The organism is Clostridium sp. AM58-1XD, assembly GCF_003464085.1.
Classification (GTDB): Bacteria; Bacillota; Clostridia; order Lachnospirales; family Lachnospiraceae; genus Lachnoclostridium_A.
In genome coordinates, this window is record NZ_QSDR01000003.1 from 1 (window position 1) to 57,671 (window position 57,671).

Below are 57,671 nucleotides of genomic sequence, written 5' to 3' on the forward strand. Positions count from 1 at the left end.
TATATAATAAACATATATATTAAAGAATTCTGAAAATGTAAACGTTTTGCATAACCTGTGCCTGTAAATTCAACCAGAATATTAAAGAATTCTGAAAATGTAAACGTTTTGCATAACCTGTGCCTGTAAATTCAACCAGAATTATTGATTTTGTTGTAAATTTGCTCTAGTATTATGGATATAAAAGATAAAAAATCCGCGGAAAAAGTTAGAAAATTGTACAGTTTACCAAATAATCATGAAAATTTTCATGAAACAAGAAGGAGATGAAAAATACAGATCCGTTAGTTCCTTGTAAAAACTAATAATATTACAAAAGAGAGGAAGAAAAATGAAAAAGAGATTATCACTAATATCCGTATTATTGATTACTGGTCTGCTTATGGCAGGATGCGGCAGTTCTGCAGGAGAGAAGGAAATAACACAGGCAAAAAATGAAGAAACAGGAAGTTCTAAAAAAGAAAAATCCAAAGATCAGTTTCCAGCCCGCCCGCTTCAGATCACATGCCCCTGGACGGCGGGAGGATCGAGTGACGCAACATGCAGAATACTGTCAGAGCTGTGTCCTGATTATCTGGGACAGTCCTGTTCTGTAGTTAACAGAGACGGGGCAGGCGGAACAATTGCCACAACAGAATTCAAAAATGCAAAACCTACCGGTTATGAACTATGTTTTTTCACTTCAGGGGTCTTTGTAACACAGCCTCTTATGAGGGAAGTATCATATTCTATTGAGGATTTTGAACCGATTATCGGCCTGATTTATGAACCGGTCCTGTTACTGGCCAGTAAGGAAACGGGAATTACCACGCTGGAAGAGCTGAAAGACGCTTCTGGCCTGAAGTATGGATATCCAGGCGCGGGCGGGATTCCGGACCTGGCGGCTAAGGCATTTCTTCAGCAAAGCGGCATGTCCGTAGAGGGAGTTCCTTATAACGGAGATGCAGAGGTAGTAACGGCCATGCTGGGCGGCCACGTGGATTTTGGCGTTATGCATCCGTCAAATGCCATGCAGTATATCGAAAACGGAAGTTTTATACCGATTGGAATTTTTACTTCGGAACGGGATGAGCGTGAAAAATTAAAAGATATTCCAACCATGAAGGAGCAGGGATACGATATTGATTTGAGCGTGTGGAAATTTATTGCTGCTCCTAAAGGGACACCGGAGGATGTCATGGAAACGCTGAAACAGGCGTTTGGAGAAATGGTAAAGGACGACAGATTTAAAGAGTTCTGTGAAAATGGAAATGTAGTAGCGACTCCATACACACCGGAGGAAATTGTTCAGAAGGCAGTGGAAGAAGGCGAATTCGCAAAAATGATTGTGGAGAACGTTGACAAGTAGAAAAAAGGAGGAAAAGGCGGTTGAACAGTAAATATAAAAAAGATTTCTCCAGCGGCGTCATGTTTTTCAGCCTTGGTTTATTTGCCTTTCTGATATCCCCTGTTGTGATCTCCGCAAAAGGAATGGGAAATGCCGGAAGCGCCAGAATATTTCCGCAGTTTATCGGCGTTGGCCTCATGGTATTAAGCTTTTTGCTTATTCTGGAAACATTTATTTCCTATAAAAAGAGCAAGAAGGAAGGAGGCTCGGAAGAGGAAAAGGTAAAACGGGAAAAAGGTAAGGAAAACGTAGTCATTATATTTGCAGCCATGGTACTGGTATATATTTTGTTATTTGACAAACTGGGGTATATCATAACCACCATAGGGGTGACGACAGGAGCGCTTTTCCTGTTCCGTGTAAAAAAGGCATATTATTATCTGATTGTTTATGGAGTAGATATCTTGGTGTATTTTGCCTTTACAAAGCTTTTGTTTGTACAACTGCCGTAGAGAGGGGGAAAATGATGCTTCAGGAAGTGTTGGGGAATCTGTTTACAATACAAAATTTTATATATTTGAATATAGGCCTTGCGGGAGGAATCATTATCGGCGCGCTCCCCGGTCTGACGGCAACAATGGGAGTCGCTCTCCTGATTCCCCTTACATACGGGATGAACTCGATTACCGGCCTTTTGCTTCTGTTGGGGGTCTACTGCGGTGGAACGTACGGCGGTTCGATTACGGCTATATTAATTAAAACCCCGGGTACGCCGGCATCTGCTGCTACGGTACTGGATGGGTATAAAATGGCCCAGCAGGGCCGCGGAGGAGAAGCGCTTCAGATGGCGCTTACTGCTTCAACCATTGGAGGAATATTCAGTGCTCTGGTGCTTTTATTTGTAGCACCCGTTATAGCAAAATTTGCGCTGAAATTCGGACCGTCGGAATACTTTGCCCTGGCCCTGTTCGGGCTGACAATTATTTCAAGCGTCAGCGGAGAATCTGTAATCAAGGGACTCATGATGGGATTTACCGGTCTGTTGATTACTGTAATTGGCATCGATCCGATTGAAGGAATTGAACGGTTTACATTTGGAAATGTAAATCTTGCAGGTGGAATTGATCTGATTCCCGCAATGATCGGGCTATTTGCTATTTCGGAAATTCTTATGAAGTCCGGTATGCTCAGCAACTCAAAGGAAGAAATTCTGAAATTCGAGAAAAGAAACCTTTCCTGGAAGACGCTGAAAGAGAATATGAGAACAATTATGAAATCTTGTGTAATCGGAACGTTTATAGGCGCCGTACCGGGAACGGGAGCTGCAATTGCTTCATTTTTAAGCTATAACGAAGCAAAGCGCTCATCCAAAACGCCGGAAAAATTCGGAACGGGATATATCGAAGGCGTTGCCGCTTCAGAAGCAGGAAATAACGCTGTAACAGGAGCGACACTAATACCGCTGCTCACGCTTGGAATTCCGGGAGACGCGATTACGGCTGTGCTGATAGGCGCTCTCATGATGCAGGGAATCGTTCCGGGGCCGCAGTTATTTACTCAGCAGAAAGAATGGGTATATTGTATTATGATCGGCCTTATTCTTGTTAATATATTCATGTTTATCCAGGGACATGTATTCAGCCGCTTTTTCGTGAATGTAACAAAGGTGCCTCAGAAAATACTGGTTCCCCTTCTGGTAGTATTCTGTGTGATCGGGGCTTATGCGACGAATAATACAACCTTTGATGCGCTGATTATGCTGCTGTTTGGAATCGCAGGATATTATCTGAACAAGCTGGATTTCCCACTGACCCCTATGGTAATAGCGATCGTTTTGGGGTCTATGGCAGAAACGAATTTCAGAAGAGCACTGCTCCTTTCAAATGGAGATCCATGGATCTTTTTCCAGAAGCCGATCAGCACATGTTTCATCTTATTAGCGGCAGTTATGATAGTTATGCCTTCCATAAAAAAGGCAAGGAAAAACAGAGTGCCGAAAAAGGAGAATTGAGTTGTCCGTTACACTGAAAGATGTTGCAAAAAAGGCGGGGGTATCCATTGCGACTGCCTCACGGATTATCAATAATGTTACATCTGACAGGAAGGGGAGTAAAAATTCGGAGAATGTTTGGAAAGCCGTTAACGAATTGGGCTATATACCGAATGAGACGGCCAGAGAGCTAATAAACAGAAAGAAGGGGATTGCTTCTGATGAAATAAAAATCGGCTGTATTATGGCTTCTTATCAGGAAACATATACAGATCCGTTTTACGGGAAGGTACTGCGGGGAATCCAAAAAAGTGCAGCCGATAATGGCTGCCGGGTGGAATACATATGTGCTCTGGAAGACACATCTTCGGAAGAGATTATAAACAGTATTCTGAATCAAAAAGATGTGGACGGAATCATCGCAATGGGGCGGTTCAGTGAAAAAATATTCCGTGACCTGAAAAAGATTAAGAACATTATTTATGTCGGTTTGAATCATATTAACCGCCAGTTTGATGAGGTTATATGCGACAGCTATGAATGCGCATATGAAGCGGTTAAATATTTGATTTCCCTGGGAAACAGGAAAATCGGATATATCGGGATTGTTCCATATAAAGAGGAAAGTCAGATCGTAAATGAACACCGGTTTAATGGCTATGCCAAAGCGCTGTTTGATTATAATCTGGAACTGGACCATTCCATAATCAGAAACTGCAAATTATCTTTAAACAGTTCCTATGAAGCCGCACTGTCTCTCGTCTCTGAGAAGCAACTGCCGACGCTCTGTTTTGTGCCAATGATATCTGTGCACTGGGTGCCATCAGGGCGATTACGGAAAAGAGCCTGCGCGTACCGGAAGATATTGCGGTAATAGGGATTGACAATATAGAGATGGCAGAATATTCAAAGCCTCTTCTTACCACAATCGACATCAATAAAAGAGAACTGGGAGAATGGGGCGTAAAAATCCTGTTGGATAAGATAAAAACAAAAAGAAAGACACAGGTCCGCGTGACCATGCAATTCCAGATGATCGTAAGGGAAAGCTGTGGAACGTATGTAAAACGCAGAATTTTACAGAAAGGTGAAGAAAGTAAAAAATGAAGGTACTGGTAACGTCAGCGGCTTATGGACAGCCGGCAATGAAGGAAAATATAAAATACCTGGAAAGCTTTGCGGAAGTAGTTATGAAAGCGCAGCCCGAACCTCTGACAAAAGAGGAGATTCAGAAATACTGGGAAGGCTGTGACGGAATTATTGCCGGCTTAGAGTGGTATACGCAGGAGATGTTTACAAAAGCGCCAAAATCGCTGAAAGTGATTTCACGATATGGGGTCGGTTGTGAGCATGTGGATATTTCAGCGGCAAACAGAGCAGGAATTGCAGTTACGAATACGCCTGGAGCCAATGCGAAAGCGGTAGCTGAACTTGCGGTAACGCATATGCTGGTTTTGGGAAGGCAGATTATAACAATGGACAGCAATACAAGGGCCGGAAAATGGATACGTCCCATGGGGAATGGACTGGACGGCAGGATGCTTGGCCTGATCGGATATGGAGCGATCGGAAAACAGGTGGCCCGGATGGTTAAGGGATTCGGCATGGGAGTGATGATCTATGATCCCTACGCCGATACAGGAACTGCGCAAAAAGAAGGCGTCGAAACCGCCGATAATTTAGATGAACTTTACCGGCACAGCGATATCATATCTCTCCATGTGCCGGAAACGGAAAAAACCAGACATATGATAAACAGGGAATCCATACATAAGATGAAAGAAGGCGTATGCATTATCAATGCGGCCAGGGGCGGACTGATCGACATGGAAGCTCTGGAAGAAGCCTCATATCAGGCCGGGTAGCCGGAGCCGGACTGGATGTATTTGAGAAGGAACCGCCGGAATACGGAAAAATCTTCAAACTGCCAAATGTTGTTCTTACGCCTCATCTTGGAGGAAATACAGTACAGGCCGCCCAGTATATGGGCCGAATGGCTATTGATAATTTAAAAGCTATCCTGGATGGAAGAGAATGTACAAATCAGATTAAATTAGGAGGAAAATAAAATGGAATAAAACAGAGACTTAAAAATGGAGAAAAATTACTGGGATGTATGGTGGGGCTGTTTGACAGTCCGGATATGGCTGTTATTTTAAAAGAAGCGGGATATGATTACTTTTTTATAGACAGTGAACACGGATATATCGATTACAGCAAGATGTCGGCAATGGTTACAGCGGCAAAGGCCGTGGACATGCCGGTGATCATACGCGTGCCCCAGCCAGACAGAGAAGTGGTTCTTAAATATATGGAAATGGGGGCGTCCGGGCTTTTAATGCCGAATACGGAAACGGCAGAGCAGGCTAAAAAACTGGTAGAATATTCAAAATACGCCCCTCTTGGAAACCGTGGTGTTGCTCTTTTGAAAGCGCATGCGGCTTACAGAAATGTGAAGGCAGAGGATTATATGAAGTCTTCTAATGAGGAAACGATTCTGCTCGTACAGATTGAGTCCCCTGAGGGCGTGGAGAACCTGGACGCAATTCTCGGCGTAGAGGGGATCGATGCAGCGTTTGTAGGTCCGAATGATTTATCTCAGAGCATGGGGATCATGGGGCAATATGACAGAGATGAGTTTCAGGAGGCACTGGAGTGCATAATTAAAACCGCAGAAAAACATGGAAAATACAGTGGAATTCATATGGGAAATCCCAAGGCCGTTAAAAAATGGGCGGATAAAGGAATGAGCCTAAACCTGTGTTCCAGCGATGTAGCTCTGCTGATGGAAACAGCCAGAAACCACATTCAGGCATATAAAGAATAAAACATGAATAAAGCTTGGAACTAAGGATCAAAAAGCGCCGAATTTTGAGTATTCTGTCGAAATCCGGCGCTTCTTTTTATGCTCCAACAATTCTATTCTTAATTTTATCAAATAGCTATTGACAGGAGATATAACTTTGGATATGATTAGTTTGATTATCAAAGTATTATTAATTTTCTGAGAAAATAGATGGGATGTGTCATGACAACAAGAATATTAGGAACTGGTTCATATGCACCAGAAAACGTAATTACAAATGATGACCTGGCAAAGATCATGGACACCAGCGATGAGTGGATCCGCTCCAGGACCGGGATCGGAGCGAGACATATCTGCAAGGATGGCGGGGCTACCCACATGGCCGTGGAAGCGGCGAAAAGGGCAGTGGAGATGGCAGGTATTTCGCCGGAAGAACTGGATATCATCATCGTAGGAACATCATCACCAGATAAGTGCCTTCCAAGCTGCGGCTGTGAGGTGCAGGCCGCAATCGGAGCCGTTAACGCAGTTGCATTCGATGTCAGTGCCGCCTGTTCCGGATTTATATTCAGCCTGAATATCGTTCATGGATTTTTCATGTCGGGTATGTACCGTACAGGCCTTGTAATCGGTTGCGATGAGCTGAGTAAATTGATGGACTGGTCGGACAGAAGTACAAGTGTATTATTTGGAGACGGCGCAGGAGCAGCAGTCGTTCGGGCAGAGGAAACGGGAATCCGTAATTTTGTAATGGGCTCAAACGGTGCAAGGGGCCACGTGCTGGAGTGCGTTGCAAGGACGACAGGAAATTTCCTGACAGGAACGAAGCCGGAATATGGGTATACCACGATGGACGGACAGGAAGTATTCAAATTTGCAGTAAAAAAGGTACCGGAGTGCATCAGCCAGCTTTTAGAAAAAAGTGGAGTTGATAAGGAAGAGATCAAGTACTTTTTCCTGCATCAGGCAAATATGAGGATTTTCGATTCCATATCCAGGAGGCTGAAGATTCCGATGGATAAAATACCGATGAATATTGAACGGTACGGCAATACATCCGGAGCGTCTCTGCCGATTATACTCGACGAAGTGAACCGGGAAGGAAAGCTGGAACGGGGAGATAAAATCGTGATCGCTGGATTTGGAGCCGGTCTTACATGGGGCGCTACCCTCATGGAGTGGTAAAGAGGAAATTATTGGATGTTTTGTCTTGACAGGCAGCAGGGGACATAGGTATTATTGATATGATAGTAACTGGCAGCAGAAAGCTGCTGACTATACATTTTATAGTGTAAAAAGGAGATTAAAACCATGTTAGAGAAAATGAAAGAAATTATTGCAGAACAGTTAAGCGTAGAGGCAGAGACAATTACGGAAGCTTCTTCCTTCAAAGAGGATTTAGGCGCAGATTCTCTTGATTTATTTGAGCTTGTAATGGCTTTGGAAGATGAGTATTCTGTAGAAATCCCAGCAGAAGATTTAGAGAATCTTTTAACTGTTGGAGATGTTATGCAGTATCTGAAGGCAAAGGGTGTAGAAGAATAATGAAAACAAGAATTACAGAGCTTCTGGGTATCGAATATCCGATTATCCAGGGCGGTATGGCCTGGGTGGCAGAGCATAATCTGGCTGCCGCCGTGTCCGAGGCGGGCGGATTCGGACTGATAGGAGGAGCGAATGCTCCTGGCGAAGTTGTTCGTGATGAAATCCGCAAGGCAAAAGAGCTGACAGAGAAACCGTTTGGCGTCAATGTTATGCTTATGAGCCTCACGCAGACGATGTGGCCAGAGTTGTCGTAGAAGAAGGCATTAAAGTCGTTACGACGGGTGCCGGCAATCCGGCAAAATACATGGAGATGTGGAAGAATGCGGGAATAAAGGTAATTCCTGTCGTTGCCAGCGTTGCGCTCGCCAGAATGATGGAGCGCTCCGGAGCCGATGCGGTTGTTGCGGAAGGAACAGAGTCCGGCGGCCATATTGGAGAAGAGACGACGATGAGCCTGGTTCCTCAGGTGGCAGATGCAGTGAGCATCCCGGTAATCGCTGCCGGAGGCATCGGTGACGGAAGGGGAATTGCAGCCGCATTTATGCTGGGTGCTGAGGCGGTCCAGATGGGAACGCGTTTTGTCGTTGCCAGCGAATCCATTGTACATCAAAATTACAAAGAACGTATTATCAAATCAAAAGATATCGATTCTACCGTTACGGGTAGGACACATGGCCATCCGGTGCGCTGTCTCAGAAATCAGATGACAAGAGAGTATATCAAGATGGAACAGGGAGGAAAATCCTTTGAAGAACTGGAATATCTGACTCTTGGTACGCTGAGAAAGGCAGTTATGGAAGGCGATGTGATGAACGGTACTGTTATGGCAGGACAGATTGCAGGTATGATCAAGAAAGAGCAGACCTGTAAGGAAATGATTGAGGAAATGATGGCGCAGGCAGAGGCGCTGTTAAAAGGAGCCAGATAATGAGTAAAATTGCATTTATTTTTCCGGGCCAGGGAGCTCAGAAGGCCGGGATGGGAAAAGATTTCTACGAACAGACAAACATTGGGAAAGAAGTATTTGACAAGGCGAGCGAATTGCTCGGATTTTCCATGCCGGAATTATGTTTTACAGAAAATGACAGATTAGATATTACAGAGTACACACAGGCGGCGATGGTAACAGCAGGAATCGCTATGATGAAAGTTCTGACGGAAAGAACGGGAATCAAGCCTGATGTGGCGGCAGGACTGAGCCTGGGAGAATATTGTGCACTTGTGGCTGCCGGCGTTATGGGCGAGGCAGACGCGATTACTACAGTTAGGCAGAGAGGAATTCTGATGCAGGAGGCGGTACCGGTAGGCGTAGGCGCTATGGCTGCCATCCTTGCATTAGATGCCTCTAAGATTGAAGAAGTTCTGGAGGGGATAGAAGGCGTGCAGATCGCCAACTATAACTGTCCCGGACAGATTGTCATTTCCGGCCTGAAAGAGGCGGTGGAAGAGGCATGCGTGAAACTGAAAGAAGCGGGTGCAAAGAGGACCGTGCTTCTGAACGTAAGCGGGCCGTTCCATTCCAACATGCTGACAGGCGCAGGAGAGAAGCTGGGAGAAGTATTGGAGCATGTAGAAGTACATACACCGGTGATCCCATATGTGGCAAATGTGACAGCACAATATGTTACAAATGCAGAGGACGTAAAGCCGCTTCTTACAAAGCAGGTATCTTCTTCTGTAAGATGGCAGCAGAGCGTTGAAACGATGCTGGCAGACGGTGTTGACACATTTATCGAAATCGGACCGGGTAAAACCCTGTCTGCTTTCATAAAGAAGATAACAAGGGACGTCAAAGTAATAAATATAGATTCCATGGAAGCATTAAATGCGTTAGTGGAGAACGGGCTGTAAGGAATCAGCCGAAAGGTGCCGAAAAGCATCAGGAGGAAATTTATGTTAGATAATAAAGTAGCAGTCGTAACAGGCGCCAGCCGCGGAATCGGCAGGGCAATTGCAGTCAAGCTCGCCAAAGAGGGCGCGACAGTCATCGTAAATTATAATGGTTCTGCAGCTAAGGCAGAAGAGGTTGTAAAGGAGATCGAGAGCTTCGGCGGTAAGGCGGAGGCAGTTCAGTGCAACATATCTGAATTTAAGAGTGCGGAAGAATTCTTAAGCGGAATTATCAAGAAATACGGAAGAGTCGATATCCTCGTCAATAATGCTGGAATTACAAGGGACAACCTTTTAATGAAGATGTCAGAGGAAGAGTTTGATGCGGTTATCAACACGAATTTAAAAGGTGCATTTAACTGCATCCGTCACATTTCACGCCAGATGCTCAGACAAAAGGGCGGAAGAATCATCAATATATCTTCTGTTTCAGGAGTTGCAGGAAATGCGGGACAGGCGAACTACAGTGCGTCCAAGGCTGGTATCATCGGCCTTACAAAGGCAACGGCAAGAGAGCTTGCAAGCAGGGGAATTACTGTGAACGCAATTGCTCCTGGATTTATCACGACGGAGATGACCGATGCACTTTCCGATTCCGTAAAAGAAACAGCAGCAGCCCAGATTCCGATGAAACATTTTGGAGCAGCAGAAGATGTTGCGAATACGGTTGCGTTTTTAGCTTCTGATGAAGCCGGTTATATCACAGGTCAGGTCATCTGTGTAGACGGCGGCATGGCAATGTAAGGAGAGATAAATATGAAAAACAGAGTAGTAGTAACTGGTATGGGAGCCATTACGCCAATCGGAAACGATGTGGAGAGCTTCTGGAGCGGGTTGAAAAATAAGACAGTGGGAATCGGACCGATTACTTGCTTTGATACAGCAGATTATAAGGCAAAGCTTGCCGCAGAAGTAAAAGACTTTGATCCGAAATTGTATATGGACCCCAAGGCTGCAAAGAGAATGGAAAAATTTTCACAGTTTGCCGTTGCGGCTGCAAAGCAGGCGCTTGACGATTCCGGCATTGATCTGAGCCAGGAAGACCCTTACCGGGTGGGTGTTGCCGTAGGTTCCGGCATAGGAAGCCTTCAGGCAATTGAAAGAGAATATAAAAAGCTTTTAGATAAGGGGCCGGGCCGTGTAAATCCGCTTCTGGTTCCTTTGATGATCAGCAATATGGCTGCAGGAAACGTCTCCATCCAGTTCGGTTTAAAGGGAAAGTGCATCAATGTGGTGACTGCATGTGCAACTGGAACACACTCCATTGGTGAAGCATTCCGTTCCATTCAGTACGGAGAGGCAGACGTAATGGTGGCAGGAGGAACAGAAGCCAGCATTACACCAATCGGCGTTGCAGGATTTACGGCGCTGACAGCTTTGAATACAACAGAAGATCCAATGAGAGCTTCGATTCCTTTTGACAAAGAAAGAAATGGTTTTGTAATGGGCGAAGGGGCCGGCGTAGTCGTTCTGGAATCCCTGGAACACGCTCTGAAAAGAGGGGCTAAAATCTATGCGGAAGTAGGCGGTTATGGCGCAACGTGCGACGCATACCACATCACATCTCCGGCAGAAGACGGAAGCGGAGCGGCAAGAGCCATGACAGAAGCAATTAAAGATGCAGGACTGGAGCCAAAGGATGTGGATTATGTGAATGCCCATGGTACAGGTACTCATCACAATGACCTTTTTGAAACGATGGCGATCAAGGCCGCTTTAGGTGATCACGCTTATGATGTAAAAATCAATTCCACAAAATCCATGGTAGGACATCTCCTTGGAGCTGCCGGCGGGGTGGAATTCATTGCATGTGTAAAATCCATTGAAGACGGGTTCGTACATGCAACTGCAGGGCTGGAGATCCCGGACGAAGGCTGTGATCTGGATTATACCAGCGGCAACGGCGTATCTGCAGATGTAAAATGTGCAATCAGCAACTCCCTTGGCTTTGGCGGCCACAATGCGACCTTGCTGGTTAAGAAGTTCGTAGAATAGGGAGGCAGTAAAAATGGAAGTAAAAGATATTTTAAAATTAATGCAGGCAGTTTCTGAAAATGATCTTACAAGTTTCGAGCTGGAAGACGGAGATACAAAGCTTTCGATCAAAAAGAAAAAAGAAGCGCCGCAGATGGTAGACGTGAAGTTCGACAATAGCGTGCCGGCTATGGCTGCGGCCATGCAGGCACAGGCAGCCGGAGCCATGATGGCTGCGAATGCGGCACAGGGAATTCAGTATACAGGTGTACAGCCGCCAGTACTGCCGGCAGCCGGTGCAGCTGCACCAGTCAGCACCGATCAGGCGTCTGCAAGTGATGAAATTCCGTCTGACAAAGTTGTTACATCCCCTCTTGTAGGGACGTTTTACAATGCTTCTTCACCAGATGCGGAGCCGTTTGTAAAGGCTGGTGATACGGTAAAGAAGGGACAGGTCCTGGGCATTATTGAAGCTATGAAGCTGATGAACGAAATAGAAAGTGAATATGACGGCATTGTGGAGGCTGTTTTGGTTGATAATGAAGCGGTTGTGGAATACGGTCAGCCATTATTCAGAATCCGATAACGTGCTGTAGGAATGCAAATGAGGGCAGTCTTTCGGAGAGAAGGTTTTTCCGGATGGCTGCCATATGAAAATAAGGAGAAAAATCATGTTAGGAATTAAGGAGATCGAAGAGATCATTCCCCATAGACATCCGTTTTTACTTATTGACTGTATTGAAGAAGTAGAGCCTGGCGTAAAAGCTGTCGGATATAAGGCGGTTACATTTCATGAGCCGTTTTTTGCCGGACACTTTCCGCAGGAACCGGTTATGCCTGGTGTTCTGATTGTAGAAGCATTGGCTCAGACGGGAGCAGTTGCAATTTTAAGCGTTGAGGAGAACAAGGGAAAGGTAGCGTATTTCGGAGCCATCAACAGCGCAAAATTCAAGAAAAAGGTAGTGCCCGGCGATAAGTTAAAGCTGGAATGCGAGATCATTAAGCAGAAAGGCCCTGTAGGAATTGGAAAAGCTACGGCTACCGTAGACGGAAAAGTTGCAGTATCCGCAGAGCTTACATTTATGATTGGATAGGTGAAAGAGAATGTTTGATAAAATATTAATTGCCAATCGCGGGGAAATTGCGGTGCGTATTATCCGCGCCTGCAGAGAAATGGGAATCAAGACGGTTGCCGTTTACTCAGAAGCTGACCGCGAGAGCTTACATACGCTCCTTGCCGACGAAGCGATCTGCATTGGCCCGGCGGCCTCTACTCAGAGCTACTTGAACATGGAACGCATTATTTCAGCGACTGTCGCAATGAAGGCGGATGCCATCCATCCAGGATTTGGATTCCTTTCAGAGAATGCTCGTTTTGCTGAATTGTGTGAGAGATGCAATATTACATTTATAGGGCCGTCTGCAGAAATCATCAATAAGATGGGCAATAAATCCGAAGCCAGAAAAACGATGATGGAAGCTGGCATTCCAGTTGTTCCAGGAAGCAAAGAGCCTGTTTATACGGTGGAAGAGGGATTGGAAATGGCGAAGGAAATTGGTTTTCCTGTCATGATCAAGGCATCCTCCGGAGGCGGCGGCAAGGGAATGAGAATTTCCAGAGGGGAAGAGGACTTCGAATCCAATTTCCAGAACGCGCAGATGGAATCCATTAAGGGCTTTTCCGACGATACGATGTACATCGAAAAATATATCGAGAAGCCAAGGCATATCGAATTCCAGATCATGGCGGACAAATACGGCAACGTCGTTCATCTCGGAGAACGTGACTGTTCGATTCAGAGGCGTCATCAGAAGGTGCTGGAGGAATCACCGTCTATCGCCATCACTCCGGAACTCCGTAAGTCCATGGGAGATACTGCGGTAAGGGCGGCTAAGGCCGTAGGTTATGAAAATGCAGGAACGATTGAATTTCTGCTGGATAAGAACAGGAATTACTACTTTATGGAGATGAATACCCGTATTCAGGTTGAACATCCGGTTACAGAGATGGTTACCAATATGGACCTGATCAAGGAACAGATCCATGTGGCTGCGGGAGAGAAACTGAGTGTAAGCCAGGATGATATTAAAATATGGGGCCATGCGATCGAATGCCGTATCAATGCAGAAAATCCGCAGAAGAACTTCATGCCATGCCCGGGACTTATCACAAATGTGCTCATTCCTGGCGGTAAAGGCGTGCGCGTGGATACTCATATCTATAATAATTACAAGGTTCCGCCGAACTATGATTCCATGCTTCTCAAGCTGATCTGCCACGCCAAGGACAGAGAGACGGCAATTGCGAAGATGAGGGGGGCCCTTGGCGAACTGATTATAGAAGGAATTGAGACAAACGTGGATTTCGAATTCGAGATATTGAGCAATGAAGCGTTTCAGAACGGGGATGTGGATACGAATTTTATTCCGGCCTATTTCCCACAGTATTGCAAGGAGTAGCCGTTTACTGCAATGCTTTGATAAGGAGTGATGAAAATGTTAAAAGACATGTTTAAAAAGACGTATACTTTGATCGATACAAAGTATAAGCACCCCGTAAAGTCGGAGGAGCCATCCATCCCTCAGGGCTTGTGGAGAAAATGCAATAAGTGCGGACAGCCAATTTATGTGGAAGATGTAAAGAACAACTTTTATATCTGCCCGAAATGCAGCGGATATTTCCGTGTTCATGCCTACCGCAGAATTGAAATGGTAATTGACAAGGGGACATTTGAAGAGTGGGATAAGGAAATGGAATTCGGCAATCCGCTGAATTTTCCGGGGTACGAAAAGAAAGTCCTTGCTGCGAAGGAAAAGACGAAATTAAACGAGGCGATTGTAACTGGAAAAGGTAAAATCAACGGCAGGGATACGGTAATCGGAGTATGCGATGCCAGATTCTTAATGAGCAGTATGGGTCATATTGTCGGTGAAAAAATTGCAAATGCCGTAGAGCGGGCGACGAAAGAACAGCTGCCGGTGATCATTTTTGCATGTTCCGGCGGAGCCAGAATGCAGGAGGGACTTGTATCTCTCATGCAGATGGCAAAGACATCGGCCGCGTTAAAAAAGCATCATGAAGCGGGCCAGCTTTTCATCAGTGTTCTGACAGATCCTACAACAGGCGGTGTGACAGCCAGTTTTGCGATGTTAGGCGATATTATTCTGGCAGAGCCGAACGCACTGATTGGATTTGCAGGACCGCGTGTCATTGAGCAGACGATCGGTCAGAAGCTCCCGGATGGGTTCCAAAGATCAGAATTCCTGCTGGAGCATGGTTTTGTTGATAAAATCGTAGAGCGGGAAGATTTAAAGGATACACTTGGACAGATTCTTAAAATGCATGAAAAGAAGTCGGCAGAAGAATGCAGGCAGCTGATTCAGGATGCAAGGGCGGAAGAAGCACGTCTGGCGGACATCCACAATCAGGAGGAGACGCAGGAAGTTATGCCGGAATCCACAGAGCAGGAAGATCCTGAAAAGGAACATGTGGATAACGGGAAGGAATCCGGGAAATCCGGTGGAAAAACGGCCTGGGATAAAGTGTTGCTCTCCCGTCAGGCAGGCCGTCCTGTCGCATCCGACTATATCAGAGCAATTTTCGATGAATTCATAGAATTTCATGGTGACAGATACTTTAAGGATGACGGAGCAATAATCGGCGGAATTGCCACATTCCATGGAATCCCTGTGACGGTAATCGGTCAGCAGAAGGGCAAGAATACAAAGGATAATATTAAGAGAAACTTTGGTATGCCGTCTCCGGAAGGCTACAGAAAGGCACTGCGCCTTATGAAACAGGCAGAAGCCTTTGGACGTCCGATTATCTGTTTTGTAGATACGCCGGGAGCATTCTGCGGACTGGAAGCGGAGGAGAATGGTCAGGGTGAGGCGATTGCAAGAAACCTCTTTGAGATGTCTTCACTAAAGGTTCCTGTACTTACTATTATGATCGGAGAAGGCGGAAGCGGAGGAGCGCTTGCAATGGCTGTAGCAAATGAAGTATGGATGCTGGAGAATGCCATTTATTCCATCCTTTCACCGGAAGGCTTTGCCTCGATTCTTTGGAAGGATAGCAAAAAGGCTCCGGAAGCGGCCAAAGTAATGAAAATCACTGCCAGAGATATCTGCGAGATGAATTTAATTGAGCAGGTGATTAAGGAAGAAGAACCGGCGTCTAAGGAGACGCTTCCGGTAATTGCCGGAGATATCAGCCACGGGTTAGAAGAATTTTTGAAAAAATATCTTTCTGTGCCGGAAGAGGAGATCGTACGGCAGAGATACGAAAGATTCAGGAGAATGTAATGAATAAATTGCAGCCATTAGTTATTGGAGATTTAACGGTAAAAAAACCCATCATTCAGGGAGGAATGGGAGTTGGAATCAGCCTTTCCTCACTGGCCGGAGCAGTAGCGAAGGCCGGAGGAATCGGAATTATTTCTACCGCACAGATCGGCTTTCGTGAAGAGGATTTCGCAAAGCATCCTCAGGAAGCTAATTTGAGGGCTGTTGGCAAAGAGCTGAGACGGGCGAGAGAGATTGCACCAGACGGCGTATTAGGATTTAACATTATGGTAGCGACGAGAGATTATGAATTGTATGTTAAGGAAGCTGTGAAGGCAGGAGCCGACATCATCATATCCGGAGCCGGACTGCCTGTGGATCTTCCGGCATATGCAGAGGGCAGCAGCACAAAGCTGGCGCCCATTGTCTCTTCCGCAAAATCAGCCCGTGTAATATGCAGGCTCTGGGATCGTAAGTATAAAAGAGTTCCCGATCTTGTCGTGATTGAGGGGCCGCTTGCAGGCGGACATCTGGGATTTTCCAGAGAAGAACTTCACGATTACTGTGCGGATACGGAAGACGTGCCGTCTACTTATAAAAGAGAAGTATACGAGGCAGAGATCAAGAAAATAATGGATGTGGTCAAAGAGTTCGGAGAGAAGTATAAAACGAAGATTCCTGTTGTAATCGCAGGAGGAATTTATGACCATCAGGATGTGATTCATCATATTGAAGATCTTGGCGCCGACGGCGTACAGGTAGCTACCCGTTTTGTAACGACAGAAGAGTGCGATGCGCCTATGGCTTATAAGGAAGCATACATTGCAGCTGAAAAAGAGGATATTGTGATTACAAAAAGCCCGGTAGGCATGCCTGGGCGTGCGATCAGGAATCAATTCCTCAGCCAGGTCAGCGATACGCCCGCGAAAATCGACTGGTGTTACCAGTGTCTGGAACACTGCAACCCGGCACAGATTCCATACTGTATAACGAAAGCACTCGTAAATGCAGCAATTGGAAAAGAGGACGAAGCTCTGCTGTTCTGCGGAAGCAATGCATACAGAGCAACGAAAATAGAGACAGTTCCTGAAGTAATGGCCGAACTGTGCGGAGAATAAAAAAGTTCCGCGCATGAAAAGCCAGGAACTTTTTGCTGCGGCTTGGCCGTAAGGGCAAGCCGATTCTTGTTAGTTTTTATGAAGTGAGGAATTGAGAGAAATAAAAGGACCATATTTTGCAGTAAGGCACAGGCCGCACTGCAGGATATGGTCTTTTTATTTTCCAGGAATTACGTGATACGCATATGAGTCACAGATGAGAAGTGACCAGGGTCAGGTTTCCCCAGATCCTGCAGTCTCCATATCCGGCCGGAAGAATAAAATGATCGCCTTTTTTGATTTCCCGACTGTCTGCGGTACCGATTCCATCCAGAACATCTACAATCAGAAAGGGATATGGCTGGGGAATCCGGCAGCGGTTTTTAACAGACCATTTTTCTACGGTAAACAGAGGGCAGGATACAAGAATTTTTTTAACAAAACCTCTGCCGATCGTATGTGCCGGTTCGGGCTGAAATTCCCTGTGGGGGCAGGTAATGACGTCCAGACTTTGCTGGATGTGAAGTTCGCGGGGCGCGCCGCTGTAAAGCCGTTCATAATCATACAGTCGATAAGTGATATCGGAATTCTGCTGTATTTCCAAAATCATGGTACCTGCTTTTATTGCATGGACCGTACCAGGTTCTATAAAGAAAAAATCTCCTTGTTTAATCGGACGGGTCCGAATTATTTCCGGCCATTTCCCTTCATCGATCATTTCCTTCAGCTGTTGTTTTGTCTGTGCATTATGTCCGATTACGATTGAAGCATCATCCATACAGTCCAGAATATACCAGCATTCTGTTTTTCCAAGCGGCTGGTTTTCATGAGACCTGGCATATGAGTCATCGGGATGGACCTGTATACTCAGATCATCGGCAGCATCAATTATTTTTACCAAAAGCGGAAATTCATCTTTCTGGAGGTTACCGAACAGGCTGCGCTGGTGGTCCCACAGCCAGCTTAAGGTTTTTCCTTCATATGTTCCGCTTCTTATACGGCAGTCGCCATTGGGGTGGGCGCTGACCACCCAGGCTTCTCCTGTATTGTTCCATGGGATATCGTATCTGAATTCTTCTCTCATTCGATGACCGCCCCATATGTTCTGCTTGAATACCGGTTCAAGAAAAATAATTTCTTTCATTTCAGAAGCACCTCTTTTCTTGTACAAATAGAAGTTCAATTAATATGCCCCGGCAGAAGGGATCATATTCTCAAGCCGGAATCAAAATATTTTTTCATAAAATTGGCGGAAAAGGGAAAGGATATGGAAGAGAAAAAGGTAAAAAGGGGAAATGATCATGGAGGAAAATTATGAGCGAAGATAAGAAAAAAGTAACACTATGGGAATTCTTCCAGAGTCTGGGAAAGACTTTCATGCTTCCGGTCGCACTTCTGGCATTTATGGGACTTGTACTCGGTATCGGAAGTGCTTTTACAAGTTCATCGACGATGGACATTCTGCCGTTCCTGAAGAACCCGATTCTGAATGCAGTATTCAGCTTCATGTCTGCGATCGGAGGTTTTGCATTTACGTACCTGCCGTTGATGTTTGCCATGGCAATCCCTCTTGGATTGTGCCGTACAGAGAAAGGCGTGGCGGCGTTTGCCGGCTTCGTCGGATATACGATTATGCACATGGCCATCAATTTCTATCTGAATCTGACAGGAACGCTAGCAGATGCGGATACCATGAAAACAGCAGGACAGGCAATGGTAATGGGCATTCAGACGTTGGAGATGGGTGTTCTGGGGGGCATTATTGCCGGAATTATCGTGTACCGGCTCCATACCCGATTTGTACAGACACAGCTTCCTGATGCGTTTGGATTTTTTGGCGGACAGCGTTTTGTACCAATTATTACTTCCGTAGTTATGGCGGCAGTCGGCCTCATCATCCCTGTTGTATGGCCGGTATTTGCATGATCATCAATGGAATCGGTGCCGCAATTTCAAAGGCTGGTGTTTTTGGACCATTTCTCTTTGGAGCCGGAGAACGGGCGTTGCTTCCATTTGGACTTCATCATATTCTTGTAGCAATGATACGTTTTACGGAAGCTGGCGGCACTCAGGTCGTAGACGGGCAGACCATAAGCGGTGCGCTGAATATTTTCTATGCGGAATTGAAAGCAGGAACAGCAATCAGCCCGGCAGCTACAGCATTTTTGTCTCAGGGAAAAATGCCCACCTTTATATTCGGACTTCCGGCGGCAGCTGCAGCCATGTATCACTGTGCCAGAACAGAAAATAAAAATGCGGTAAAAGGACTTTTTATTTCCGGCGTGATTGCTAGTGCCGTCACAGGAATTACGGAACCGATAGAGTTCCTGTTCCTTTTCGTTTCTCCGATGCTCTATGTATTCCACGCGATTATGACAGGACTTGGATTCATGGTTATGGCACTTCTGAATGTAACGATTGGAAATACGGATGGCGGTATTCTGGATTTCCTTATTTTCGGCGTCCTGCAGGGAACCAAGACAAGGTGGTATCTTGTAATTATTGTGGGAATTATCTGGGCTTTCATTTACTATAACGTGTTTAAGTACGTGATTATGAAGAAGAATCTGATGACCCCAGGCCGTGCCGTTCTTCAGAATCAGGCGGTGCAGGGAGAATTCGACCAGAAGAAATCTAAGAAGACGCAGTATGATACAGCCGCGATTCTGGCGGCACTGGGGGGGAAAGAAAATATCGATTCCCTGGATAACTGTGTAACGAGGCTCAGAATGGTTGTTAAAGATGCGAATTCCATTGATGCTGATAAACTGGCCGCATTGGGTGCGCTGGGCGTTATGAAACTGGATGAGCACAACGTTCAGGTAATTATCGGAACGAAAGTGGCAGCAGTAAAAGGCGCCCTTGACGAGTTAATGGAATAGCAACATGAACGCAGCACGGATATGGTTCCTGCGCATATGGATTTCGCATTTAAAACAAAAAATCGGGATGCGCAGTTTTGCCGGAGGCTGAAGAAAAGAGGTTAGGACTTATGAAGACGGATTTTGATATAGTCTACAATCGGAAAGGAACATTCTGTACTCAGTGGGATTATATCGAGGACAGATTTGGGGAAAAGGACCTCCTTCCTTTTTCCATTTCAGATATGGATTTTCAGGTTCCGAAAGAAGTTCTGCATGCAATTGAAAAACGTGCAGAACATGGAATTTTCGGATATACCAGATGGAATCACGAAGCATTTAAAAATGCAGTATGCAGCTGGTATAAAAAAAGATTTGAATATGAGCCGGATCAGAAACAGATCGTATACAGTCCGTCGGTTATCTATACAATAGCCAGAATGATCGGCATGTTAAGCGACAGAGGAGACAAAGTAGTCACCCAGGTTCCCGCATATGATGCATTCTATAAGGTAATTCATGACAATGACCGGGAACTTTCCGCAAATCCTTTGATACGCACAAACCACGGGTATGAAATCGATTTTTCCGATCTGGAAAAACGGTTACAAGATCCAAAGGCAAAAATACTTCTCCTTTGTAATCCTCACAATCCAACCGGAAAGGTCTGGACAAAGGATGAGCTTACAAAGATAACAGAGCTGTGCCGTGAAAACAAGGTATTTATTATAAGCGATGAAATTCATATGGATATCGTTAGAGCCGGTAAACGAACCATTCCCATCTTGGCAGCGGCAGAAGGGTACAGTTATGTATGCCTGTGTACGTCGGCCAGCAAAACATTTAATATACCAGGATTGATTGGATCCTATGCCATGATTGCAGATCCCCAGATAAGAGAAGAATATCTGATCTCTCTGAAAAATCGGGACGGACTTTCATCAACCAGCATTTTTGGAATGGAGGCAATGATTACGGCATATGAAGAGTGCGGGTACTGGGTGGATGACCTGAATGATTATCTGGATAAGACATTGGAATACCTGGAAGAATTTTTTAAAAAAAGTATTCCGCAAGTAGATTTTTATGTACCGGAAGCCACATATCTTGTCTGGCTGGACTGCGCCGGCCTGCCGTTTTCTATGGATCAGCTGCAGAATAAGCTGGTACACGACTATAAAACGGCAATTATGAGAGGAGATATTTACGGCGATGAGTACGGCAGCTTTCTGAGACTCAATATCGGCTGTCCCAGATCGAAGGTAGAAAAAGGAATGTGGGCTTTGAAGGGAGCCTGCAACGCCCTGGCATAATTCTGGCGGCAAAGGCAGAGCAGTCAGAACGGCGAAACAGCATGAAAACAGAAACGGCCACATAAAGTATATGGAAAGAGTAAAAGGCAGAATAATATGCTGAATTATGTGTGGTCTGTAATGATGATAACGGGAATTGTATGGGCTGCAATCCATGGGAACCTGGCAGTGGTGACGGATGCAGCCCTGAATTCTGCAAAAGAGGCGGTAACCCTGGCATTTTCTATGCTGGGGATTATGGCGTTCTGGAGCGGTATTCTGGAAATAGGAAATGGGGCCGGCCTGATTGAACTGCTGTCAGAGAAAATGAAGCCGGTTCTGAAATTTCTTTTTCCCAGGCTTCCTTCCGGTCATCCGGCAGAAAAACAGATTGCGGTGAATATGATCGCCAATATGCTGGGCCTCGGATGGGCGGCAACTCCGGCTGGTCTGAAGGCCATGGAAGAATTAAAGAATCTGGAAGAAGAGCGGAGGAGTTCAGAGGGAGAAGAAATTGACGGAAAAAAGAGGAATAAAAAAAGAATCCGTGCCTTTCCGTCAGAAACGGCCAGTAATGAAATGTGTACCTTTCTGATTATAAATATCTCCTCCCTTCAGCTGATACCGATTAATATGATCGCCTACAGAAGCCAGTATGGCAGCGTGAATCCAACGGCAATTGTAGGGCCTGCGCTGGCGGCGACACTGGTCAGTACCTTGGCCGGAGTTGTATTCTGCAGGATTATGGACAGGGGAAGCGGCAGATAAGCGGCTGCAGCAGAAGGAGTTGACGAGTTGCTGAGATGGATGAAAATGAATGAAAATAACGATTTCGGTCATAAAGGATCAAATTAAATAGTAAATATTCATTTTATATGAAAAATAAAAAAATTTCGGCCATTTTTTTTCATATTATTTCATGTCAATAAAAAAATCGTTAATAAATTTTGGCGAATCCATAAAAAAATACACAAAATGTATCCAAATAAAAACAATTTTACATGAAAAAAGTATCGAAAAAATCAAAAAACCGGTTAACCGGGTCTTACAGTTGGAAATATTGACAAAGGAAAGCCTTAGCAGTAATGTAAATCTTAAGCAAATTATGAAAGGAAGGATGCCATACGGGAGATATAGCTGCAAACATAACAGAGGAGCTTTCCTGCAGGACAGCATTTACCATCCCTCTATTCGGCGGAATCGAAATCGCGGAGTCTGTAGTAGTGACATGGATCATTATGGCTGCGATGACGATTTTATCCATTATATTTGTCAGAGATCTTAAAGTGGACAATATCAGCAGAAAGCAGCTGATACTGGAAACAGCAGTTGGATTTCTTAATGATTTCTTTGAAGATATTCTGGGTGAAAGAGGAAAACGGTACATACCATATCTGATGACAGTAGCCCTGTACATCGGAATTGCAAACCTGATCGGCCTTGCAGGCCTGAAACCTCCGACAAAGGATTTGACAGTGACAGCAGCACTGGCAATTATGAGCATTTTTCTGATTGAATATTCCGGATTTCATCAGAAAGGACTGAAAGGGTGGGTCAAGAGCTTTGCGGAGCCTATGCCACTCATAGCACCGATTAATATTATGGAAATTTTTATTAAGCCGGTGTCATTGTGTATGCGTCTTTTCGGAAACGTAATCGGCGCATTTGTTGTTATGGAATTGGTGAAGATGGTTATGCCCGTGATATTCCCCATTCCATTCAGCCTTTATTTTGATATTTTTGACGGACTGATCCAGGCATACGTATTTGTATTTCTGACAGCTCTTTTTATGAAAGAGGCAATTGAGTAGATAAGAAAAAACGAGAGAGAAAAAACAGATTATAAAAAGGAGAGAGAACTATGTTAGTAGCAATCGGAGCAAGTATCGCAGTTTTAACAGGTATAGGAGCAGGTATTGGTATCGGTATAGCAACATCCAAAGCCGTTGACGCAATCGCAAGGCAGCCGGAAGCAGAGGCTAAAATCAGCAAGGCGCTGCTGTTAGGATGTGCGCTGGCTGAGGCAACTGCTATCTATGGTTTTGTTATCGGACTTTTAATCTTATTTATCAGATAATTATTCAGAGATAAGAAAGGCAGGTGAGTAAGGTGCTTCATTTTAGTGTTGCAAACCTTATTATAACAATTATTAACCTGGTAGTCCTTTATCTCTTAATGAAAAAATTCCTGTTTGGGCCGGTAAACGGTATTATGGAAAAAAGAAAGGCATTAATTGAGGAGCAGATGGACAGGGCAAAAATCAACGAGGCCCAGTCGCTGCAGCTGAAAGAGCAGTATGAAGAGAAAGTCGCAAATATCAAATCCCAGTCCCATCGGATGATCGACGAAGCGAAGTCAAGAGCCGATGCAGAACGGGAACAGATTTTAAAAACGGCAAATCTAGAAGCTCAGAAAATCCTTAAGAGTGCCCGAGAATCAGCCAGAGAGGAACGGGAAAAGGCTATGGAAGGAGCAAGAACGGAGATTGCAGGTCTTGCCATGCTGGCGGCCAGAAAAATGCTCGCACAGGGCAGTGACGAAAAAGGCAATCAGCTGCTCTATGAACAATTCTTAGCAAAAGCAGGTGACGTATATGACGCAGATGGCCGTTAATTATGGAAAAGTCCTGTGTGAGACAGGGGTCCGGCCAGAGGAAGTCAGACAGGCACTGACCATTATGAAAGCAGCTCCGGTCCTGAGAACAATTCTCAGCCACCCGGAAATCCCTTTGATCAATAAAGAGAGGGCTGTGGAGAAAATTTTCCCTCAAACGCTTCAGAACTTTTTTAAGGTCCTTTGCAGGAACTGCGATATGGAGATGGCGGATGAGATATTTGAAGCATACCGGGAACAGTATAATGAAGAGCATGGAATTCTGACGGCAGAGATTTCATATGTCGCCCTTCCTGACGAGAGCCAGATTAAGAGAATACGGGAATGGCTCTGCAGAAGATTCCAGGCGTCGGATGTGGAACTCGATATGAGGCAGGATCAGGCGCTGGTCGGAGGTTTTGTCATCCGCATAGGAGATCAGGAAATCGACTGGAGCCTGAAGGGGCGTATAGAACAGTTACAGTATAAATTAACCCGGAGGTGAGCAGGTTGGCTTCAATCAATTCAGAAGAAATCATTTCCATTCTGAAGGAAGAGATAGAAAATTATGATATGATGACAGAGACGAAGGAAGTAGGCAATGTCATCTGGGTAGGCGACGGAATCGCCACCGTTTATGGAATCGATCATGCCATGTATGGAGAAATCGTTGTTTTCGAAAATGGTCTTAAGGGCATGGTCCAGGATATCAGGCGCAATGAAATCGGCTGTATCCTGTTTGGAAAAGATACAGGAATTAAAGAAGGAACAAAGGTAGTACGGACAAAGAAAAGAGCCGGAGTTCCGGTTGGAGACGGATTTATAGGAAGAGTCGTGGATGCCCTGGGTGCGCCGATCGACGGAAAAGGAGACATTAAAGAGGATTCCTATCGTCCGATAGAAGAAGAAGCTCCTGGAATTATAGACCGTAAATCCGTATCGGTTCCTTTGGAGACAGGCATTCTGGCAATCGATTCCATGTTCCTATCGGACGCGGACAGAGAGAGTTGATTATCGGAGACAGGCAGACAGGAAAAACAGCGATTGCCATTGATGCGATCCTGAATCAGAAGGGAAAAGACGTTGTCTGCATTTATGTAGCCATCGGTCAAAAGGCTTCTACGGTGGCAAAGATGGTATCCACGCTGGAGAAACACGGGGCCATGGAATACACGATTGTATTCAGCGCCACAGCCAGCGACTGTGCACCTCTGCAGTATGTTGTGCCATATTCCGGAACGGCTATGGCAGAGTATTTCATGCATAAGGGTAAGGATGTTCTGATTGTATATGACGATCTGTCGAAACATGCGGTCGCTTACCGGGCGCTGTCCCTTCTGCTGGAGCGTTCTCCAGGCAGGGAAGCATATCCGGGAGACGTTTTTTTACCTTCATTCCAGGCTACTGGAGAGATCCAGCCGCCTGAGCGACGAACTGGGCGGCGGTTCCATTACGGCCCTGCCGATTATCGAAACGCAGGCAGGCGATGTGTCCGCATATATTCCGACAAACGTGATTTCCATTACAGACGGACAGATATTCCTGGAAAGCGACCTGTTCTTTGCCGGCAACCGTCCGGCAGTCAACGTCGGACTGTCCGTATCACGAGTGGGCGGCGCAGCTCAGACAAAGGCTATGAAGAAGGCCAGCGGAAGCATACGTATTGACTTGGCTCAGTACAGGGAGATGGAAGTATTTACGCAGTTCAGCTCTGACCTGGATGCCGTGACTAAGGCGCAGCTGCAGTATGGAAAATGTCTGATGGAGCTTTTAAAACAGCCCCTCTGCCACCCGCTTAGCCTTCATGAGCAGGTAATTACACTGTGTGCGGCTACGCATAAGGTAATGGTGGATATTGAGCCGAAAAAGGTCAAACCGTTCCAGATGGATATGCTTACATATTTCGAGACGGAATACCCGGAAATCGGGCGGGAGATCGAGAACGGAAAAGTGCTGACGGATGATCTGGAAAAGAGAATTGTCGAGGCGGCGGAAGAATTTAAGAAGAACAGGAACATTCAGGAATCAGACGCAGGCAGGTGATAAGATGGCAAACGCAAAAGAGATCCAGAGCCGTATAAAGAGTATTCGTGATACGATGAAGATTACAAATGCCATGTATATGATTTCTTCATCCAAACTAAAACGTGCGAAAGCGGTCCTTGTGGATACGGAGCCTTACTTTTATGCGCTGCAGGCAGGAATCGGAAGAATTCTGAGGCATATGCCGGAAATGAAGCATAAGTATTTCAACTGGCGGCCGGAAGTTACCGGAGACGACAGAAAAATCGGATATATTGTGGTTTCCGGGGACAAAGGACTGGCTGGGGCCTATAACCATAATGTTTTTAAAATGGCAGAGTGCGAAATGGAAAAGGAAGGCCATGCGGAGCTGTTTGTTCTCGGCGAAGTCGGCAGGCAGTATTTTGCACACAAGCATGTGGACATCGATACGGGATTCCGCTACACGGTACAGAAGCCGACCATGCACAGGGCCAGAGTAATTGCAGAGAGCATGATTGACAAGTATCTCCGTAAGGAGCTGGATGAGATATATATCATATATACGAGAATGGTGAGCGCCGTTTCCATGGAGGCGGAAATGCAACGTCTCCTGCCTTTGAAGAGAGAAGAATTCGGAAATCCTCAGGCTTTGATCGGCATTCATCAGGAAGAAATTGCATTTGTGCCTTCTGCGGATGAACTGCTGAACAGGATTGTGCCGAATTATCTGAACGGTATGATTTATGGCTGCCTTGTGGAGTCATATGCAAGCGAACAGAATTCCAGAATGTCGGCCATGGATTCGGCTACCAACAGTGCAAAAGATATGCTCAAGGATTTGAGCGTACAGTACAACCGAGTACGCCAGGCAGCCATTACCCAGGAGATTACGGAAGTAGTCAGCGGAGCAAAGGCGCAGAAGAAAAAATAAAGGATCATATAGAGGAAGGAGGTTTCCTCACGGCTGTGAGAGTCAAAAAGAGATGAATAAAGGTAAAATTGTGCAGGTCATGGGACCTGTCATCGACGTTGAATTTATAAACAATGAAGAACTTCCCAGCATCAAGGATGCGCTGGAAGTAGATAATAATGGGAAACGCTGTGTAATGGAAGTAGCTCAGCACATCGGCAATCACACGGTCCGCTGTATTATGCTGGCATCCAGCGACGGCCTCTGCAGGGATATGGAAGTAACTGCTACGGGAGAGGGGATTAAGGTGCCCGTAGGCAGAAAGACGCTGGGGCGTCTGTTCAATGTCCTTGGAGAGACGGTTGACAAAGAAGAGCCTCTCAGCGATGAACCCCATTGGGTGATCCACAGAGATCCGCCCTCTTTCGAAGACCAGAGCCCTGTAGTGGAAATTCTGGAAACAGGCATTAAAGTAATCGACCTTTTGGCGCCATATGCAAAGGGCGGTAAAATCGGCCTGTTCGGCGGCGCGGGAGTTGGGAAAACCGTTCTCATTCAGGAGCTGATCCGCAATATCGCTACGGAACATGGCGGTTACTCCATCTTTACCGGTGTTGGAGAACGTTCCAGAGAGGGAAATGATCTGTGGACGGAAATGAAGGCTTCAGGAGTACTGGAGAAGACGGCGCTGGTGTTCGGACAGATGAATGAGCCGCCGGGAGCCCGTATGAGAGTTGCAGAGACCGGTCTTACCATGGCGGAGTATTTCAGAGATGAAGAGCACCAGAACGTGCTGCTGTTTATCGATAATATCTTCCGTTTCACACAGGCAGGATCGGAAGTGTCTGCTCTGCTGGGACGTATGCCGTCGGCCGTTGGCTATCAGCCGACGCTGGCAACGGAGATGGGGGAACTCCAGGAACGGATTGCCTCTACAAAGAACGGTTCCGTAACGAGCGTGCAGGCAGTATACGTTCCGGCGGACGACCTGACCGATCCGGCTCCGGCCACCACATTCGCCCATCTGGATGCGACTACCGTACTCTCCAGAAAGATCGTAGAACAGGGTATTTATCCGGCGGTCGATCCGCTGGAATCTACATCGCGTATTCTGGAGGCGGACGTTGTCGGAGAAGAGCATTATGAGATTGCCAGAAAGGTGCAGGAATATCTTCAGCAGTATAAAGAGCTTCAGGATATCATCGCAATTCTCGGTATGGAAGAGCTTTCAGAAGAGGATAAGATGGTCGTATCCAGAGCTAGAAAAATCCAGCGATTTTTATCCCAGCCGTTCCATGTGGCGGAAGTGTTTACCAGCATTCCTGGAAAATACGTGCCGTTAAAGGAAACGATCAGAGGGTTTAAAATGATTATTAATGGAGAAATGGATCAGTATCCGGAAAATGCATTTTTTAATGTGGGAACGATTGATGAGGTTATAAAGAAGGCGGAGGCGGAGCAGAATGGATAAAAATACATTCGGCCTGAATATCATTGCCAGTGACCGAGACTTTTACCATGGAAGGGCTGTCAGCATCGTACTTCCGGCTCTGGATGGCGAATACGCCATATTGGCCCATCATGCAGATACAATGGTTGCTATGATTCCGGGAGAAATGCGCTTTACGACGGAAAACGGAGAGCAGAATACCGTAGTGGTCAGCAGCGGTTTTGCCCAGATTATCAACAATCGTGTCACCGTACTCGTGGCGTCTGTGGAAAAACCTGAGGAAATCGATATCCGTCGTGCACGGGAGGCGGAAGAGCGCGCCAAAGAACAGCTCAGACAGAAACAGAGCATGCAGGAATACTATGTTTCAAAGGCATCTCTTGCAAGAGCGATGTCCAGGCTGAAAGCGACACAGAAATATAATCAGGGATAATAGAATATGTTTTTACAGAAAAACGGGATTCAGATCTGAATCCCGTTTTCTTTTAACTTTCTCCATAAGGTGGAACGGCTTATTCCCAGCATTTGCGCCGTTTTCCCTTTATTATAACGGCATGAAGACAGCGCTTCCAGAAGCATGGGATATTCATCCGAATGTTGGGAGGAAGGCGGTAATTCAGAAGCAAAAGGAGTATCTTCCGGAGCTTCAGATTCAGGAAAGACGAGGGAAAGGCAGCTGGAATCGATCGAGTGTCCGCTGCATAAGACAGCAAGACGCTCGCAGATATTAAACAGCTGGCGTACATTTCCAGGCCAGTCTCTGCGGCATAAATGGTCCATGACTTCAGGAAGGATATGAGTCTGCGGAAAATTCCGTTTCATAAAGTCTTCTACAAGTAGCGGAATATCTTCCCGCCGCCGGTTCAGAGGAGGAAGGTTAATACGCAGTACATCCAGGCGATAAAACAGGTCTTCCCTGAACTTCTTTTCCTTAACGAGGCTTTCCAAATTCTGATTCGTTGCCGCTATGATCCTTATATCTACGTGGATCACGCTGTCACCGCCCACACGCATGATCTCCCGCTCCTGAAGCACTCGAAGCAGTTTAGCCTGCAGGGGAAGGGGAATTTCTCCGATCTCATCCAGAAAAATAGTTCCCTTGTGGGCCAGTTCAAACAGTCCGGCTTTTCCATTTTTCTGTGCGCCGGTAAAAGAACCTGGGGCATATCCGAACAGCTCGCTTTCCAGTAGGTTATCAGGTATGGCAGCACAGTTTACAGCGACAAAAGGCGCTGATTTCCGCGGACTCGCATTGTGGATACTCTGCGCAAAAATTTCTTTTCCGGTGCCGCTTTCTCCGATTAAAAGAATATTGGAGTTGGTGGAACCGTATTTTTTTGCCGTTTTTATGGTAGAACACATGACAGGGGAACTTCCGATCATATCGTCGAAGGTAAGCCTTGCTACGTGGCCTTTTTCGTAGATCCGTTTTCGTATGTCGCCTTCCAGGGACTGAATTTCATTGACCATTTGAATATTTACAATAGAACCGGATATAAAATCCTGGGTTTTTACAAATGTTTTGCTGATATTCAGAAGCACCCGGTCAAACTGAATGAGATCGTTTGTATATTCTCTGTTATCCGACAGAATGTTTTTAAAATCCAGAGGAAAGGGAAAGTCGATAATCCGTTTTCCCAAATAGGAATCATCGATATTTAAAATGGATTGAGCCTTTTTATTCGTCGAGGTAATCCGCCGGGAGGAATCGATAAAGATGATGCCGTCATGGGACATATCCAGCAGAGTATGAAGACGCAAGGTCTTTTCCTGTTCCCTGCGGGAAACGGCAGCGGTCCGTTTGGCAGTGGAAATGGCATCCCAGAAAGCTTCCTTGCTGGTTCTGATTACCATATTGGGAATATGGATCATTTCCGCATAACGGCAGGTGTTAATACCTCCCAGGATTACGTCGCAGTTTTCCGAAACAGCCTGATCGACTAGAGCCTGGTTGTTCCATGTGGACGATAAAATATATGTATTGATCGGAGCGTCGCTTAAATCGGCCAGCCCGGTGATTCCGGCAATCATATTTCCGGCAGCTATAATCCCTATTTTTTTCGGCCTGTACAGGTGGGAGCAGTTACGGATTGTTCTCAGGATATCCGCAGTTGGTATGGATATTTGCACAACGGGAATGTCGCCGGGCAGACCTGCGAGGATTTCGGCCAAAAGCCTCTTGTCAGAATAATATCGGCATCAATTTTAACTTCATGTGAATTTTCACTTGTAACGATGATTTCTTCCATCGTATAAATTTCATCGCTGCTATGACGATAATATTCGTTGTGCTGTTGAAAGATATTAGAAGCATTTTCAATAAATCCTTCACAAGGTATTACAAGTGCTATTTTAACCATAAACCTTTTCCTTTCCCGGATGATGGAATACGGAATCTCATGCGAATAAAGATTCAGATATTTACTGGTTCCATACTGCTACGGAGTATTATAACATAGAAACTCTATTGGTAAAACATATTGTTTCGTATAAAACGAAATGTTGAGATAAAATGTTGAAAACAGAAGATATAAAAGTAAAATCAGAACGAAAATAAAGGACTTTTTATTGAAATAGACTTTGGCATAAGATTTGCTGTAAATATAAGTGCAGGGAATAAAATACAAAACGTATTGGAGGATATATTATGCTGAAACGAGACGAGATTTTCCATAACAGGGCAAAACGGCTGCTGGCGGAAAAGAAAAAATTGTCAGGCGGATGGCTGCAGGCGGCCAGTCCTATAACGGCGGAGATTATGGCAAAAGCCGGTTTTGATGTTCTTATGGTCGATATGGAGCACGGGCCGGGAGGAATTATGGAGCTGATCGGCCAGCTGCAGGCGATATCGCGATATGATGTGGTACCTTTTGTAAGAGCTCCCTGGAATGATTTTGTTATTATTAAAAGAATTCTGGATGCTGGCGTAAGCGGTATGCTTATACCGTACGTCAATACAGCGGAAGAGGCGGCACGGGCAGTCAGCGCATGCAAGTATCCACTGGAAGGAATCAGAGGCATCGCACCCAGCCCAAGGGCAGGCGGATATGGAATGAACCAGAGAAATTATCTGGACTATGCAAATGAACAGCTGGACGTAATGATTGCTGTGGAAACGAAAAAAGCAGTAGACAACATCGACGAGATTATTAAGACAAACGGGCTGGACGGAATCTTTATCGGCCCCATGGATCTGGCTACTTCGTTCGGACATTTCTGCAATCCTCAGGCGGAAGAAGTACAGGAAGCCATTAAGAAAGTAGAGAATGCAGTATTAAATTCCGATAAGTTTTTAGCGACTGTTGCAGGAGATTTCGAACAGGCCAGCCGTTTATATGAAAGAGGCTATCAATTAGTAGTAATGATGTCGGATACAACGACATTAGGAAAAATAGCATTAGAGCAGACGAAAAAATTCAGAGAAGCCTATCCGCAGAGATGAGGATGTTAACATAATAATTAAGCAAGAAGAAAAGGAGAAGGGTAAAATGAAGAAAAGATTAATCGCATTAACGTTAACAGCAGCAGTTTTAATGGCAGGATGTTCAGGAGGCGGAAAAACGGAGACAAAGGCTCCGGAAACAACAGCAAAAACGGAAACTGCCGCCGCCGCTGAGAAGGCAGAGGAAACCGAGGCGAAAGAGGCTGCAAATACTGATTTCCCGAAGAAACCAATTCAGATTATATGTCCTGTAAAGGCAGGCGGAGACACGGACTATAATACGAGAGTCATAGCCCAGTATCTCTCAAAATATTTAGGCGTAAATGTAGTTGTAACAAACGTGGACGGCGGCGCTACCATCATGGGTATGCAGCAGGTACTGGATGGTGAACCGGATGGGTACACAATGGTCATTAACGGACTGGATGCGTATATTCCAAACATGATGGGTACGACGGATATTACGATTGACAGCTTCAAAACAGTAGGAATTCCGCTCTTTGACAATACAACCGTACTGGTGGCCAATAAAAAATCAGGCTTTAAAGACATCAAAGATGTTGTAGAGCGGACACAGAAAGACCCGAATACGATCGAATACGGTATGAAGATCGGCGCTGCAAACCAGATTTACGGTATTGCAATGAATAAGGAATGGGATGCAAAGTTTAAACCTATGGATATTGGAAATAATGCAGCTAAGATGACGGCTCTTTTAGGCGAACAGACCGATACGGCCGTACTGGCATACGCTCTGGCTAAGGATTATTTTGCTACTGGCGAATTCCAGGCGCTTTGCCTTCTGGGCGGTGAAAAGAACGAGCTGCTTCCGGACGTTCCAATGCCTTCTGATTACGGCTTAAAGGATATCGAATGCAGCAAGTGGTTCTGGCTTGGCGTGCACCCGGATACTCCGGACGAAATCGTGGACATTCTTTCCGACGGATTGGAACAGGTTACAAAGGATGAAGAATTTATTAAAACCATGGAAGAAAATTATCTTACAGTGAAGTATATTGCGAAAGAGGACGCACGGGAATATGCAAACGCATTTTATGAGGAAACTCTGGTTCCTTATAAGGATGAATTCCTTTCAACCAGCAGTAAGTAAAGAAAGAGGGATGTAAAATGTCACAGAAAAAGAGGGATATTGCATCGGGAATTGTATTTTTCCTGCTGGCAGTAGCTTTATATGCAGGTTCCTATTCGATTGTCGTTACGACAACAGACGCTATGGGCCCTCAATTCTTTCCGAGGACTGTGGCAGTTATGATGGGCGTACTGGCAGCCGCGCAGATCGTTTTAAACGTGAGAAAGCCGGAAATGGAAGGGGAAAAAGGAGAAGCTGATACGGGCGGATTTAATATCCGCTCGATCACAACGATCGCCATCCTGTTTCTTTATGCGGTGCTTGTGCAGAAGGTGGGGTTTGTTGTTATGACGATGCTGTATCTGTTTGGGCAGATTATGCTGCTGCTTCCTGAAAAGCGTTTAAAATCGGGAAAAAGCATCGTACTAACGCTGATTATATCGGTGGCTGTTCCCGTTTTAATTTACCAGCTGTTTTACCATGCATTCAGCATATTCCTTCCAACAGGAATACTGGGATAAAGGAGGAAATACATATGCAGTTAATCCAGGGATTTATAACAATCTTTCATCCTACAACCTTATTCCTGATTATCGGAGGCGTAATTGGGGGCATTGTATTCGGCGCAATACCGGGCTTATCTGCGTTTACGGCGCTTGCGCTGTTTCTGCCGATCACTTTCGGGATGGAACCAGTCAATGGAATTGCTTTTTTGATATCTATTTACGTAGGAGGGCTTTCCGGCGGTTTGATTTCCGCTGTCCTTCTGGGCATACCGGGGACGCCTTCGTCCATTGCCACGTGCTTCGACGGTTACCCCATGGCTCAGAAAGGAGAGGCAGGGAAGGCGCTGGGGACGGCAATCGTATTCTCTTTTGTAGGAGGAATCTTCGGCGCACTGGTGCTCATATACTTGGGACCGGTAATTGCAGGTGTCGCGCTTAAGTTTGGGCCATATGAATATTTTGCCGTTATCCTGTTTGCGCTGACTACTGTTTCGGGACTTTCCGCAGGAAATATTAATAAGGGACTGCTGTCCTGCCTGTTTGGAATCATGATGTCCTTCGTAGGAATAGACAGGCTCAGTTCTTATACAAGGTATACCTTCGGTATCGACCAGCTGAGCGGAGGATTTAATCTGGTTCCGTTGTTAATCGGTACATTTGCCGTATCCCAGATTATCGAGACGGCGGCAAAGGGACCGTCGGCAATTCAGAAAGCGCCGTCGGCTAAAATAAAGGGATTTGGAATCTCGCTGAAGGAATTTATGGGACAGATGAAAAATGCGATTCCGGCGGCAATTATCGGTCTTGCGATAGGGATTCTTCCCGGAATCGGAGGTAACGCATCAAATCTCATGGCATACGCGTTCTGTAAAAAGCGCTCCAAGTACCCGGAGAAATTCGGAACAGGCGTAATCGATGGAATCGTTGCCTCAGAAACGGCGAATAATGCGACAATCGGCGGAGCCCTGATCGTGCTTCTTACATTGGGCATACCGGGAGACAATGCGACTTCAATGGTGCTTGCAGGCTTTCAGATCCACAGTATTACTCCGGGACCGCTACTGTTTAAAACGAGCGGAGCCCTTGTATATGCACTGCTCGCAGCATTTATTATAGCCAATATCGTTATGATGGTATCCGAGCTGATCGGCCTTCCGCTCTTTGCCAAGGTTCTCAGCATCCCCGGCTCCTATCTGCTGCCTGTAGTAATCGCCTTCTGTTTTGTGGGTTCATTTTCTGCAAATAACAGAATTTTCGACATTCTGGTTATGGTGATATTCGGCTTGATCGGATATGTTTTGAAAAGGCATAAGTTTCCTCTTGCTCCAATGGTGGTAGGATTTATTCTGGCGCCGCTCCTGGAGGAAAATGTGAGGCGGTCCCTCATGCGTACAGAAGGCCGTCTGCTTCCGATTCTGTCTTCGCCGATCGCTCTCGTATTTTATCCTGACGATCATTATGATCATACTTTCCGTCAGGAGTGAGCTGAAGGAGAGCAGAAAGAAAAGGCAGGCTGTAAAAAGCGGTGAATAAATAATTCGGTCAGCTGTTATTGTGTACAATCCGCAGAAATTCATCTGCCATGGCTTCAGGCGTCTCCTTCATACCGTCCTCCAGCCAGCAGAGCAGCATGTTGTAAAAAGCTCCTGAAAAATAGTAGAGTTCATATTTCTTTATAGAGTTTACAGGCATATCGCCGCAGGCGTCAATCTCGCAGTCGGTGATGATATCCAGTAGCGTGGTGCCCAGTTTTGCATGGTGAAAGGCTAAAACGAGGCCGGCATATTTCTTATAAAACTGAAATTTGTAAAGAATCACCTCTCTGCTGCGAAAATCTTCTTCCGAAAATGGCTTTCCTTCATGGTAACACAGCGACATCTGCTGAATTCCATAGTCGATGATTTCTTCCACAGATTTAAAGTTGCGATAGAAGGAAGCACGGGCAACACCTGATTTTTGAATTAACTCGGTCACTGTCAATTTTGACCAGTCTTTATGTCCTGCAAACTCGACTAGAGCAGAAAATAAGCGGTCTTTTACATTTTGGTTGGCTATTTTTCTTTTATCCATGATACAAATATCCTCCTTTTGTCTCAGGCCGTCCGGTTGACAATAACGCCCCATGTGATACAATATGTATCATATAGGGCGTTATTTATTCTGTCAATAGGAGGAGCTTATGATTTTATATTTTAGCGGTACCGGCAACAGCCAGCTGGCGGCAGTATGGCTGGCAGATCTGATTGGAGACGGTGAAATTGTTTCGATCAATCGATATCTAAAGGAAGGTAAGGCGGCTGTGATTCAGTCAAACCGTCCCCTGGTGTTTGTGGCTCCCACATATTCATGGAGACTGCCCAGAGTTGTCGAGCAGTGGATTATGAAAACCAGTTTCGAGGGAAACCGGGACGTCTACTTTTTATTAACCTGTGGCGGCAGCTGCGGTAATGCCGCGGCCTATGCAGAGAAGTTATGTGATAAGAAAGGCTTTCGTTTTTGCGGACTTGCTCCGGTTGTTATGCCGGAAAACTATCTGGCCCTGTTTTCCACTCCTGGGGAACAGGAATGTGGGGAAATTATAGAAAACGCGAAACCTCGTATATCGGCTCTTGCCACCAGGATAAGGTCTGGTGAATGTTTTGATAAACAGGACGTGTCCCTTGGAGGCAAACTTGAAAGTGGACCGGTCAATCCGTTGTTTTATGCGCTTTTTGTTAATGACAAGGGATTTTCCGTAACGGACCGCTGCGTTTCCTGCGGAAAATGCGCGGTCAGATGTCCACTGAATAATATCGAACTCATTGATGGGAAGCCGGTATGGAGAGGAAACTGTACTCACTGTATGGCGTGTATAGGCGGCTGTCCAACAGAGGCAATTGAGTATAAATCCAAATCAAAAGGGCGGCATCGTCATTATATTATGGATGATTCCTTATGCTGGGAAAATGGGGGTGAAGACCGTTGAATAGAAAACATATGATACGGATCGATTCGGAAAAATGTATTGGCTGCGGAATGTGCCGTAAGGACTGTCCTGTCAATAACATTATAGTAAAAAATAAAAAGGCGAGGATCGTGGCGCAGAACTGCATTAAATGCGGCCACTGTGTGGCTGTCTGTCCAAATGCCGCCGTTTCCATGACTGGCTTTGACGAGCCGCCGGAAGAAATCGGAAAAACCACAGTCTTAGATCCCGATCACCTGCTTAACGCGGTTAAGACCAGGAGAAGTATCCGCCAGTTTAGGAAGCAGCAGGTGGATCCTCAGATCATTGCTAAGATTATTGAGGCGGGGCGCTGACGCCTACGGGAGGAAATGCTCAAAATGTATCGTTCATTGTGTTAAAAGATGAGATAGACCGCTTTGAGAAAATAGCAGTGAAGCTGTTCAGGCGTCTGCTCCCTCTGATGAGGCTTTTTATTCCGATGGCGAAGAGAATGACAATCGACGATCATTTCTTTTTCAAGAAAGCCCCGGCTGCAATTATGGTCGTGTCAAGGGATGAGGTAAACGGCGCACTTGCCGCCGCTAATATGGAATTGATGGCAGAAGCCTGCGGGTTAGGCGTATTGTACAGCGGATTCTTTTCCATGGCTGTAAACAAATGCCGCTCCTTGCGCAGGAAGCTGGGACTAAAGCGGGGGGAGAGAGCCGTAATGACACTGGTTATCGGCTATTCCAACGTTACCTATCGCCGGACTGTCCAGAAGGAAGCGGCTACTGTTCGTCAATTTTAAAATAATTCAAAAAACGGGTGTTGCAAAAGTAGAATTCGCATCGCCGTCGATACCAGACTTCGTTCCAGGCAGTGGCCAAGTCACTCCATCTGGTATCGGCGGCAGTGCTCTATTCATTTTTGCAACACCCGCTTTTCATTTATATTTTCATTTATAGAAAATGCTTTCAGTCAGTTTTTTTATTCAATTTGCGCCTATTGGCCGGCAATTACTTTTCTGTTGATAATAAGTGGCCTGGAGATACAATTGAGCAGTCTCAACCGCCTGCCTTCTTTTCCCTGGAAAATAGAATGCTTCCTACCACGCAGGTACACATCAGACCGGCTCCGATGATATAGATCGGAATCCTGTTGTAGAGTACCAGGGACGCAGCGAATGGAAGGAGCAGAAAGTTCCAGAAAAATACTGCGTTATAGACGCCGAGCGCTTCGTAAATACAGGACTCGTTATTGGGATCCACGGAGCGGACCAGAGCAAAGCCCTGGGGGTTGGAGCCGGTTGCCATACCGTAGATCATCAACGCCTTTTCAAACCACTGGGGATGGCCGATCTTCCTGAGCCAGACGAAGGCGAAAAGTCCGGTGACGCTGCAGAAGATAAGGGCGTGGAGGAATAGGGGAAGGAAAAACTTGCTGACGATGTCCAGCTGGACCGTGGCGCAGGCGCCAAGAATAATCATTTCCAGAGTCAGGTTGCTGATCTGGGTAATCGTATCCTTGTCGATATACTTGTCCAGCTTGACAAGCTTGAAAACCGGCCACAAAATCAATCCGCCGACCAAGCCGTAGAGCATGGGGCTGACCTTGCCGAGAAGAGGAACAGCCATGGTCAGAATCCGGAAAAGCTGTTCGCCAAATTTATAGCAGACTGCCAGAACGCCAAGCTGAAATGCGATGCCTGTGACATTGCTGGGATTGACGGTGGTCTTTCCCAGGGACTCCCGCTTTTCTTCAGGCAGGGGGCCGCGGTAAAAATAGACAGGCTGTTTTGCAAGGTCATGGGTGAAGGAGGCCCATCCATGGCGGGCTCCGTAGTTTGCCATAAACATACCGGGGATCATGGCCATCAGAACGCCCATGGTGGCCATGACCATACCGATGCTCTGTGCTCCCAGCTGACCGTTAGGGTCAATGGCGTCGGATACAATAGGGACATTGCCGTGGACGCCGAAGTACGCCGCTACGCCCATCAATCCCCATCCCTCAGGCAGTCCGGGCCAGAACTTGCAGAACAGGGAACCGAGTAAAATTCCAAAAACCATCTGGAATCCGTACATGGTCATATTGGTGAAGGTGAAATCCAGATGCTGGTATATCCGTTTGGCAGACACAGCCACGCCAATGGGCACGCAGGTCATGATGATGCGCATGCCGAAAGACGATATATCGACAAAAGAAGCAGGAATTTCAATCAGACCCAATACCTGCTGGCCAAGGATCAGGCCAAGAAACCCTCCGATCAGACAGGCGGGAAGCAATATCTTCTGAAAGGCAGGGACCAGTTCACGTATGATGACGCCGGCAATCAGCAGCAGACCAAAAAGAATTAACGCGTTAAACATTTCTGCCATATAATTTTCCTCCTATCCTATGGTTTTATGCGGACCGTTTCAATCGGCGTATGACAGGTGAGATTCTCATACCCATCCTCAGTAACGACGTAGCAGTTGCCGATATTGGCTCCCGACTCCATGGGGACAAGCCATTGAGGATGAAGTACAAATGCCAGTCCGGGACGGCATACCTCTGTGTTGTGGGACGTGACGTTAAACTTGTCAGGATTGCCATGCATACCGACTCCGTGACCGAGATTTGGGTTGTGGGGGCCTACTACAGGCGGATAAACATGCATTAACTTCCGCCCCATACGCTCCAAATCCACATCTTCCACATACTGCAGCGGAATTTCCGTAGCCGAAAGATCATCATTAGGGGCCCAGTTGTAAGGCATGGTGGCAGTCGTGTCGTCATTCAGATAACCTTTCTCAATGAATGGAGCAAATCCGGCTCTATTGATATCGCAGAGAGGAACGCCGGGGCGAATCATTTTCTCTGCACGGCGCAGGGCCTCTGTACATACTTCAAGAACCTCTTCCTGCTTTGGAGTGATCTCGCCTACTGCAATCATTCTGGCGGACTGAGCGGAGTATCCACGGTAGGATATACCGGAGATGTAGAAATTGATAAGGTCCCCTGATGTAATCCTGTGGCCATATGCCTTCCCGCAGTGGTCCCCCATTTATTCACGCCGATCTGATAGCCGTCCGCGTTCTCCCCGCCCCTGGCCAGCTGCGCAAAGGTGAAAGCTGCATATAATTCATAGTCGGTAACACCGACCCTGCACGCGTGGCAAGCAGCCTGAAAGCCGATGTCCATTAATTGAGCGGACGCCCGGATCTGGTCGATTTCGCTTTTGCTCCTGAGCCTCTGCATATCCAGAATGACATGGGTCTCGTTCTGAAATTTTGCTTTTGGCAGCATAGCCTGAAGAGCATTCCAGTGCTTGGCGGATGTACCGTCACCCATCACGCCGATGCTTGCCCCGCTGTAACCTAAATCCGTTAAAGCTCTGGCTACACCTTCAATCAGTTTTACGTCGGATGAACTTGGGCGGCCGGAATACTCACGGCCCAGACATCCAACCTGATAAAGCTTCTCAACTCCGACTGCTTCGCCCCAGGAAGGAGGCAGGATCACAGACTGGGTATAAAAGGAGAAAAGCCGGAGGCTTTTCTGCTGTCCGTGGGGATGATCAGGATACCCTCCCGCGGCCAGTCGCAGGCATATCTCAGATACTTGTTTGTGGTGTGATAATTCAGTGTGCCATTTGCATTGATGAGGGTTACATCATGCTCTGCAATTGTGGCCTCCCGGCGGATATGTGCAATGCGGGAATGAAATTCCTCTTCCGGTATCGCCTTAGGCGGTACAAATTCAAAACTTGGCTCAAAGCCTTCTAATAGTTTCTCGCAATTCATAAATGACATGTTTCTTTACCTATCCTTTCCATTATTCTTGTTTCTCCCGCGTTATCTGCGGTTTCAGGGCTCGCTTCTTTTTTGAAAGATTATCATTCTTTTCTTTTTGGTCTGGAGTACACCCCTCCTTTTTTGTGTATTGCCATATCTGTAAAGTGAGATATTGACAATTGAGATAAAAAAATAGATATTTAGCAAAGCGTTTTGGTTATTTTTATCATATATGAATTGCTGGCATTTTAAAAATATAAAAAATAATCAAAATCCATATTAAAAAGGTTATGGCAAACGATGATGTTTTCTGTAAGAAAAAAACAGGCTCCGTTTATCGCGGGCGCCTGTTTCGAGCTTCCTAGCTTTTTACTGTGTGACTGAATCCAATATTTGTATAAAATTTTGTGTTGTCCTGGATAACGACCGGCCTTCAAGCACCACAAAATACCGCTTGATAGAGAGATCATCGTTGGATACCTGATGGCAGATGAGATGAGACTTCTCCTGACCCTCCCATTTGGCGAGAACTGCAACCATGCTGCCGTGCTCCGCCAGTTGCAGCGTAGCGTGCCTGGAATCACTGATGGCTTTCCAGATGGGAGAGAATCCCAGGCTGCGGCAGCACTCTCCAATGTAGGGATAAAGTATCCGGGGAGCGCTAATAGGTATTCCCTTCAAATCTGAAAGAGAGATCGCCTCGCCGTCTTTCTTGTCGGTGAGAAAAGGGCTGTTATAGGAATGGCAGGCAAATAAGTAATTGTCATTGGAGGCGATAACTCGAAACTCAGGCGGCGGCTGCCGTGGCGAGGTAATGATAGCCAGTTCAATGACTCCGTCCTCCAGCTTGCCCAGAAGTTCGTCAGCATTTTCCTCATACAGGGATACAGACACGTCGGGATACTGTCTGTAGTAAAGATGCAGCAGCTTCTGGAAGAAGGGATCCGGCATAAACAGCGTGATTCCAATGCGCAGCGTTCCCCCGTCGCCGCTGGAGAGGTTCGCTATTTCGATGCTGGCATTGTCTTCGATCTGCAGGATGCTTTTTGCCGCCTGATAGAGAGCTCTGCCGGCTTCGGTAAGTTCGACGCTGCGGGGATAGCGGATAAAGAGAGGAGCGCCGAACTCCTGCTCGATCCGTTTGATTTGGTTTGTAAGAGCAGGCTGGGCGATCATCAGTTCTTTGGCGGCCCCTGTGATGCTCCTGCACTCTGCAACAGTGACAAAATTACGGTATTGGGTAGTAGTCATAAGTCTCTCCACTCGGTTCAGATAATGGTTGTCCAAAGCTTTATATGTTAATTATAAACAGATTTTTTATAAGTTCAAGCGATAGGAACAGAAATGGAGATGAAAGTGAAAAAAGAGGATGTATTAACGTTTGACGGCAATTGCTTCCACTTCAACAAGAGCGCCTTAGGCAGAGCGCCTACCTCAAAGCAGGAACGGGCGGGGCACTCGGTCGCTCTAATTCCGCCCTCGGAATATCATGACCAATGCGATGGCATTTTTGTCAGAAACATTGTCTAAGCCGTTCCAGGTGCCGTTTGGACAGAGCATGATATCGCCGGGGCCTAGTAATTCTTTTTGACCATCCATATGGGCAATCATATTGCCCTCAACCATATAAAACAGTTCGAAATCCCCGGATGGGTTACAATTCTGTTCGTGATACCCCATAGTGGCTCCGGGAATCCATGTAACACGGCCGAAATAGGAACCGGCGTGCAGGGCTTCTTCCTCGCTTAAAAAAATGAAAGAGTCCAAATACAGCTCTCCGCCGCAATTATGGTCATAATGTTTTGTCGGCATATCCTTCAGGTGTTTTATCATACCCTTGCGGCGTTCAACACAAGGACAGGGACTGCAGAATATCATTGCTAAAATAGTGGCATCGGTATCCCCGATGTTTTCCATTCCGTTCCAATCCCCATTATAACAGACCATGATGTCACCAGGCCCAAGCAGAGATTCTTCACTGTTGAGATTTGCCAGAAGGCTGCCTTCAATTATGTAATATAGCTCCAAATCTCCCGCAGGGTTACAATTCTGTTCGTGGTATCCAATACTGGAACCGGGAACCATAGTTACGCGTCCCCAAAAAGAACCGGCATGCATGGTCTCATCCGCCTCCAGAAAGCGTACGGCATCTACATAAAGTTTCCCGCCGCAGTTATGGTCATAGTGTTTCGTCGGCATGTCTTTTAAATGTCTGATCTGTTTGATTTTAATCTCCTCCTTTATAGTTTCATAAATTGTTTCGTGGTATTTATGGCGCGTATAATACGGTGGCCGATCTGCTCATCTCTGTTGTCTTCTTTCTATGTCTCCATAATAGCTGTTGTTTTCAAATGTGTGTATTTAGATACATCCATCTGCTCAATTGTTTTAAATGAAAGACAATATTCCCTTTCAGTTTTTTGCCATCATATCGATTATAACGGCAGGTCTGTTCGCTTACGGACTGATTCCTGAAATTGGACCGTTGAAAAAGGCCACAAAAAGTGCGGAAAGCGCCGCTTCTGTAGAAGCAGCTAATGAGGACACTTTGGCTACTCTGGGAGGGTCGGATATATTATTTAATTTTACGCCTTTTAAATACTTCTGCGGTGGAGTCCTGGCGGTTTTAAAATAATATATTTGCAATTCCTCTTTCCGTTGTTATAATTATGGTGTAGGATGAATAATACTGCGGCTTCTTTATGCTGATAAAAAGGGGAATGGTAAATGGGAATGGAGACTGAGGACTGGAAGGAGCTTGCTAAAAACAAGCAGAAGGAAAATCCGTTTCTGCCTGCTCATACGGTTATACACGATATTTTATGGGAAAAGATCATTAACTGCGATCTGGAGCCGGGAGCTCTTTTAAAAGAAGTGGATTTATCTGAAAGGTTTGGCGTCAGCCGGACCACGATCCGTAATGCTTTAGATGTGCTTCACCAGGAAAACTTGGCAGAGCGTAAGGGGCGGAATCTGCGGGTTACGGTTATTACAAGAGCGCAATATACACAGCTCCACGAATTCCGGCGTTATGTAGATCCCATTGCCGCGTCCTTTAGCGCTGCCCGGAGGACGAAAGACGACTTGGAGAGGCTGCATGAATACCTTTTAGAAGGCGATACGGAAGACCCGCAGGCTTTTATGGACGCAGACCACAAATTTCATCATATGATATATCAGGCATCTAAAAATCAGTATCTCCTTAAAGCATATATGCAGATCGTCAACGACAGGAACCGTATCAATCACTTTTCGGTATCCAGCCTTTCCAGCAACAGCTTATGGGAGTTCAGCGCCAGCAAACGGAAACGTATGCGGGAAGAACATCAGCAGATTTTTACGGCGATTGAGCAGGCCGATGAGCGGTTGGCAGGGAGTTTGGCTAAAAGGCATGTAGGGCTGCTGATATTCGATTTTGATTCATATGAAAAGAAATGACAAAGAAATGAAGAGTATATTTAATCAGGAGGTATCCTGTTGTTTAAAGGAGTGCCGTCCCTGACATGAAATCGTATTGATTTCAATGTCAGGGACGGCGCTCTTTTTTAGACTATTTTACGTTTCGGCGGGACGGCGCTGCTTCCGGTAATCTTTAGGGGTGCAGTCCAGGAATTTTTTGAATACGGAGCTGAAGTAATTGCTGGAGGAAAAACCGAGGGAATAAGCCAAATCGGTAATGCTTACGTCTGTTTCGGCCAGCTCTCTTTTGGCGTACTCCAGCTTTTGAAGCGTAATGTATTCTGCAGGCGTGATACCGACTTCCTGCTTGAATTTGACTTTAAACCGTGAGAGAGAGTATCCGGAGACAGCGGCCAGATCTTCCAGCTGGAGGGGTTCGCTGATATTCTTATTTAGGTACGAGATGGCTTGATAAATTCTGTTGTCAATTGTCAGGATGTCATTATTCTGAATCGGTGTTAGAAACTGTAGGCTGAACAGAAAACAGGTCAAAAATTGGGTTCCGATCTGAATGGAGCCGGGAGTCATATCGGAGAAAAAGTTAAAAGCCGAGCGGAGATACTGGATATGAGTCATTCCCAGCTTGAAATGACGGTATTTCAGGCTAAGCAGAATCTGACAGAGAGACCGGCTGTATTCTTCATTAAGCCCAAGCATGTGATTCGGATCTTTTGTAATGATCTGAAAAGCGTAGAATTCACATGGAAGCTGAGGCTGGCTGCCATTTCCATGAAGTTCAAAAGGAAATGTCAAAAAGGCCTCATTTCCCGTGTATGTAAAGTGCTTCAGCTGGCCGCCGTCTTCCACCTGGGAATATCGCTGTCCTTTAATCATACAGTGGATCTCAATGATGTCGGAGTGATAATGCAACGGGGAAGGAGAAGGGGAAGCGGTGAAATTCCAGTAGGTGAAGTTCCCCAGGGCAGGGACGTGATGCTTGTCTTTCGTTATGGTTTTATTCTGTTTGGTCCAGGAAAAATGGTCAAATATTTCGTTCATAGGTATGCTCACTTTCCGATGCGTTCTGAACTCAGTCCTTTTAATGTCATTATTCCATATATTTTTGGATATTACAAGTAAAAAGTATAAAATCGTACTGTAAATGATTTTGAAAGCAAAGCAGAGATAAGTATAGTATACTTTGTTTATCAAAAAGAGAGAATGATGTTCTATAATAGAGAACAGGAAAATGGAATATATCTATGAATCAGAAAGATTTGGAGAAAAAATCACAGGGAACAAAGGTCAGCAGCCTGGAAAAAGCGATTAAGGTATTAAACTGCTTTACAGTAAAACCGAAACTTGGAGTGACGGAAATCAGCCAGATGCTCGGCCTGTATAAAAGTAATGTACATAATATTCTTTCTACCTATGAGACAATGGGATATCTGGAACAGGACGAAGAGACAGGGAAATATAAACTGGGATTGGGTATTTTTACTTTGAGCAGAGCCTTGGGAGACAGTTTCTCTATTACGAAAGTTGCTGTTCCCTATATGCAGGAAATGGCAAACTATACGAGAGAAAAGGTTTATCTGGGAATCCCCCATGGGGATGAAGTCGTCTATTTGGAGGCCATGTACCCGGCAGGAGAAATGAGCATGATGCGTTCTCTGCTTGGAGAAAGGGCGAAGATGTATTGTACCGGAATCGGCAAAGCCATGATGGCATTTCTTCCCGAACCGGAACAGGATACATATTGTAAAGGGCCATTTGAGGCATATACACAACAGACCATTACATCAGAAGAACAATTAAAAGCAGAACTGGAAAAAATCAGGTATCAGGGTTACGCTGTTGACCAGATGGAACATGAATACGGTATTAAGTGTATTGGAGTTCCCGTATTTAATAAGGATGGAAGCGTTTGCGCCGCGATCAGTATCAGCGGTCCGTCCCTCCGTTTCACAGACGAGCGGATCGAGGAATTATATCAGCTGTTAACAGAGAATATCAGGATTATAGAAACGAGGATTTGAGAGGTAAGCGTATGGGAGAATATCTGACAGAAGGAAAAAAAGAGCTTCTTTTTGCGGAGGATGGCAGAGCATTTACAATCTGCCACGCTTCTAACATCTGTGCATTGCCTGACGGCGGCTGATGGCTGTATGGTTTGCAGGGAGTAAAGAAGGAAGCGATGACGTGGCCATATGGGGCGTAAGAAAGGAAAATGACCATTGGACAAGGCCGGAGAAACTGGCTCATGACATAGAGGAACCTCACTGGAATCCTGTATTATATCAGGATCCGGATGGAGAATTGCTTCTGTTCTATAAGACAGGGCGGGAAATCAGCAGATGGTTTACGAAGATCAGGCGGTCTGAAGACGGAGGGAAAACGTTCGGTCAGGCAGAGGAGCTGGTAAAAGGAGACCGGGGTGGCAGAGGCCCGGTAAGGTGTAAGATCATTTTACTTTCAGACGGGAGCATGCTCGCAGGTACATCTAAGGAATCAGGTATCTGGACAGCGTATGCGGATCGGTCGGAGGACAAAGGGAAAACCTGGACTTTAAGCAATCCAGTTATGATAGATGTGGAATATCATGGAGAACACACGGCAAGGGACAGCGGAATTGAAGTGTCGGAACAGTCATTCTTCGGAAGAGGCGTGATTCAGCCGACACTCTGGGAGTCGGAAGCAGGACAGGTGCACATGTTGCTGCGAAGCAGTGAAGGAAACATATACCGTGCGGATTCCATGGATTACGGCAGAACTTGGGGAAAAGCTTATGATACAGGACTTCCAAATAACAACAGCGGAATTGATGTGGTAAAGTGCCCGGACGGACTGCTGGTTCTCTGTATGAATCCAGTAGGAGAAAACTGGGGACCACGGACACCGCTCGTGCTGATGACATCGGCAGACAATGGGAATACATGGAAACAGGAGGCGGTTCTGGAGGATGGGGAAGGAGAATATTCTTATCCGTCCATTGCTGCAAAAGAAGAGCAGATTTATGTGACTTATACTTATGACAGAAAATCAATTGCATTTTGGCAGTTCAATCGAAAGGAGATACAAGGAGCATGATGGAAAATCATTTCCCGGGAGGGGTCTGGCCGGTTATGCTGACCCCGTTTACAGAGGATAATCAGGTGGATTATCCGGCACTGGAAAGGCTGGTAGAGTGGTATATAGAGAATGGAGTTTCCGGACTTTTTGCCGTATGCCAGTCCAGTGAGATGTTTTTCCTCTCGTTAGAAGAGAGGGTGAAAATTGCAGGATTTGTGAAAGAGAAGGCAAAGGGTAGAGTACCTGTAATTGCATCAGGCCATATTTCAGATTCCATGGAGGATCAGGTGGAAGAGCTGAAGGCTGTAGCCGCCACAGGAGTGGACGCGGTGATTCTGATCACAAACCGCCTGGCAAAACAGGAGGAAAGTGATGAAGTATGGATTTCCAATCTGAAGGAACTGCTCGGACAGCTTCCGGAGGACGTTAAGCTGGGATTTTATGAGTGCCCCTATCCTTATAAACGGGTGATGAGCAGAAAGACCGTACAGTGGTGTGCTGAAACAAACCGCTTTTATTTCTTAAAGGATACCAGTTGTGATATTCATAATATTGCTGAAAAACTTGAAATCTGCAAGGGAACGAACCTGAAGCTTTATAATGCGAATACGGCTACTCTTTTAGAATCATTGAGGCTGGGAGCAGCAGGTTACAGCGGTGTAATGGCGAATATGCAGTGCAGGCTGTACGACAAACTGACGGCGGAATTTCAGAAAGAAGAAATGGAAGACCTGTCCGATATGCTGACCTTATGCGCTTTAATCGAATATCAGTGTTATCCGGTCAACGCGAAGTACTATCTGCAGAATCAGGGCGTTACTATGACGACCGTAACAAGAACAAAGAGCAATCAGCTTCTGACGGAAACGTTTCAGAAGGAAATGAACGTATTAAATAAAATTACTGGAAAACTGGAAAAAAAATATTTGTAAAATATGGAGGGAAATCATGATTAAGAGAATCGTTTCAACCGTAGTATGTGCAGCAATGGCAATGACAGTACTGGCAGGATGTGGAGCCGGCGGCAGCGGAAAGTATCCAAGTAAAGATGTTGAGGTAATTGTACCAAAAGCAGCAGGAGGCGGAACCGATACGTCCACACGAGGACTGCTGACTTATATGGAAAAGAACATGGACGGGGCGAAGTTCAATGTAACAAATAACTCCGACGGCGGCGGTATTACGGGAATGGTAACAACAGCCGAGGCAAAAGCGGATGGTTATACTCTGGGAACCGTTACCGTAGAGCTGGATATGTTCTGCTTCCAGGGTAAGACAGACCTTACATATGAAAAATACGATGCCATCGCAATGCCGATCGCGGCGCCTGCTGCTTTAATCGTACAGGCGGATGCACCATATAATACCATTGATGAATTTGTATCCTACTGCAAAGAGAACCCGGAAACGGTACAGGTTGGAAATTCCGGCAGCGGCGCAATATGGGACATCGCTACCTATTTATTTGAACAGGATTATGATGTAGCCGTAACCCATATCCCGTATCCGAACGGAACGGCAGATATTGCAGCAGCGTTAACAGGCGGTCATATCGATGCTACGCTGGCAGATCCGTCCAGCTTTATGACTCAGATCGATGCAGGAACCTTAAAGTGTCTTGGCGTAATGGCTGCAGAACGAACAAGCCTTCTCCCTGATGTGCCTACATTTACAGAAGAGGGACACGATCTGGTAGTACGTGCATGGGCAGCTCTTGTAGCTCCAAAAGGCATGAATGAAGAAGACTTACAGACACTGCGTACGGCGGCAAAGGCTGCTCTGGAATCAGATGAGTGCAAGGAGTATTTCAAATCCCAGGGTATTGATCCTGTATGCTACATCGGCGAAGAGGCAGATAAGATCATGGCCGATGACTATGAGATGTACAAAGAAGTATTTGAAACCATTGATTTTGAAGAATAGTATTCTTGACCGGCTTCTTCGGTCAAGAAGAGACGCTGTCAGAACTGTTATTAATATTCAGACGTGTCATTGATTAGAGGCAGGAAAGGGGCTGATGGAGATGTCGGTCGGCCCCGGCTGCAGGAAGAGGTATGTACATGACAAATATGAAGAAGTGCAATTACGTAATTTCCGTTGTAGCTGCACTGCTGGGAGGCGGTATTTTACTGGCGGCCGCCAAACTTGGCATTGGGTTTAAAGCAAAAGGCGGAATCAGGGCCGGTACCTGGCCGGCGATTATGGGAGGTATTTTACTGGCAGCAGCCGTATGCCTGCTCTGCATGACAGTATTTAACAGAAAGAAATATGAAGAGATGGAAGTTGCGCTGGCTCTTCCGGCTAATATGAGAGTTTACATTCTTATGGGGATTTTCGCAGTCTATTGTATTATTGCTGAGACTGCTGGAATGTACCTTTCGGCAGCTGTATTGATCCCCACGGTTATGACCGTTGTGGGAGAGCGCAATGGTAAAAAAATGGCGGCAGTGACGGCAGGAACCTTGCTTGGAATTTTTGTTATATTTGGTCTGATTCTGGGGACAAGACTTCCGGAGCCGATATGGATATAGGCAGGAGGAACGTATATGTTAAGTAATATTTTGGCAGCTCTCAGCAGCGCATTTACCCCTATGGCGATTCTCCTGCTTCTGGCAGGAACGGGGGCCGGAATTCTGATCGGCGCAATGCCGGGATTATCTGTGAACATGGGAATCGCACTTTTGTATCCGCTTACGTTTTCCTTTGACGGAGTTACGGGAATCATCATGCTCCTGGGCGTATACTGCGGAGCAATATATGGGGGAAGTATTTCAGCGATTCTTTTAAATACACCGGGTACACCGGCTTCAGCGGCAACGACGCTGGACGGCTATCCCATGGCGAATAAGATGGGCCAGCCCGGCCGGGCGTTGGGACTTTCCACAATGGCCAGTACATTCGGAGGCGTGTTCAGCGCAATCTGCCTGATGATATTTGCGCCTCAGCTGGCGAAAGTGGCTCTGACGTTTTCGAAAGCGGAATATTTTGCACTGGCATTGTTCGGGATCAGTATTATAACAAGCGTTTCTTCCGGTTCCATATTAAAGGGACTGATGGGCGGTGTAATCGGACTGTTTATCGCTACGATCGGCATTGACGCGATGACCGGAAAAATGCGCTTTACTTTCGGCTCTACCTATCTGCTGGGGGGAATCTCCTTTATTCCGATTCTGATCGGCCTTTTCGCCTTTTCTCAGGTGCTCTCTACAGTGGAAAGCTGTTATGGGGAGCAGTACGAAAAGAAAAATGTAAAGATTACGAAAGTACTGCCAACTCTCAGCGATATAAAACGAGTTGCGGTAACGCTCCTCCGCTCGTCATTGATTGGTACGTTTATCGGCTGTATTCCTGGTACAGGCGGTGATATTTCTTCCTTCATCTGCTATGACCAGGCGAAGAAATGGTCAAAACATAAGGATAACTTCGGAAACGGCGAACCGGAAGGAATCGTGGCATGCGAATCAGGAAATAACGCCGTATCCGGCGGTGCAATGATCCCCATGCTGACGCTGGGAATTCCGGGAGACGGAGCAACTGCTATTTTGCTGGGCGCTTTGATGGTTCAGGGAATTGCGCCGGGACCGCTTCTGTTTACGAATCAGCCGGTACAGGTGTATACGATCTTTATCGGACTTCTGGCAGCGAATCTTGTAATGGGGCTGTTTGGTTTTTCACTGATCCGGGTGTTCTCCAAAGTGATCAATGTTCCTAAGGAAATCCTGATTCCTGTTATTTTTATCATGACTTTTGTAGGAACATATTCATACAATCACTCGATGATGGATGTATACGTGATGGTGTTCTTTGGATTTCTCGGATATTTTCTCAATAAGACCCAGTTTTCCATGTCGGCCATTATATTGGGAATTATCCTTGGAGGAACAGCAGAGCAGAATTTCAGCGGTTCCCTCATCATGAGCGGCGGAAGCTTCTCGATATTCTTTACAAGGCCGATCTGCTGTATTTTCATCCTGATATCTGTGTTGTCTCTGGCGTCTCCGATGTATGCGCCGGTTCTCAAAAAGATATTTGGAAAGAACAGGAGCTGTAATGATAATTGATTTTATAAGAAACAGAAGCTGGTATGAAGAAGACAGGCCGCTGCTGAAAACAGTTTTTGATTTTGCCGAGAAGATCAAGGGAAATGATCCCGGCCGATACGAGTGCGGCGATCTGTATGCCATGGTCCAGAAGGGCATTACGAAGCCGTCTGAAGAGGGGAGCCTGGAAGCTCATCACGATTATATTGACCTTCAGTACGTGGTCAGCGGACAGGAAATCATGGAATGGAAGAATACAGAAGATCTCATACAGGAAACTCCATATGATGAGAAAAAGGATATCGTGTTTTTTAAGGGCACAGGAATGCCTGCAGTCATCGAGCCGGGGATGTTCTATCTCGTATTTCCTCAGGACGGGCATAAACCGTGCGTACATATGGAACGGCCGTCAGAATATAAAAAAGTAGTTGTAAAAATCAGAACGGATCTTTGGAAATAAGACGGATGCCTTGCATTCAGGCAGAAGGGAGAAAAGAAAATTATGGCAGAAAGCAGATTAATTGGAGACTATCCGGTAGTCGGCATCAGACCGATTATCGACGCCAGACAGGGGATTCTTGACGTAAGAGGATCTCTGGAAGAGCAGACCTTGAGTATGGCCAAGGCCGCGGCTGAGCTGATCAGGAACAGCGTGCGCTATACGAACGGAGAGCCGGTAAAGGTTGTGATTGCAGACGGCAGCATCGGACGTGTGGCTGAGGCAGCTGCGTGTGCAAAGCAGTTCAAGAAAGAAGGGGTAAGTATTACCCTGTCCGTAACGCCTTGCTGGTGCTATGGATCCGAGACGATGGACATGGATCCGACCACAATTAAGGCCGTTTGGGGACTGAACGCAACAGAACGTCCAGGCGCAGTTTATCTGGCCTCCGTTCTGGCGGCACATGCCAGGAAAGGGGTTCCTGCATTTGGAATCTATGGGAAAGAGGTTCAGGAGAAGGACGACGAAAATATTCCGGAAGACGTACAGGAGAAAATACTGCGATTTATTAAGGGCGCAGTAGCAGCAGCGACGATGCGGGGGACCTCTTATCTCCAGATTGGAGCAACCTGTATGGGTATCTCAGGCTCCAGCATTGATCCTGATTTCTTTGAAGAATATCTGGGAATGCGGGTGGAATCTGTGGATGAAGTAGAAGTGCTGCGCAGAATCCAGCAGGGAATCTATGATAAAGAAGAATATGAAAAAGCACTTGCCTGGACGAAAGAACACTGCAGAACCGGTTTTGACAAAAACCCGGAGTACGCCCGTAAGTCCGAAGAGGAGAAGGCAAAGGACTGGGAATTCTCCGTAAAATGTGCCTGCATTATCAAGGACCTGATGAATGGAAATTCCAGGCTTGAAAAGGGAAGAGAAGAAGAGAGCCTGGGACACAATGCTCTGGCGGCCGGTTTCCAGGGTCAGAGGCAGTGGACGGATTACTTCCCGAATACAGATTTCGCAGAGGCCATACTCAATACATCCTTTGACTGGAACGGCGCCAGAGAACCGTATATACTCGCGACGGAAAATGATACACTGAACGGAATCAGCATGCTTTTGCTGAAGCTTCTCACCAACCGCGCTCAAATGTTTGCTGATGTAAGAACATGCTGGTCTTCGGAATCCGTAAAAAGAGCAACTGGATATGAGCTGAAGGGAAAAGCTGGTGAAGCACAGGGCTTTATTCATCTGATCAATTCAGGCGCCTGCTGTATCGATGCCTGCGGAGAAGTCAGGGACGGCAGCGGCAGCAGCGTGATAAAGCCTTTCTGGGAGATGACAGATAAAGATATTGAGGCCTGCTTACAGGCTACAGAGTGGTGTGAGGCAGATTTGGGTTACTTCCGCGGAGGCGGTTACTCTTCCCGCTTTCTTACAAAAGCGGAGATGCCTGCCACGATGATTCGCCTGAACATTGTAAAAGGCGTGGGACCCGTGATGCAGATTGCAGAGGCTATACAGTTGAACTTCCGGATGAGGTTTCGGATCATATCTGGAAAAGGACGGACTATACATGGCCGTGTACATGGTTTGCTCCGATTGTAAATGGAAAAGGTCCGTTTAAGACGGCATATGATGTGATGAATAACTGGGGGGCCAACCACGGCGCGATCAGTTACGGTCATGTAGGCGCAGACGTCATTACGCTGTGTTCCATGCTTCGTATTCCGGTATGTATGCATAATGTACCGGAGGAGAAAATCTTCCGCCCGGCCTGCTGGAATGCGTATGGTATGGATAAAGAAGGCCAGGATTACCGCGCCTGCGCAGCATATGGGCCGCTTTATAAGTGATGGTTCTCCGATTACCTGAATGATAGAAATGACCGGTCGCGGCATGCTGTCCTGACTGGAAGATACTGTCTGTGACAGGGATAAATTCCTGTAATATAAATTTTTTGATATTAAAAAGAGGCTGTTGCAAAATGTCGAATTAGCTATGCCACTGATACCAGATTCCGTTCCAGGCAGTGGCCAAGTCACTCCATCTGGTATCAGTGGCAATGCTTTATTCCTTTTTACAACATCCTCTTTATAAATTTGCTTATCTAGTCTTCTTATTTAATCTTCTTATAGCTGTCGATATAGGAAACTTCATCGATATCTTCATCCATAACCTGAATCTTTAACGTATCGATATTGAAATTTTCTGTAAAGGTGTTGCCGACAGAAGCGATCACCAGATCCCTGTTTTCTTCCGGAAGCTGGGAAATGTTTAATACAGCCAGTTCAATGCTTGGCGTATCGGCAAACATATCGCCGCTTTCTGTTTCAGTGTTCTCTGCTTCGCTGCTCTCAGCCTCAGCGCTTTCTGAATCGGCTTCAGCCTCGGCTGTTTCTCCCGTCTCTCCTGGTATGTTGAATCCCAAAACAAGGGTATCATCAGGAAGAACGCCGTATTCGATCAGTTTCGCAAGGACTGACTGAGCGTCTAACGTCTCTACTCCGTCCATTTCCTGTGTAAGGCCTGTCTTATCTTCGTTTATAGTATAAACGGAAATTGCGGATAATGCAGGGGCATTTGGATCAGGAACCTTGTCCTCTACTCCTCCGGGCGCTTCTGTTTCGAATGTTTCAGCAGTCTCTGCCTGCTTTTCCGGTGTAGGTGTACAAGCGGCCAGAGATAATACCGTCATGGCGCTTAATAAACACATAGCAAATTTTTTCATAATTGTAAATAGCCTCCTTATTCGTTTTCCTGAAAACTTCTGAACCAATAATTCAAATGTTTCAGGGCCTTCACCAAAGCTTCCATTTCGTCAGGATTCAAGGTACTCCGGACACTGTCAATCATTTCCCGGTGAAAACGTGCATGGTGTTCATATGCTCTGCGGCCTTTTTCTGAAAGAGAAATATACACAACACGGCGGTCTTCCTGTCCGCGGTTGCGCACTACATATCCCTTTTTGACAAGGCTGTTCATGGCAATTGTAAGGGTTCCTACAGTGACAGATAATTCTCTGGCAATGGTGGACATATTTTTCGGTTCATCCATTCCGATTGCATGAATTACGTGCATGTCATTGTTGGTAATATCCCTGAATTCAGGGGTAATGATTGCCTTCTGTTCCAGATCCATAATATCACGGAACAGGCTTACCAATACTTCATTTAACGTTTCGTACGTATCCACTTGATTACCTTTCGCTCCTCAACTATAAAAGCTTCTTACTGATTATACATGATTTTCCCGGACAGCACAACCTCCTAAATCCTTAGAAAATTCTTACATTCCACATAAAATTTCTGTCGAAAAATTAAAAAAAGTCATGGGCGCGGCCGGCAGGGAACCTTTTGCGGTGAATGAATAATCAGGATTCTCCTTTGTTTTTATGAAGTAAGAAGAATACTCGCAATAACGCCTGCAGCTGTTGCAGCAAGAGCGCCAGCAAGTGTATAGCGCGTTTTCGTGATTTTAACCGTGCCGAAATAGATACTGATGCAGTAGAATACAGTTTCCGTACAGCTCATCAGAACAGAGGCCATCATGCCGACGGAAGAGTCGGTTCCATATTCCTTGAAAATGTCTAAAACCAGGCCGATTGCAGCTGAATTGGAAATCAGGCGGACGATCAGCACCGGAACGAGAGGAGATGGGAGATGGAGAACAGATGCCGGCGTTTTCAGAAGACCGCTTAAAAAATCCAGAAATCCAGAAGCGCGGAGTACGCCGGTCGCCGTCATCAGGCCAATAAGCGTGGGCAGGATTTTAACAACTGTCTTCAGGCCATCGCGCGCACCCTTCAGGAAATCATCAAATACAGGACGTTTTGAAAGAATACCAAAGCCGGTAATGTAGAATATAATGAGAGGGACGAGGCAGTTGGAGAGAAAAATAATAAGAGCCACAAAAAACCTCCGTCAGAATCGATTAATAAAATCATATTCATTCTGCCGGAGGTTCATTCACATCCCGTCGATTTCTTTTATACCTAACCGGAGAAATTGGCCCGGTTCAGCCAGCTGTTAAAGTAGGTACGTATAACAGTAAACGGTGCAGGCCCATATCCAGGATAAAGGTATGGAAATCTTTTGCGTTAAACCGGGTACCCAGGAGCGCTTCCGCATCCCGCCTCATATTGGCAATCTCCAGATAGCCACATAGTATTCCAGATAATTAGCAGGATTTTCGATCATGGTCTGGTAAATCTCATTTACGGTATCATCGGATACGATAGTATAGTGCTGTCTGAGAAAATCAGCAACCTGTTCTTTCTGCCATCCGTAATAATTGATCTGAAGATCCAGGTAAGCATGCAGCCCCAGCAGAATGGAACGATTGTGCACTAATACCTTCTGCAGGCTCTGATCCAGCCCGTTGTCAAACAGATAGGACTGAAACTCTACATATGTCGCCCATCCTTCCGTATAAGAACCAAAGGACAGGAGATGGCGCAGGCGTGAGGTGTTTTTATTTATAAAGTATACGGTCTGATACAGATGACCGGGATATCCTTCGTGAGCCAGAGTCGGATAAAGCGGTTCGTCCTGAAAGCGTTCGTTGCGGTTAATGTAAATAACATTATCCTGATAACGGTCAAGAGGCGGAACGAGGTAAAAAGCCGGGCTGAGTGAGAGTTCCAGAGCTTTAGGAATATCTTTTATTGTATAGCTGCATTCCGGAAGCTCTGGGAAGTCGGCTTTAATCTGAGACTGGAGTTCGGCTACAATCTCGGATGGGTCTGCTGACCGGAACGAATAATCATAGACCTTGGAAACTATCTCTGGATCGGCTTTTATTATAGAAGCAATCGCCGCCGTATCACGGTCCAGCTGTACTTCAATTGCGTCCTTCAGCTCATCGATGGTCTGATAAGACATGCCAGTTACGGCGTGGACAAGATAATCATAATATACTTTGCCTTCCGGGTATCCGCACATGCCCTGCTCATTGGTTCCAGTGCCTTTCAGTGAGTTCAGAGTATCAATCAGTCCCTGATAAGCCGGAACAAAATGTTCTGCCAGAATCTTGACGTGTTCTGCTTTGTAGGCTGCCTTCTCCTCATCGGTCAGGCCTTCTACGGCGTTCAGACGTTCGTCAAAGGTCTGAGTAAGAAAATTGTCCTCAGGAACAATCAGATACGTTTCACAGGAGGTAATAATGTTATCTGCGGAAGTATCGCTGATAAAAAGCCCCGCTTCGGATTTCGCTTTTTCGAACTCTCCGATCTGGTTGTAATAACTGTCAATTTGCGAAAGAAGGGCGAGATAATCATCGATATCCTTTCTGTTATAAAACGTGTATTCAGAAAGGAGAATGGGGAGCTGCGCCTGAACACCGATAGTCGGAGCCAGAGGCTGGTCATATAATTCCAGTCCGTCGCTTAATATGGAGGTATCAATATAGTCTTTCAGCACCCGGCATGTCAGCTGCTGGTCCGAATTCAGCTGTTTCAGCGGAAAGGATTCCAGCTGCCTGAGAATCTGCTTTGTGTCTTCCATTTCGGCCTTCATCTCATCCAGAGAAACGGGTCCATATGAAACGGCAGCTTCCGTAATTCCTGCGGCGGCAGGGTCCGCCAGCATATAGTGCAGATTTAATGTGGATTTGGACAGTTCGGTGCGAAACAGGTCATCCGCAAAAGCGTCGAATTCAGCCTGTATTTGTTCTGAAGACGCTTTGTATTCTTCATATTCCTGAGAAGATGGTACGGAAGACGATTCTCCCGGCTGAGGCCGTTTTGCAACACAGCCTGTAAGAAAAAGTGATGTAATTAAAAATACAGCGGCTATCTGGCGGTAAAAAAGCAGATTTCGGTACTTCTGTTTCATGGCAGTCTCCTCCGATTCCTGAAAACACAATAGATTGCGAAATAATCCGCAGTGAGTTCCCTAATTATAAATTATATTAAGAAGGAATACAACTCATTCCATTTAATATAGGAAAAGTTGCAGGAGTTGTGTACTTGACAGACAATCGGGAAACGATTAAACTATATGCAATGTAAAATACAGGAAATCCCTGTAAATGTAAGGAAAAAGACGGCAAGGAGGACAGAAGATGTGCCAGAATTGTAAAAAACCGTATTATATTACGACAGCAATCGCTTATACATCAGGAAAGCCGCATATCGGCAACACATATGAGGCGGTATTGGCTGACAGTATTGCCCGCTATAAGAGAGAACAGGGCTATGACGTGTTCTTCCAGACAGGAACGGATGAGCATGGACAGAAAATTGAGCTCAAGGCAGAAGAGGCAGAAGTTACTCCAAAGGAGTTTGTAGACAGGGTATCAGGTGAGATTAAGAATATATGGGATCTGATGAACACTTCTTATGACAAATTTATCCGTACCACGGACGAGGATCACGAGAAGCAGGTTCAGAAGATATTTAAAAAGCTGTACGATCAGGGCGATATCTATAAGGGATATTATGAAGGCCTGTATTGTACGCCGTGTGAGTCCTTCTTTACGGAGTCCCAGCTTGTGGATGGAAAATGTCCGGACTGCGGGCGTGAGGTACAGCCGGCGAAAGAGGAGCTTACTTCTTCAAGATGAGCAAGTACGCCGACAGGCTGATTGCCCATATCAATGAACATCCTGAATTTATTCAGCCGGTAGCGCGCAAGAATGAAATGATGAACAACTTTCTTCTGCCGGGACTCCAGGATCTCTGTGTTTCCAGAACGTCCTTTAAATGGGGCATTCCTGTAAGCTTTGATCCGAGGCACGTCACATATGTCTGGCTGGACGCGCTTACCAACTATATTACGGGAATTGGTTACGACTGTGATGGCAGCAGCACGGAGCAGTTTGAAAAATTATGGCCTGCAGACCTTCATTTGATTGGAAAGGACATTATCCGCTTCCATACGATTTACTGGCCGATTTTCCTCATGGCCCTGAATCTTCCCCTTCCTAAGCAGGTGTTCGGCCACCCATGGCTGCTG

57 protein-coding genes and 5 pseudogenes (1 of these 62 running past the window's edge) are annotated in these 57,671 nt (G+C 46.0%); 47 read left to right on the forward strand and 15 right to left on the reverse strand.

The annotated features are described in order from the left end of the window. Positions 1 to 331: 331 nt before the first annotated feature. The 17 genes and pseudogenes from DXA13_RS01975 to DXA13_RS02065 all read left to right on the forward strand — a co-directional run bounded on the left by DXA13_RS01975 (position 332) and on the right by DXA13_RS02065 (position 16,934). Positions 332 to 1,348 carry a tripartite tricarboxylate transporter substrate binding protein gene (locus DXA13_RS01975; protein WP_118241552.1) on the forward strand — a complete coding sequence of 339 codons (1,017 nt, stop codon included), beginning with the start codon at positions 332 to 334 and terminating at the stop codon, positions 1,346 to 1,348. 20 nt (positions 1,349 to 1,368) lie between these two features. Beyond that, complete coding sequence (locus tag DXA13_RS01980; RefSeq protein WP_118241554.1) at positions 1,369 to 1,839, forward strand: tripartite tricarboxylate transporter TctB family protein; 471 nt, start codon at positions 1,369 to 1,371, stop codon at positions 1,837 to 1,839. An 11-nt stretch (positions 1,840 to 1,850) separates the two neighbouring features. After that, positions 1,851 to 3,338, forward strand: coding sequence for a tripartite tricarboxylate transporter permease (locus tag DXA13_RS01985; RefSeq protein WP_243008922.1), 1,488 nt, complete (start codon positions 1,851 to 1,853; stop codon positions 3,336 to 3,338). A gap of 1 nt (position 3,339) precedes the next feature. Next, positions 3,340 to 4,424: pseudogene (locus tag DXA13_RS01990) on the forward strand (LacI family DNA-binding transcriptional regulator). After that, positions 4,421 to 5,182, forward strand: coding sequence for an NAD(P)-dependent oxidoreductase (locus tag DXA13_RS02000; protein ID WP_118241562.1), 762 nt, complete (start codon positions 4,421 to 4,423; stop codon positions 5,180 to 5,182). The pseudogene DXA13_RS01990 and the gene DXA13_RS02000 overlap by 4 nt, the downstream one beginning before the upstream one ends. 251 nt (positions 5,183 to 5,433) lie before the next feature. Then, entirely contained in the window at positions 5,434 to 6,144 is a 711-nt protein-coding gene (locus DXA13_RS02010) for an aldolase/citrate lyase family protein (protein WP_118241566.1), read from the forward strand. 201 nt (positions 6,145 to 6,345) lie between these two features. Next, on the forward strand, positions 6,346 to 7,308 hold the full coding sequence (locus DXA13_RS02015; protein ID WP_118241854.1) for a beta-ketoacyl-ACP synthase III: 963 nt from the start codon (positions 6,346 to 6,348) through the stop codon (positions 7,306 to 7,308). A 126-nt stretch (positions 7,309 to 7,434) separates the two neighbouring features. Then, positions 7,435 to 7,668 carry an acyl carrier protein gene (acpP, locus tag DXA13_RS02020; RefSeq protein WP_118241568.1) on the forward strand — a complete coding sequence of 78 codons (234 nt, stop codon included), beginning with the start codon at positions 7,435 to 7,437 and terminating at the stop codon, positions 7,666 to 7,668. Next, positions 7,668 to 8,596, forward strand: a pseudogene (gene fabK, locus DXA13_RS02025) (enoyl-[acyl-carrier-protein] reductase FabK). Before acpP ends, fabK begins: the two are co-directional and overlap by 1 nt. Next, entirely contained in the window at positions 8,596 to 9,519 is a 924-nt protein-coding gene (fabD, locus tag DXA13_RS02030; RefSeq protein ID WP_118241570.1) for an ACP S-malonyltransferase, read from the forward strand. Before fabK ends, fabD begins: the two are co-directional and overlap by 1 nt. A 42-nt stretch (positions 9,520 to 9,561) precedes the next feature. Continuing rightward, positions 9,562 to 10,302 (forward strand): 3-oxoacyl-[acyl-carrier-protein] reductase, encoded by a 741-nt coding sequence (fabG, locus tag DXA13_RS02035; protein WP_118241572.1) that lies wholly within the window; start codon positions 9,562 to 9,564, stop codon positions 10,300 to 10,302. A 12-nt stretch (positions 10,303 to 10,314) separates the two neighbouring features. Then, a complete protein-coding gene (fabF, locus tag DXA13_RS02040; RefSeq protein WP_118241574.1) occupies positions 10,315 to 11,553 on the forward strand; it encodes a beta-ketoacyl-ACP synthase II in 1,239 nt (412 codons plus the stop codon). A 13-nt stretch (positions 11,554 to 11,566) separates the two neighbouring features. Next, positions 11,567 to 12,118 carry an acetyl-CoA carboxylase biotin carboxyl carrier protein gene (gene accB, locus DXA13_RS02045; protein WP_118241576.1) on the forward strand — a complete coding sequence of 184 codons (552 nt, stop codon included), beginning with the start codon at positions 11,567 to 11,569 and terminating at the stop codon, positions 12,116 to 12,118. A gap of 85 nt (positions 12,119 to 12,203) precedes the next feature. Further along, the gene (gene fabZ, locus DXA13_RS02050; RefSeq protein ID WP_118241578.1) at positions 12,204 to 12,626 is read left to right on the forward strand and encodes a 3-hydroxyacyl-ACP dehydratase FabZ; all 423 of its coding nucleotides are present in this window, start codon (positions 12,204 to 12,206) and stop codon (positions 12,624 to 12,626) included. Positions 12,627 to 12,636: 10 nt separating this feature from the next. After that, entirely contained in the window at positions 12,637 to 13,992 is a 1,356-nt protein-coding gene (locus DXA13_RS02055; protein WP_118241579.1) for an acetyl-CoA carboxylase biotin carboxylase subunit, read from the forward strand. Positions 13,993 to 14,028: 36 nt separating this feature from the next. Next, positions 14,029 to 15,837, forward strand: coding sequence for an acetyl-CoA carboxylase, carboxyltransferase subunit beta (gene accD, locus DXA13_RS02060; protein WP_118241581.1), 1,809 nt, complete (start codon positions 14,029 to 14,031; stop codon positions 15,835 to 15,837). Continuing rightward, complete coding sequence (locus tag DXA13_RS02065) at positions 15,837 to 16,934, forward strand: nitronate monooxygenase family protein (RefSeq protein WP_118241584.1); 1,098 nt, start codon at positions 15,837 to 15,839, stop codon at positions 16,932 to 16,934. Before accD ends, DXA13_RS02065 begins: the two co-directional genes overlap by 1 nt. A 190-nt stretch (positions 16,935 to 17,124) precedes the next feature. Here DXA13_RS02065 and manA read toward each other — a convergent pair whose 3' ends face one another. Next, on the reverse strand, positions 17,125 to 18,057 hold the full coding sequence (manA, locus tag DXA13_RS02070; RefSeq protein WP_118241586.1) for a mannose-6-phosphate isomerase, class I: 933 nt from the start codon (positions 18,055 to 18,057) through the stop codon (positions 17,125 to 17,127). Between the two features lie 170 nt (positions 18,058 to 18,227). On the opposite strand from manA, the gene DXA13_RS22280 reads away from it, so the two are divergent. The 12 genes and pseudogenes from DXA13_RS22280 to atpC all read left to right on the forward strand — a co-directional run bounded on the left by DXA13_RS22280 (position 18,228) and on the right by atpC (position 28,455). Next, positions 18,228 to 18,839 (forward strand): PTS transporter subunit EIIC, encoded by a 612-nt coding sequence (locus tag DXA13_RS22280; protein WP_278287017.1) that lies wholly within the window; start codon positions 18,228 to 18,230, stop codon positions 18,837 to 18,839. After that, on the forward strand, positions 18,836 to 19,795 hold the full coding sequence (locus DXA13_RS22285; RefSeq protein ID WP_278287018.1) for a PTS transporter subunit EIIC: 960 nt from the start codon (positions 18,836 to 18,838) through the stop codon (positions 19,793 to 19,795). The genes DXA13_RS22280 and DXA13_RS22285 overlap by 4 nt, the downstream gene beginning before the upstream one ends. Positions 19,796 to 19,905: 110 nt before the next feature. Next, a complete protein-coding gene (locus DXA13_RS02080) occupies positions 19,906 to 21,087 on the forward strand; it encodes a MalY/PatB family protein (RefSeq protein ID WP_118241588.1) in 1,182 nt (393 codons plus the stop codon). A gap of 96 nt (positions 21,088 to 21,183) precedes the next feature. Beyond that, entirely contained in the window at positions 21,184 to 21,834 is a 651-nt protein-coding gene (locus DXA13_RS02085) for a nucleoside recognition protein (RefSeq protein ID WP_118241590.1), read from the forward strand. Positions 21,835 to 22,199: 365 nt separating this feature from the next. Continuing rightward, positions 22,200 to 22,877 carry a F0F1 ATP synthase subunit A gene (locus tag DXA13_RS02095; RefSeq protein ID WP_118241594.1) on the forward strand — a complete coding sequence of 226 codons (678 nt, stop codon included), beginning with the start codon at positions 22,200 to 22,202 and terminating at the stop codon, positions 22,875 to 22,877. Between the two features lie 50 nt (positions 22,878 to 22,927). Beyond that, positions 22,928 to 23,143 (forward strand): ATP synthase F0 subunit C, encoded by a 216-nt coding sequence (atpE, locus tag DXA13_RS02100; RefSeq protein ID WP_118241596.1) that lies wholly within the window; start codon positions 22,928 to 22,930, stop codon positions 23,141 to 23,143. Positions 23,144 to 23,175: 32 nt separating this feature from the next. After that, a complete protein-coding gene (gene atpF, locus DXA13_RS02105) occupies positions 23,176 to 23,679 on the forward strand; it encodes a F0F1 ATP synthase subunit B (protein ID WP_243008923.1) in 504 nt (167 codons plus the stop codon). After that, positions 23,660 to 24,163 (forward strand): ATP synthase F1 subunit delta, encoded by a 504-nt coding sequence (gene atpH / locus DXA13_RS02110; RefSeq protein ID WP_118241598.1) that lies wholly within the window; start codon positions 23,660 to 23,662, stop codon positions 24,161 to 24,163. The genes atpF and atpH overlap by 20 nt, the downstream gene beginning before the upstream one ends. Then, positions 24,160 to 25,701, forward strand: a pseudogene (gene atpA / locus DXA13_RS02115) (F0F1 ATP synthase subunit alpha). The gene atpH and the pseudogene atpA overlap by 4 nt, the downstream one beginning before the upstream one ends. A 4-nt stretch (positions 25,702 to 25,705) precedes the next feature. Further along, positions 25,706 to 26,593 (forward strand): ATP synthase F1 subunit gamma, encoded by an 888-nt coding sequence (gene atpG, locus DXA13_RS02120; protein ID WP_118241600.1) that lies wholly within the window; start codon positions 25,706 to 25,708, stop codon positions 26,591 to 26,593. 52 nt (positions 26,594 to 26,645) lie between these two features. Beyond that, positions 26,646 to 28,043 carry a F0F1 ATP synthase subunit beta gene (gene atpD / locus DXA13_RS02125; RefSeq protein ID WP_118241602.1) on the forward strand — a complete coding sequence of 466 codons (1,398 nt, stop codon included), beginning with the start codon at positions 26,646 to 26,648 and terminating at the stop codon, positions 28,041 to 28,043. Continuing rightward, positions 28,036 to 28,455, forward strand: a complete 420-nt coding sequence (gene atpC, locus DXA13_RS02130; RefSeq protein WP_118241604.1) for an ATP synthase F1 subunit epsilon — start codon at positions 28,036 to 28,038, stop codon at positions 28,453 to 28,455. The genes atpD and atpC overlap by 8 nt, the downstream gene beginning before the upstream one ends. Positions 28,456 to 28,484: 29 nt before the next feature. Here atpC and DXA13_RS02135 read toward each other — a convergent pair whose 3' ends face one another. Together DXA13_RS02135 and DXA13_RS21410 are read right to left on the reverse strand one after the other, a co-directional pair. Continuing rightward, on the reverse strand, positions 28,485 to 30,152 hold the full coding sequence (locus DXA13_RS02135; RefSeq protein ID WP_243008924.1) for a sigma 54-interacting transcriptional regulator: 1,668 nt from the start codon (positions 30,150 to 30,152) through the stop codon (positions 28,485 to 28,487). After that, the gene (locus tag DXA13_RS21410; protein ID WP_243008925.1) at positions 30,119 to 30,382 is read right to left on the reverse strand and encodes a hypothetical protein; all 264 of its coding nucleotides are present in this window, start codon (positions 30,380 to 30,382) and stop codon (positions 30,119 to 30,121) included. Before DXA13_RS21410 ends, DXA13_RS02135 begins: the two co-directional genes overlap by 34 nt. Before the next feature lie 287 nt (positions 30,383 to 30,669). Between DXA13_RS21410 and DXA13_RS02140 the strand changes: the two genes are divergently transcribed. Genes DXA13_RS02140 through DXA13_RS02155 form a run of 4 tightly spaced genes read left to right on the forward strand, consistent with a single transcriptional unit; the run spans position 30,670 to position 34,544 of the window. Continuing rightward, on the forward strand, positions 30,670 to 31,464 hold the full coding sequence (locus DXA13_RS02140) for an aldolase/citrate lyase family protein (RefSeq protein WP_118241606.1): 795 nt from the start codon (positions 30,670 to 30,672) through the stop codon (positions 31,462 to 31,464). A gap of 46 nt (positions 31,465 to 31,510) precedes the next feature. After that, entirely contained in the window at positions 31,511 to 32,575 is a 1,065-nt protein-coding gene (locus tag DXA13_RS02145; RefSeq protein ID WP_118241608.1) for a tripartite tricarboxylate transporter substrate binding protein, read from the forward strand. A gap of 17 nt (positions 32,576 to 32,592) precedes the next feature. Next, the gene (locus tag DXA13_RS02150; protein WP_118241610.1) at positions 32,593 to 33,075 is read left to right on the forward strand and encodes a tripartite tricarboxylate transporter TctB family protein; all 483 of its coding nucleotides are present in this window, start codon (positions 32,593 to 32,595) and stop codon (positions 33,073 to 33,075) included. Positions 33,076 to 33,089: 14 nt separating this feature from the next. Further along, positions 33,090 to 34,544: a tripartite tricarboxylate transporter permease gene (locus tag DXA13_RS02155; RefSeq protein WP_243008926.1), complete on the forward strand. Its 1,455-nt coding sequence runs from the start codon at positions 33,090 to 33,092 to the stop codon at positions 34,542 to 34,544. A 58-nt stretch (positions 34,545 to 34,602) separates the two neighbouring features. On the opposite strand, the gene DXA13_RS02160 is transcribed toward DXA13_RS02155, so the two are convergent. Next, complete coding sequence (locus tag DXA13_RS02160; protein WP_118241612.1) at positions 34,603 to 35,130, reverse strand: TetR/AcrR family transcriptional regulator; 528 nt, start codon at positions 35,128 to 35,130, stop codon at positions 34,603 to 34,605. A gap of 109 nt (positions 35,131 to 35,239) precedes the next feature. On the opposite strand from DXA13_RS02160, the gene DXA13_RS02165 reads away from it, so the two are divergent. The 3 genes from DXA13_RS02165 to DXA13_RS22675 are packed head-to-tail and all read left to right on the forward strand — an operon-like array spanning position 35,240 to position 36,797. Continuing rightward, complete coding sequence (locus DXA13_RS02165; RefSeq protein ID WP_118241614.1) at positions 35,240 to 36,025, forward strand: EFR1 family ferrodoxin; 786 nt, start codon at positions 35,240 to 35,242, stop codon at positions 36,023 to 36,025. Next, complete coding sequence (locus DXA13_RS22670) at positions 36,022 to 36,360, forward strand: 4Fe-4S dicluster domain-containing protein (RefSeq protein ID WP_347559654.1); 339 nt, start codon at positions 36,022 to 36,024, stop codon at positions 36,358 to 36,360. Before DXA13_RS02165 ends, DXA13_RS22670 begins: the two co-directional genes overlap by 4 nt. Before the next feature lie 38 nt (positions 36,361 to 36,398). Further along, positions 36,399 to 36,797, forward strand: a complete 399-nt coding sequence (locus DXA13_RS22675; RefSeq protein WP_347559655.1) for a nitroreductase family protein — start codon at positions 36,399 to 36,401, stop codon at positions 36,795 to 36,797. A 256-nt stretch (positions 36,798 to 37,053) separates the two neighbouring features. On the opposite strand, the gene DXA13_RS02175 is transcribed toward DXA13_RS22675, so the two are convergent. From DXA13_RS02175 to DXA13_RS02190, 6 genes are all read right to left on the reverse strand, one after another. After that, positions 37,054 to 38,367, reverse strand: coding sequence for a hypothetical protein (locus DXA13_RS02175; protein ID WP_118241616.1), 1,314 nt, complete (start codon positions 38,365 to 38,367; stop codon positions 37,054 to 37,056). 17 nt (positions 38,368 to 38,384) lie between these two features. After that, a complete protein-coding gene (locus DXA13_RS21225; protein ID WP_207662141.1) occupies positions 38,385 to 39,035 on the reverse strand; it encodes a M24 family metallopeptidase in 651 nt (216 codons plus the stop codon). Then, the gene (locus DXA13_RS21230; protein WP_207662142.1) at positions 38,921 to 39,493 is read right to left on the reverse strand and encodes a hypothetical protein; all 573 of its coding nucleotides are present in this window, start codon (positions 39,491 to 39,493) and stop codon (positions 38,921 to 38,923) included. The genes DXA13_RS21225 and DXA13_RS21230 overlap by 115 nt, the downstream gene beginning before the upstream one ends. After that, the gene (locus tag DXA13_RS21235) at positions 39,490 to 39,783 is read right to left on the reverse strand and encodes a hypothetical protein (protein ID WP_207662143.1); all 294 of its coding nucleotides are present in this window, start codon (positions 39,781 to 39,783) and stop codon (positions 39,490 to 39,492) included. The genes DXA13_RS21230 and DXA13_RS21235 overlap by 4 nt, the downstream gene beginning before the upstream one ends. Before the next feature lie 351 nt (positions 39,784 to 40,134). Further along, the gene (locus DXA13_RS02185; protein ID WP_118241619.1) at positions 40,135 to 41,016 is read right to left on the reverse strand and encodes a LysR family transcriptional regulator; all 882 of its coding nucleotides are present in this window, start codon (positions 41,014 to 41,016) and stop codon (positions 40,135 to 40,137) included. 216 nt (positions 41,017 to 41,232) lie between these two features. After that, positions 41,233 to 41,964, reverse strand: a complete 732-nt coding sequence (locus tag DXA13_RS02190; protein WP_118241620.1) for a cupin domain-containing protein — start codon at positions 41,962 to 41,964, stop codon at positions 41,233 to 41,235. Positions 41,965 to 42,157: 193 nt separating this feature from the next. Here DXA13_RS02190 and DXA13_RS02195 point away from each other — a divergent pair, with 193 nt between their 5' ends. Further along, entirely contained in the window at positions 42,158 to 42,400 is a 243-nt protein-coding gene (locus DXA13_RS02195; protein WP_118241623.1) for a hypothetical protein, read from the forward strand. A 92-nt stretch (positions 42,401 to 42,492) separates the two neighbouring features. Then, the gene (locus DXA13_RS02200; RefSeq protein ID WP_118241625.1) at positions 42,493 to 43,203 is read left to right on the forward strand and encodes a GntR family transcriptional regulator; all 711 of its coding nucleotides are present in this window, start codon (positions 42,493 to 42,495) and stop codon (positions 43,201 to 43,203) included. A gap of 117 nt (positions 43,204 to 43,320) precedes the next feature. Here the strand turns inward: DXA13_RS02200 and DXA13_RS02205 are convergent, their stop codons facing one another. Beyond that, positions 43,321 to 44,223: an AraC family transcriptional regulator gene (locus DXA13_RS02205; RefSeq protein ID WP_118241627.1), complete on the reverse strand. Its 903-nt coding sequence runs from the start codon at positions 44,221 to 44,223 to the stop codon at positions 43,321 to 43,323. Positions 44,224 to 44,426: 203 nt separating this feature from the next. Here DXA13_RS02205 and DXA13_RS02210 point away from each other — a divergent pair, with 203 nt between their 5' ends. The 8 genes and pseudogenes from DXA13_RS02210 to DXA13_RS02245 all read left to right on the forward strand — a co-directional run bounded on the left by DXA13_RS02210 (position 44,427) and on the right by DXA13_RS02245 (position 52,571). Beyond that, a complete protein-coding gene (locus tag DXA13_RS02210) occupies positions 44,427 to 45,203 on the forward strand; it encodes an IclR family transcriptional regulator (RefSeq protein WP_118241629.1) in 777 nt (258 codons plus the stop codon). Positions 45,204 to 45,324: 121 nt separating this feature from the next. Beyond that, on the forward strand, positions 45,325 to 46,254 hold the full coding sequence (locus tag DXA13_RS02215; protein WP_207662144.1) for a sialidase family protein: 930 nt from the start codon (positions 45,325 to 45,327) through the stop codon (positions 46,252 to 46,254). Next, positions 46,251 to 47,168, forward strand: a complete 918-nt coding sequence (locus tag DXA13_RS02220; protein ID WP_243008927.1) for a dihydrodipicolinate synthase family protein — start codon at positions 46,251 to 46,253, stop codon at positions 47,166 to 47,168. Before DXA13_RS02215 ends, DXA13_RS02220 begins: the two co-directional genes overlap by 4 nt. 16 nt (positions 47,169 to 47,184) lie before the next feature. Beyond that, positions 47,185 to 48,159, forward strand: a complete 975-nt coding sequence (locus tag DXA13_RS02225) for a tripartite tricarboxylate transporter substrate binding protein (RefSeq protein WP_207662145.1) — start codon at positions 47,185 to 47,187, stop codon at positions 48,157 to 48,159. Between the two features lie 137 nt (positions 48,160 to 48,296). Next, entirely contained in the window at positions 48,297 to 48,767 is a 471-nt protein-coding gene (locus tag DXA13_RS02230) for a tripartite tricarboxylate transporter TctB family protein (RefSeq protein WP_181995498.1), read from the forward strand. 15 nt (positions 48,768 to 48,782) lie between these two features. Then, a complete protein-coding gene (locus DXA13_RS02235) occupies positions 48,783 to 50,297 on the forward strand; it encodes a tripartite tricarboxylate transporter permease (protein ID WP_181995499.1) in 1,515 nt (504 codons plus the stop codon). Beyond that, positions 50,287 to 50,736, forward strand: a complete 450-nt coding sequence (locus DXA13_RS02240; protein WP_181995500.1) for a YhcH/YjgK/YiaL family protein — start codon at positions 50,287 to 50,289, stop codon at positions 50,734 to 50,736. The genes DXA13_RS02235 and DXA13_RS02240 overlap by 11 nt, the downstream gene beginning before the upstream one ends. 42 nt (positions 50,737 to 50,778) lie before the next feature. After that, positions 50,779 to 52,571 (forward strand): annotated as a pseudogene (locus DXA13_RS02245) (L-fucose isomerase). A gap of 263 nt (positions 52,572 to 52,834) precedes the next feature. On the opposite strand, the gene DXA13_RS02250 reads toward DXA13_RS02245, so the two are convergent. The 4 genes from DXA13_RS02250 to DXA13_RS02265 all read right to left on the reverse strand — a co-directional run bounded on the left by DXA13_RS02250 (position 52,835) and on the right by DXA13_RS02265 (position 56,549). Then, positions 52,835 to 53,446, reverse strand: coding sequence for a hypothetical protein (locus DXA13_RS02250; protein ID WP_118241635.1), 612 nt, complete (start codon positions 53,444 to 53,446; stop codon positions 52,835 to 52,837). Positions 53,447 to 53,463: 17 nt separating this feature from the next. Continuing rightward, the gene (locus DXA13_RS02255; RefSeq protein WP_181995501.1) at positions 53,464 to 53,910 is read right to left on the reverse strand and encodes a MarR family transcriptional regulator; all 447 of its coding nucleotides are present in this window, start codon (positions 53,908 to 53,910) and stop codon (positions 53,464 to 53,466) included. A 197-nt stretch (positions 53,911 to 54,107) separates the two neighbouring features. Next, the gene (locus DXA13_RS02260; protein ID WP_118241637.1) at positions 54,108 to 54,626 is read right to left on the reverse strand and encodes a nucleoside recognition domain-containing protein; all 519 of its coding nucleotides are present in this window, start codon (positions 54,624 to 54,626) and stop codon (positions 54,108 to 54,110) included. Between the two features lie 225 nt (positions 54,627 to 54,851). Beyond that, on the reverse strand, positions 54,852 to 56,549 hold the full coding sequence (locus DXA13_RS02265; protein WP_243008928.1) for a DUF885 domain-containing protein: 1,698 nt from the start codon (positions 56,547 to 56,549) through the stop codon (positions 54,852 to 54,854). Positions 56,550 to 56,778: 229 nt separating this feature from the next. Between DXA13_RS02265 and metG the strand changes: the two are divergent. Continuing rightward, a pseudogene (gene metG, locus DXA13_RS02270) lies at positions 56,779 to 57,671 on the forward strand (methionine--tRNA ligase); it runs 1,074 nt beyond the window's last position.

Coding starts and splice junctions, on each gene's coding strand:
- DXA13_RS01975 (WP_118241552.1), top strand. CDS start 332: ATGAAAAAGAGATTATCACTAATATCCGTATTATTGATTACTGGTCTG.
- DXA13_RS01985 (WP_243008922.1), top strand. CDS start 1,851: ATGATGCTTCAGGAAGTGTTGGGGAATCTGTTTACAATACAAAATTTT.
- DXA13_RS02000 (WP_118241562.1), top strand. CDS start 4,421: ATGAAGGTACTGGTAACGTCAGCGGCTTATGGACAGCCGGCAATGAAG.
- DXA13_RS02010 (WP_118241566.1), top strand. CDS start 5,434: ATGGTGGGGCTGTTTGACAGTCCGGATATGGCTGTTATTTTAAAAGAA.
- DXA13_RS02015 (WP_118241854.1), top strand. CDS start 6,346: ATGACAACAAGAATATTAGGAACTGGTTCATATGCACCAGAAAACGTA.
- acpP (WP_118241568.1), top strand. CDS start 7,435: ATGTTAGAGAAAATGAAAGAAATTATTGCAGAACAGTTAAGCGTAGAG.
- fabD (WP_118241570.1), top strand. CDS start 8,596: ATGAGTAAAATTGCATTTATTTTTCCGGGCCAGGGAGCTCAGAAGGCC.
- fabG (WP_118241572.1), top strand. CDS start 9,562: ATGTTAGATAATAAAGTAGCAGTCGTAACAGGCGCCAGCCGCGGAATC.
- fabF (WP_118241574.1), top strand. CDS start 10,315: ATGAAAAACAGAGTAGTAGTAACTGGTATGGGAGCCATTACGCCAATC.
- accB (WP_118241576.1), top strand. CDS start 11,567: ATGGAAGTAAAAGATATTTTAAAATTAATGCAGGCAGTTTCTGAAAAT.
- fabZ (WP_118241578.1), top strand. CDS start 12,204: ATGTTAGGAATTAAGGAGATCGAAGAGATCATTCCCCATAGACATCCG.
- DXA13_RS02055 (WP_118241579.1), top strand. CDS start 12,637: ATGTTTGATAAAATATTAATTGCCAATCGCGGGGAAATTGCGGTGCGT.
- accD (WP_118241581.1), top strand. CDS start 14,029: ATGTTAAAAGACATGTTTAAAAAGACGTATACTTTGATCGATACAAAG.
- DXA13_RS02065 (WP_118241584.1), top strand. CDS start 15,837: ATGAATAAATTGCAGCCATTAGTTATTGGAGATTTAACGGTAAAAAAA.
- manA (WP_118241586.1), bottom strand. CDS start 18,057: ATGAAAGAAATTATTTTTCTTGAACCGGTATTCAAGCAGAACATATGG.
- DXA13_RS22280 (WP_278287017.1), top strand. CDS start 18,228: ATGAGCGAAGATAAGAAAAAAGTAACACTATGGGAATTCTTCCAGAGT.
- DXA13_RS22285 (WP_278287018.1), top strand. CDS start 18,836: ATGATCATCAATGGAATCGGTGCCGCAATTTCAAAGGCTGGTGTTTTT.
- DXA13_RS02080 (WP_118241588.1), top strand. CDS start 19,906: ATGAAGACGGATTTTGATATAGTCTACAATCGGAAAGGAACATTCTGT.
- DXA13_RS02085 (WP_118241590.1), top strand. CDS start 21,184: ATGCTGAATTATGTGTGGTCTGTAATGATGATAACGGGAATTGTATGG.
- atpE (WP_118241596.1), top strand. CDS start 22,928: ATGTTAGTAGCAATCGGAGCAAGTATCGCAGTTTTAACAGGTATAGGA.
- atpH (WP_118241598.1), top strand. CDS start 23,660: ATGACGCAGATGGCCGTTAATTATGGAAAAGTCCTGTGTGAGACAGGG.
- atpG (WP_118241600.1), top strand. CDS start 25,706: ATGGCAAACGCAAAAGAGATCCAGAGCCGTATAAAGAGTATTCGTGAT.
- atpD (WP_118241602.1), top strand. CDS start 26,646: ATGAATAAAGGTAAAATTGTGCAGGTCATGGGACCTGTCATCGACGTT.
- atpC (WP_118241604.1), top strand. CDS start 28,036: ATGGATAAAAATACATTCGGCCTGAATATCATTGCCAGTGACCGAGAC.
- DXA13_RS21410 (WP_243008925.1), bottom strand. CDS start 30,382: ATGGTTAAAATAGCACTTGTAATACCTTGTGAAGGATTTATTGAAAAT.
- DXA13_RS02140 (WP_118241606.1), top strand. CDS start 30,670: ATGCTGAAACGAGACGAGATTTTCCATAACAGGGCAAAACGGCTGCTG.
- DXA13_RS02145 (WP_118241608.1), top strand. CDS start 31,511: ATGAAGAAAAGATTAATCGCATTAACGTTAACAGCAGCAGTTTTAATG.
- DXA13_RS02150 (WP_118241610.1), top strand. CDS start 32,593: ATGTCACAGAAAAAGAGGGATATTGCATCGGGAATTGTATTTTTCCTG.
- DXA13_RS02155 (WP_243008926.1), top strand. CDS start 33,090: ATGCAGTTAATCCAGGGATTTATAACAATCTTTCATCCTACAACCTTA.
- DXA13_RS02160 (WP_118241612.1), bottom strand. CDS start 35,130: ATGGATAAAAGAAAAATAGCCAACCAAAATGTAAAAGACCGCTTATTT.
- DXA13_RS02165 (WP_118241614.1), top strand. CDS start 35,240: ATGATTTTATATTTTAGCGGTACCGGCAACAGCCAGCTGGCGGCAGTA.
- DXA13_RS02175 (WP_118241616.1), bottom strand. CDS start 38,367: ATGGCAGAAATGTTTAACGCGTTAATTCTTTTTGGTCTGCTGCTGATT.
- DXA13_RS21225 (WP_207662141.1), bottom strand. CDS start 39,035: ATGGGGGACCACTGCGGGAAGGCATATGGCCACAGGATTACATCAGGG.
- DXA13_RS21235 (WP_207662143.1), bottom strand. CDS start 39,783: ATGTCATTTATGAATTGCGAGAAACTATTAGAAGGCTTTGAGCCAAGT.
- DXA13_RS02185 (WP_118241619.1), bottom strand. CDS start 41,016: ATGACTACTACCCAATACCGTAATTTTGTCACTGTTGCAGAGTGCAGG.
- DXA13_RS02190 (WP_118241620.1), bottom strand. CDS start 41,964: ATGCCGACGAAACACTATGACCATAACTGCGGCGGGAAACTTTATGTA.
- DXA13_RS02195 (WP_118241623.1), top strand. CDS start 42,158: ATGAAAGACAATATTCCCTTTCAGTTTTTTGCCATCATATCGATTATA.
- DXA13_RS02200 (WP_118241625.1), top strand. CDS start 42,493: ATGGGAATGGAGACTGAGGACTGGAAGGAGCTTGCTAAAAACAAGCAG.
- DXA13_RS02205 (WP_118241627.1), bottom strand. CDS start 44,223: ATGAACGAAATATTTGACCATTTTTCCTGGACCAAACAGAATAAAACC.
- DXA13_RS02210 (WP_118241629.1), top strand. CDS start 44,427: ATGAATCAGAAAGATTTGGAGAAAAAATCACAGGGAACAAAGGTCAGC.
- DXA13_RS02215 (WP_207662144.1), top strand. CDS start 45,325: ATGGCTGTATGGTTTGCAGGGAGTAAAGAAGGAAGCGATGACGTGGCC.
- DXA13_RS02220 (WP_243008927.1), top strand. CDS start 46,251: ATGATGGAAAATCATTTCCCGGGAGGGGTCTGGCCGGTTATGCTGACC.
- DXA13_RS02225 (WP_207662145.1), top strand. CDS start 47,185: ATGATTAAGAGAATCGTTTCAACCGTAGTATGTGCAGCAATGGCAATG.
- DXA13_RS02230 (WP_181995498.1), top strand. CDS start 48,297: ATGACAAATATGAAGAAGTGCAATTACGTAATTTCCGTTGTAGCTGCA.
- DXA13_RS02235 (WP_181995499.1), top strand. CDS start 48,783: ATGTTAAGTAATATTTTGGCAGCTCTCAGCAGCGCATTTACCCCTATG.
- DXA13_RS02240 (WP_181995500.1), top strand. CDS start 50,287: ATGATAATTGATTTTATAAGAAACAGAAGCTGGTATGAAGAAGACAGG.
- DXA13_RS02250 (WP_118241635.1), bottom strand. CDS start 53,446: ATGAAAAAATTTGCTATGTGTTTATTAAGCGCCATGACGGTATTATCT.
- DXA13_RS02265 (WP_243008928.1), bottom strand. CDS start 56,549: ATGAAACAGAAGTACCGAAATCTGCTTTTTTACCGCCAGATAGCCGCT.